General features: G+C 62.5%; 56 protein-coding genes (2 of these 56 running past the window's edge). 21 read left to right on the forward strand and 35 right to left on the reverse strand.

Annotated features, from left to right (window positions below; all coding sequences use genetic code 11):
* On the reverse strand, window positions 1–111 hold the beginning of the coding sequence (locus tag J2S96_RS04995) for an S-layer homology domain-containing protein (protein ID WP_306860507.1). 1,383 nt of this gene lie to the left of the window's left edge; 111 of the gene's 1,494 nt are visible here — the first part of the coding sequence; it begins with the start codon at window positions 109–111; its stop codon lies beyond the left edge, outside the window.
* An 837-nt stretch (window positions 112–948) separates the two neighbouring features.
* Between J2S96_RS04995 and J2S96_RS05000 the strand changes: the two genes are divergently transcribed.
* The gene (locus J2S96_RS05000; RefSeq protein WP_306860509.1) at window positions 949–1,281 is read left to right on the forward strand and encodes a hypothetical protein; all 333 of its coding nucleotides are present in this window, start codon (window positions 949–951) and stop codon (window positions 1,279–1,281) included.
* Window positions 1,282–1,845: 564 nt separating this feature from the next.
* Here the strand turns inward: J2S96_RS05000 and J2S96_RS05005 are convergent.
* Window positions 1,846–2,820 carry an aldo/keto reductase gene (locus tag J2S96_RS05005; RefSeq protein WP_306860511.1) on the reverse strand — a complete coding sequence of 325 codons (975 nt, stop codon included), beginning with the start codon at window positions 2,818–2,820 and terminating at the stop codon, window positions 1,846–1,848.
* A 196-nt stretch (window positions 2,821–3,016) separates the two neighbouring features.
* Between J2S96_RS05005 and J2S96_RS05010 the strand changes: the two genes are divergently transcribed.
* Window positions 3,017–3,952 (forward strand): 2-hydroxyacid dehydrogenase, encoded by a 936-nt coding sequence (locus J2S96_RS05010; protein ID WP_306860644.1) that lies wholly within the window; start codon window positions 3,017–3,019, stop codon window positions 3,950–3,952.
* Window positions 3,953–4,270: 318 nt separating this feature from the next.
* Here J2S96_RS05010 and J2S96_RS05015 read toward each other — a convergent pair whose 3' ends face one another.
* From J2S96_RS05015 to J2S96_RS05035, 5 genes are all read right to left on the reverse strand, one after another.
* The gene (locus J2S96_RS05015; RefSeq protein ID WP_306860512.1) at window positions 4,271–4,456 is read right to left on the reverse strand and encodes a hypothetical protein; all 186 of its coding nucleotides are present in this window, start codon (window positions 4,454–4,456) and stop codon (window positions 4,271–4,273) included.
* 40 nt (window positions 4,457–4,496) lie between these two features.
* Window positions 4,497–5,243 carry a hypothetical protein gene (locus J2S96_RS05020; protein ID WP_306860514.1) on the reverse strand — a complete coding sequence of 249 codons (747 nt, stop codon included), beginning with the start codon at window positions 5,241–5,243 and terminating at the stop codon, window positions 4,497–4,499.
* 413 nt (window positions 5,244–5,656) lie between these two features.
* Entirely contained in the window at window positions 5,657–6,892 is a 1,236-nt protein-coding gene (locus J2S96_RS05025) for an MFS transporter (RefSeq protein ID WP_306860515.1), read from the reverse strand.
* A gap of 474 nt (window positions 6,893–7,366) precedes the next feature.
* Window positions 7,367–8,698: a hypothetical protein gene (locus J2S96_RS05030; protein WP_306860516.1), complete on the reverse strand. Its 1,332-nt coding sequence runs from the start codon at window positions 8,696–8,698 to the stop codon at window positions 7,367–7,369.
* 76 nt (window positions 8,699–8,774) lie between these two features.
* Window positions 8,775–10,454, reverse strand: a complete 1,680-nt coding sequence (locus J2S96_RS05035; protein WP_306860517.1) for a nuclease-related domain-containing DEAD/DEAH box helicase — start codon at window positions 10,452–10,454, stop codon at window positions 8,775–8,777.
* Window positions 10,455–10,822: 368 nt separating this feature from the next.
* Here J2S96_RS05035 and J2S96_RS05040 point away from each other — a divergent pair, with 368 nt between their 5' ends.
* Both J2S96_RS05040 and J2S96_RS05045 read left to right on the forward strand, forming a co-directional pair.
* Window positions 10,823–11,428, forward strand: coding sequence for a hypothetical protein (locus J2S96_RS05040; protein WP_306860518.1), 606 nt, complete (start codon window positions 10,823–10,825; stop codon window positions 11,426–11,428).
* Between the two features lie 36 nt (window positions 11,429–11,464).
* On the forward strand, window positions 11,465–11,746 hold the full coding sequence (locus J2S96_RS05045) for a hypothetical protein (RefSeq protein WP_306860519.1): 282 nt from the start codon (window positions 11,465–11,467) through the stop codon (window positions 11,744–11,746).
* 162 nt (window positions 11,747–11,908) lie between these two features.
* Here the strand turns inward: J2S96_RS05045 and J2S96_RS05050 are convergent, their stop codons facing one another.
* The gene (locus tag J2S96_RS05050) at window positions 11,909–12,781 is read right to left on the reverse strand and encodes a ribokinase (protein ID WP_306860520.1); all 873 of its coding nucleotides are present in this window, start codon (window positions 12,779–12,781) and stop codon (window positions 11,909–11,911) included.
* 129 nt (window positions 12,782–12,910) lie between these two features.
* On the opposite strand from J2S96_RS05050, the gene J2S96_RS05055 reads away from it, so the two are divergent.
* Together J2S96_RS05055 and J2S96_RS05060 are read left to right on the forward strand one after the other, a co-directional pair.
* Window positions 12,911–14,341 (forward strand): MFS transporter, encoded by a 1,431-nt coding sequence (locus J2S96_RS05055; protein WP_306860521.1) that lies wholly within the window; start codon window positions 12,911–12,913, stop codon window positions 14,339–14,341.
* A gap of 30 nt (window positions 14,342–14,371) precedes the next feature.
* Complete coding sequence (locus J2S96_RS05060; protein WP_306860523.1) at window positions 14,372–15,367, forward strand: nucleoside hydrolase; 996 nt, start codon at window positions 14,372–14,374, stop codon at window positions 15,365–15,367.
* Between the two features lie 67 nt (window positions 15,368–15,434).
* On the opposite strand, the gene J2S96_RS05065 is transcribed toward J2S96_RS05060, so the two are convergent.
* Window positions 15,435–15,863 (reverse strand): cupin domain-containing protein, encoded by a 429-nt coding sequence (locus J2S96_RS05065; RefSeq protein ID WP_306860525.1) that lies wholly within the window; start codon window positions 15,861–15,863, stop codon window positions 15,435–15,437.
* Window positions 15,864–15,915: 52 nt separating this feature from the next.
* On the opposite strand from J2S96_RS05065, the gene J2S96_RS05070 reads away from it, so the two are divergent.
* Window positions 15,916–16,908: a GlxA family transcriptional regulator gene (locus tag J2S96_RS05070; RefSeq protein WP_306860527.1), complete on the forward strand. Its 993-nt coding sequence runs from the start codon at window positions 15,916–15,918 to the stop codon at window positions 16,906–16,908.
* A gap of 17 nt (window positions 16,909–16,925) precedes the next feature.
* Here the strand turns inward: J2S96_RS05070 and J2S96_RS05075 are convergent, their stop codons facing one another.
* Window positions 16,926–17,708 carry a GntR family transcriptional regulator gene (locus J2S96_RS05075; RefSeq protein ID WP_306860529.1) on the reverse strand — a complete coding sequence of 261 codons (783 nt, stop codon included), beginning with the start codon at window positions 17,706–17,708 and terminating at the stop codon, window positions 16,926–16,928.
* A gap of 404 nt (window positions 17,709–18,112) precedes the next feature.
* On the opposite strand from J2S96_RS05075, the gene J2S96_RS05080 reads away from it, so the two are divergent.
* A complete protein-coding gene (locus J2S96_RS05080; RefSeq protein WP_306860531.1) occupies window positions 18,113–18,328 on the forward strand; it encodes a hypothetical protein in 216 nt (71 codons plus the stop codon).
* Window positions 18,329–18,468: 140 nt separating this feature from the next.
* On the opposite strand, the gene J2S96_RS05085 is transcribed toward J2S96_RS05080, so the two are convergent.
* From J2S96_RS05085 to J2S96_RS05100, 4 genes are all read right to left on the reverse strand, one after another.
* Window positions 18,469–18,951, reverse strand: a complete 483-nt coding sequence (locus J2S96_RS05085) for a hypothetical protein (RefSeq protein ID WP_306860533.1) — start codon at window positions 18,949–18,951, stop codon at window positions 18,469–18,471.
* 223 nt (window positions 18,952–19,174) lie between these two features.
* Window positions 19,175–19,405 (reverse strand): hypothetical protein, encoded by a 231-nt coding sequence (locus tag J2S96_RS05090; protein ID WP_306860535.1) that lies wholly within the window; start codon window positions 19,403–19,405, stop codon window positions 19,175–19,177.
* A 92-nt stretch (window positions 19,406–19,497) separates the two neighbouring features.
* Window positions 19,498–19,800 (reverse strand): hypothetical protein, encoded by a 303-nt coding sequence (locus tag J2S96_RS05095; protein ID WP_306860537.1) that lies wholly within the window; start codon window positions 19,798–19,800, stop codon window positions 19,498–19,500.
* A gap of 1,719 nt (window positions 19,801–21,519) precedes the next feature.
* On the reverse strand, window positions 21,520–21,885 hold the full coding sequence (locus J2S96_RS05100) for a TfoX/Sxy family protein (protein WP_306860539.1): 366 nt from the start codon (window positions 21,883–21,885) through the stop codon (window positions 21,520–21,522).
* Window positions 21,886–22,007: 122 nt separating this feature from the next.
* On the opposite strand from J2S96_RS05100, the gene J2S96_RS05105 reads away from it, so the two are divergent.
* A complete protein-coding gene (locus J2S96_RS05105) occupies window positions 22,008–22,760 on the forward strand; it encodes a GAF and ANTAR domain-containing protein (protein ID WP_306860541.1) in 753 nt (250 codons plus the stop codon).
* 72 nt (window positions 22,761–22,832) lie between these two features.
* Window positions 22,833–23,192 (forward strand): VOC family protein, encoded by a 360-nt coding sequence (locus tag J2S96_RS05110; protein WP_306860543.1) that lies wholly within the window; start codon window positions 22,833–22,835, stop codon window positions 23,190–23,192.
* Between the two features lie 52 nt (window positions 23,193–23,244).
* Here the strand turns inward: J2S96_RS05110 and J2S96_RS05115 are convergent, their stop codons facing one another.
* On the reverse strand, window positions 23,245–24,009 hold the full coding sequence (locus J2S96_RS05115) for an alpha/beta fold hydrolase (RefSeq protein ID WP_306860545.1): 765 nt from the start codon (window positions 24,007–24,009) through the stop codon (window positions 23,245–23,247).
* Between J2S96_RS05115 and J2S96_RS05120 the strand changes: the two genes are divergently transcribed.
* The 3 genes from J2S96_RS05120 to J2S96_RS05130 all read left to right on the forward strand — a co-directional run bounded on the left by J2S96_RS05120 (window position 24,008) and on the right by J2S96_RS05130 (window position 27,743).
* Window positions 24,008–24,151, forward strand: coding sequence for a hypothetical protein (locus J2S96_RS05120; protein ID WP_306860547.1), 144 nt, complete (start codon window positions 24,008–24,010; stop codon window positions 24,149–24,151). The genes J2S96_RS05115 and J2S96_RS05120 overlap by 2 nt on opposite strands.
* Before the next feature lie 173 nt (window positions 24,152–24,324).
* Entirely contained in the window at window positions 24,325–24,528 is a 204-nt protein-coding gene (cspE, locus tag J2S96_RS05125; protein WP_028266315.1) for a transcription antiterminator/RNA stability regulator CspE, read from the forward strand.
* Between the two features lie 632 nt (window positions 24,529–25,160).
* Entirely contained in the window at window positions 25,161–27,743 is a 2,583-nt protein-coding gene (locus J2S96_RS05130) for a LuxR C-terminal-related transcriptional regulator (protein WP_306860553.1), read from the forward strand.
* Window positions 27,744–27,748: 5 nt separating this feature from the next.
* On the opposite strand, the gene J2S96_RS05135 is transcribed toward J2S96_RS05130, so the two are convergent.
* From J2S96_RS05135 to J2S96_RS05175, 9 genes are all read right to left on the reverse strand, one after another.
* Window positions 27,749–28,186 carry an NTF2 fold immunity protein gene (locus J2S96_RS05135; protein WP_306860555.1) on the reverse strand — a complete coding sequence of 146 codons (438 nt, stop codon included), beginning with the start codon at window positions 28,184–28,186 and terminating at the stop codon, window positions 27,749–27,751.
* Window positions 28,187–28,380: 194 nt separating this feature from the next.
* Window positions 28,381–29,046 (reverse strand): ABC transporter ATP-binding protein, encoded by a 666-nt coding sequence (locus tag J2S96_RS05140; RefSeq protein WP_306860556.1) that lies wholly within the window; start codon window positions 29,044–29,046, stop codon window positions 28,381–28,383.
* Window positions 28,998–30,527: a hypothetical protein gene (locus J2S96_RS05145; protein WP_306860558.1), complete on the reverse strand. Its 1,530-nt coding sequence runs from the start codon at window positions 30,525–30,527 to the stop codon at window positions 28,998–29,000. The genes J2S96_RS05140 and J2S96_RS05145 overlap by 49 nt, the downstream gene beginning before the upstream one ends.
* Before the next feature lie 6 nt (window positions 30,528–30,533).
* Window positions 30,534–30,941 carry a hypothetical protein gene (locus J2S96_RS05150; RefSeq protein WP_306860560.1) on the reverse strand — a complete coding sequence of 136 codons (408 nt, stop codon included), beginning with the start codon at window positions 30,939–30,941 and terminating at the stop codon, window positions 30,534–30,536.
* A 34-nt stretch (window positions 30,942–30,975) separates the two neighbouring features.
* Entirely contained in the window at window positions 30,976–31,584 is a 609-nt protein-coding gene (locus J2S96_RS05155; RefSeq protein WP_306860562.1) for a hypothetical protein, read from the reverse strand.
* Window positions 31,585–31,594: 10 nt separating this feature from the next.
* Window positions 31,595–32,134: a stage II sporulation protein M gene (locus J2S96_RS05160; protein WP_306860564.1), complete on the reverse strand. Its 540-nt coding sequence runs from the start codon at window positions 32,132–32,134 to the stop codon at window positions 31,595–31,597.
* A gap of 25 nt (window positions 32,135–32,159) precedes the next feature.
* Window positions 32,160–32,426 carry an uberolysin/carnocyclin family circular bacteriocin gene (locus J2S96_RS05165; RefSeq protein ID WP_306860565.1) on the reverse strand — a complete coding sequence of 89 codons (267 nt, stop codon included), beginning with the start codon at window positions 32,424–32,426 and terminating at the stop codon, window positions 32,160–32,162.
* A gap of 261 nt (window positions 32,427–32,687) precedes the next feature.
* A complete protein-coding gene (locus J2S96_RS05170) occupies window positions 32,688–34,127 on the reverse strand; it encodes a UDP-glucose dehydrogenase family protein (protein ID WP_306860567.1) in 1,440 nt (479 codons plus the stop codon).
* Window positions 34,124–35,353 (reverse strand): glycosyltransferase family 4 protein, encoded by a 1,230-nt coding sequence (locus J2S96_RS05175; protein ID WP_306860568.1) that lies wholly within the window; start codon window positions 35,351–35,353, stop codon window positions 34,124–34,126. Before J2S96_RS05175 ends, J2S96_RS05170 begins: the two co-directional genes overlap by 4 nt.
* Window positions 35,354–35,623: 270 nt before the next feature.
* Between J2S96_RS05175 and J2S96_RS05180 the strand changes: the two genes are divergently transcribed.
* The gene (locus J2S96_RS05180; protein ID WP_306860570.1) at window positions 35,624–37,516 is read left to right on the forward strand and encodes a polysaccharide deacetylase family protein; all 1,893 of its coding nucleotides are present in this window, start codon (window positions 35,624–35,626) and stop codon (window positions 37,514–37,516) included.
* Between the two features lie 117 nt (window positions 37,517–37,633).
* Here J2S96_RS05180 and J2S96_RS05185 read toward each other — a convergent pair whose 3' ends face one another.
* From J2S96_RS05185 to J2S96_RS05200, 4 genes are all read right to left on the reverse strand, one after another.
* On the reverse strand, window positions 37,634–37,876 hold the full coding sequence (locus J2S96_RS05185; protein ID WP_306860572.1) for a hypothetical protein: 243 nt from the start codon (window positions 37,874–37,876) through the stop codon (window positions 37,634–37,636).
* A gap of 8 nt (window positions 37,877–37,884) precedes the next feature.
* On the reverse strand, window positions 37,885–39,321 hold the full coding sequence (locus J2S96_RS05190; protein ID WP_306860574.1) for a flotillin family protein: 1,437 nt from the start codon (window positions 39,319–39,321) through the stop codon (window positions 37,885–37,887).
* Window positions 39,322–39,430: 109 nt separating this feature from the next.
* Window positions 39,431–40,726 (reverse strand): FAD-dependent oxidoreductase, encoded by a 1,296-nt coding sequence (locus J2S96_RS05195; RefSeq protein ID WP_306860576.1) that lies wholly within the window; start codon window positions 40,724–40,726, stop codon window positions 39,431–39,433.
* Window positions 40,719–42,020, reverse strand: coding sequence for an MFS transporter (locus J2S96_RS05200; protein ID WP_306860578.1), 1,302 nt, complete (start codon window positions 42,018–42,020; stop codon window positions 40,719–40,721). Before J2S96_RS05200 ends, J2S96_RS05195 begins: the two co-directional genes overlap by 8 nt.
* 47 nt (window positions 42,021–42,067) lie before the next feature.
* Here J2S96_RS05200 and J2S96_RS05205 point away from each other — a divergent pair, with 47 nt between their 5' ends.
* The 4 genes from J2S96_RS05205 to J2S96_RS05220 all read left to right on the forward strand — a co-directional run bounded on the left by J2S96_RS05205 (window position 42,068) and on the right by J2S96_RS05220 (window position 45,766).
* On the forward strand, window positions 42,068–42,868 hold the full coding sequence (locus tag J2S96_RS05205; RefSeq protein WP_306860580.1) for an IclR family transcriptional regulator: 801 nt from the start codon (window positions 42,068–42,070) through the stop codon (window positions 42,866–42,868).
* Window positions 42,869–43,050: 182 nt separating this feature from the next.
* Window positions 43,051–44,181 carry a cupin domain-containing protein gene (locus J2S96_RS05210; protein ID WP_306860582.1) on the forward strand — a complete coding sequence of 377 codons (1,131 nt, stop codon included), beginning with the start codon at window positions 43,051–43,053 and terminating at the stop codon, window positions 44,179–44,181.
* On the forward strand, window positions 44,178–45,014 hold the full coding sequence (locus tag J2S96_RS05215) for a fumarylacetoacetate hydrolase family protein (protein ID WP_306860584.1): 837 nt from the start codon (window positions 44,178–44,180) through the stop codon (window positions 45,012–45,014). Before J2S96_RS05210 ends, J2S96_RS05215 begins: the two co-directional genes overlap by 4 nt.
* The gene (locus tag J2S96_RS05220) at window positions 45,014–45,766 is read left to right on the forward strand and encodes a maleylpyruvate isomerase family mycothiol-dependent enzyme (protein WP_306860586.1); all 753 of its coding nucleotides are present in this window, start codon (window positions 45,014–45,016) and stop codon (window positions 45,764–45,766) included. Before J2S96_RS05215 ends, J2S96_RS05220 begins: the two co-directional genes overlap by 1 nt.
* Before the next feature lie 168 nt (window positions 45,767–45,934).
* Here J2S96_RS05220 and J2S96_RS05225 read toward each other — a convergent pair whose 3' ends face one another.
* Window positions 45,935–46,399 carry a DUF4383 domain-containing protein gene (locus tag J2S96_RS05225; RefSeq protein ID WP_306860588.1) on the reverse strand — a complete coding sequence of 155 codons (465 nt, stop codon included), beginning with the start codon at window positions 46,397–46,399 and terminating at the stop codon, window positions 45,935–45,937.
* A 305-nt stretch (window positions 46,400–46,704) separates the two neighbouring features.
* On the opposite strand from J2S96_RS05225, the gene J2S96_RS05230 reads away from it, so the two are divergent.
* Window positions 46,705–48,036 (forward strand): cell division protein PerM, encoded by a 1,332-nt coding sequence (locus J2S96_RS05230; protein WP_306860589.1) that lies wholly within the window; start codon window positions 46,705–46,707, stop codon window positions 48,034–48,036.
* Between the two features lie 31 nt (window positions 48,037–48,067).
* Here J2S96_RS05230 and J2S96_RS05235 read toward each other — a convergent pair whose 3' ends face one another.
* On the reverse strand, window positions 48,068–48,490 hold the full coding sequence (locus tag J2S96_RS05235) for a hypothetical protein (protein WP_306860591.1): 423 nt from the start codon (window positions 48,488–48,490) through the stop codon (window positions 48,068–48,070).
* A 38-nt stretch (window positions 48,491–48,528) separates the two neighbouring features.
* Here J2S96_RS05235 and purN point away from each other — a divergent pair, with 38 nt between their 5' ends.
* Window positions 48,529–49,101, forward strand: a complete 573-nt coding sequence (gene purN, locus J2S96_RS05240) for a phosphoribosylglycinamide formyltransferase (RefSeq protein ID WP_306860593.1) — start codon at window positions 48,529–48,531, stop codon at window positions 49,099–49,101.
* 145 nt (window positions 49,102–49,246) lie between these two features.
* Here purN and J2S96_RS05245 read toward each other — a convergent pair whose 3' ends face one another.
* The 3 genes from J2S96_RS05245 to J2S96_RS05255 are packed head-to-tail and all read right to left on the reverse strand — an operon-like array spanning window position 49,247 to window position 52,511.
* Window positions 49,247–50,599 carry an MFS transporter gene (locus tag J2S96_RS05245; RefSeq protein ID WP_306860595.1) on the reverse strand — a complete coding sequence of 451 codons (1,353 nt, stop codon included), beginning with the start codon at window positions 50,597–50,599 and terminating at the stop codon, window positions 49,247–49,249.
* Window positions 50,600–50,617: 18 nt separating this feature from the next.
* The gene (murQ, locus tag J2S96_RS05250) at window positions 50,618–51,589 is read right to left on the reverse strand and encodes an N-acetylmuramic acid 6-phosphate etherase (RefSeq protein WP_306860597.1); all 972 of its coding nucleotides are present in this window, start codon (window positions 51,587–51,589) and stop codon (window positions 50,618–50,620) included.
* Window positions 51,573–52,511 (reverse strand): N-acetylglucosamine kinase, encoded by a 939-nt coding sequence (locus tag J2S96_RS05255; protein WP_306860599.1) that lies wholly within the window; start codon window positions 52,509–52,511, stop codon window positions 51,573–51,575. Before J2S96_RS05255 ends, murQ begins: the two co-directional genes overlap by 17 nt.
* A 120-nt stretch (window positions 52,512–52,631) precedes the next feature.
* On the opposite strand from J2S96_RS05255, the gene purH reads away from it, so the two are divergent.
* Window positions 52,632–54,314, forward strand: a complete 1,683-nt coding sequence (purH, locus tag J2S96_RS05260) for a bifunctional phosphoribosylaminoimidazolecarboxamide formyltransferase/IMP cyclohydrolase (protein ID WP_306860601.1) — start codon at window positions 52,632–52,634, stop codon at window positions 54,312–54,314.
* 184 nt (window positions 54,315–54,498) lie between these two features.
* Here the strand turns inward: purH and J2S96_RS05265 are convergent, their stop codons facing one another.
* Window positions 54,499–55,521, reverse strand: coding sequence for a trypsin-like serine peptidase (locus J2S96_RS05265; RefSeq protein WP_306860603.1), 1,023 nt, complete (start codon window positions 55,519–55,521; stop codon window positions 54,499–54,501).
* A gap of 196 nt (window positions 55,522–55,717) precedes the next feature.
* On the reverse strand, window positions 55,718–56,181 hold the 3' portion of the coding sequence (locus tag J2S96_RS05270; protein ID WP_306860605.1) for a trypsin-like serine peptidase. Its footprint extends 379 nt past the window's final position; the window shows 464 of its 843 coding nt (coding positions 380–843); its start codon lies beyond the right edge, outside the window — the gene reads right to left on this strand; the stop codon is at window positions 55,718–55,720.

Here is a 56,181-nt window from a genome sequence, read left to right on the forward strand (position 1 = left end):
CGGATCGATGGTGATGACCGGGTCCACTGCTTGTGCGGGAGCCGCTGCGCCCACAACTGCCGTAAGGCCAAAAATGCATGCGGCGATAATGCCGCCTCTTCGACGGACCATGAAGCACGCGCCTTTCAAAATGGCGAGTACCTCGCCCCCCAATATTGTTTGCCGGGTGACCGGCTGGAGCCACCCTATGCGAGGGAGACCCGGCTCACAAGTAGGAGGCTTCTATTACTCGACGGCGCGGGGGCTGGCGGGGGATTCAAAAAGCCATCAAATCGCTGGGATGACAACAAGAATGACGGTAAACTGCGCATAATGAGCGCTACTAGAGTTCCACCTGTTGAGTCATCCAACCATAGGCCCGGCGATCCTTTGCGGGCGTGGAACAGTGGCGAGCCGATCGCGCCCTTCGACGCCGAACTGATCATCCAAGAATCAAATTCACTCGAATTTATTAGTAAAATTATCCGAGGGATTGAACCGTCTGATTCTGATGTGATTGCCCTCGGGAGGCTCAATTCAATTTGTGTACTTCGATGGTATGAGCCCATGATCAGCTTGGTAAGGGAGCCGGCTATCGCACCCGATGTTGCCGGATTTCTTATAAGGTCTATTCCTGGTCTTTCCGAGCAGGTCGGTTAGTTCGTGATTCCTTCGATTTAGGAGGTCCGCGTGTCCGTAAATTCCAATGGCGCACCAGACTGCAGCCACCCTCGGCCTGTTCGGGATGGAAGCTTGGTTGAGGTACGCGGGCGCCTGTTCACGGGAGCCGACGGACACGCATATGTACGGCCCAGGATGCACCCCGATGAACCGCACACAAGTTTGAGGGAACAGTCTGGATGGGATCAAACGACAAATAAAATCAGGGTCATGGGCCTTGGAGCCGGCGAGCAGGGGAGCGGCCGTCAGGGGAGCCCCTGGCTTACGATTCGTGGCGTTCTAAGAGGGATGAGTATCGAAGTTACTGAGCTGCTTGCTACTCCGGAGCGCTGGTTCGACACGTGGGAGTCCGCGGACCCCCGGTACCAAGACTCGGATATTGATCTGCCGTCTGAGTTTTTCCTCAGTCCAGATCGCCAGACGCTCCTGGAAGGAATTTTTGCAAGCTTTGATGAACGCGAGGATTTCTATTCTCACATTTCATCGGGGCTTAGTGGAACCGTGGACGGCACCTATCGCGTCAGCCTTTATATGCTCGCAATTAACGAGAGTTTCGCATCTTGGGTAGAAGACTTCAGTACTGATGACCTGCGCGTTGGATCCTTCGTGAGGGCGCTTTAAGGAGGTTGCTGTCATTCCCGATTGGGTCCGGAGCCCGGAGCGCGGAGTCGGGAAGGGCCTTTGCGCATGGCGTGGACAGCACAGCGCCCCAAAAGAGCTTGTCCGATTCGAAAATGGTAAGCGATCGTCATCTCGAGTTGGTGTCGCGCTTGAGTCTTGCTCTGCAGACCGCCCAGACAGTGACCCAAAGGAGGATGACGACGATCAACGTTTCGCTCCCGTTGGGTGCAACATCGAACAGCGCCGAGAAAACGTATGGAACCACCAACACAAGTAACCCTGTTGCTAACGCGGAAAATACGGCGGCACGAGCATTCATCTTCCAGACCTCCCTGACAGCTTATGAGAAGGCTAGAACCGCGATTTCATCTGTAGGTGGTGGTACGCCCGAAATTGAGTGTGATTTGGACGCAATTAGGTGCTCGCGCGCTCTAAATTGAGTGCCGGCTCGGACACGCGGATAGGTGTTAGCTTGGTGGCCCCGGGCAGCTTCGACTTGCGGGCCAGGCCGCCTCGGCCGGACGGTTAGTCCGGCCGAGCCTGCACCTCCAGAAAGGCCTCGGCTTACGAGTCGATCGTGGACATGTTCGGGTAGCGGGCTCCGGCTGTTGAGCCGGCGGGTGCGAGTTCGTCGAGGCGCTGAAGGTCTTCAGGAGAGAGTTCGACGGCGGTGGCCCCCAAGTTCTCTGCCAGCCGTTCGCGCTTCTTGGTGCCGGGAATCGGGACGATGTGCTCGCCCTGGGCCAACAGCCACGCGAGGGCCAGCTGCCCAGGGGTGCACCCCTTCTGGTCAGCAAGCTCTTTCACCCGGTCCACGAGTTCCAGGTTGCGCTTGAAGTTCTCGCCTTGGAACCGGGGGGAGTGCCGGCGGAAGTCGTTCTCCGCAAAGTCTTCCTCGGTGCGCAGCTGCCCAGTCAGGAAACCGCGGCCGAGGGGGCTGTAGGGAACGAACCCGATGCCCAACTCGGCAAGGACCGGGAAGACCTTCGTTTCGGGTTCCCGTTCCCAGAGGGAGTATTCGGTCTGCAGGGCGGTGATGGGATGGACGGAGTGGGCGCGGCGGATGGTGTCCGGGGCGGCCTCGGAAAGTCCCAGGTGCCGGACTTTGCCGGCCTGGACCAGCTCGGCCATCGCGCCGACGGTGTCTTCGATAGGCACAGTCTTGTCCACCCGGTGCTGGTAGTACAGGTCGATATGGTCGACGCCCAGACGTTGCAGGCTCGCGTCGCACGCGGCGCGCACATACTCCGGCTTCCCGTTGATCCCGACCCAAGAGCCGTCGTCGCGCCTTTCGTTCCCGAACTTCGTGGCCAGTACGACGTCGTCACGGCGGCCGGCGATGGCCTTGCCGACGAGCTTTTCGTTGGTGAAGGGCCCGTACATGTCCGCGGTGTCCAGGAGGGTGCCGCCGGCGTCGAGGAAGGCGTGGATGGTGGCAATGGATTCGCTTTCGTCTCCTTCTCCGTAGAACTCGCTCATGCCCATGCAGCCGAGGCCGAGGGCAGAGACGGTCAGTGAACCAAGCGTGCGGTTTTCCATAGGGTTCTCTCCTCTAGGTGGCAGACCGTGCTGGATAGCAGGACGGTACTCAGGGAGGGGTGCGGGTAGGGCCACTATAGGCAGGTTGGTGGGGGTTGGGGCAATGCACTCAGTACATTGGTGTTGGAATGCGAAAGCCGTCCGGCTAATCGACCGGCAAAACGGGAAGCAGAAGATGGAAATGAGCGATACAGCGCTGTCCGCCCGCCTGCGGGTGTGCCTGCCCGACCAGAAACTCCTCGAAGCCATGGAGCCTTCCGCCGACGTCGAGTTCGTGGTGTGGGACCTGACGGGTCCCGCCCCGGCGGACAATGTCGATCTACTGGTACCGCCCTACATGGGCCGGCCGGATGCGCTCGCGGCTCTGGACGGCGTGCCGGTCCGGCTGGTCCAGAGCCAGTCGATAGGGTACGACGGCGTCGCGGAAGTTCTGCCCTCGGGTTGCGTTTTCGCCAACGCGGCTGGAGTCCATGAGACGTCGACGGCGGAACTCGCCTTGGGCATGATGATCGCCAGCCAGCGTGGGATTCCGGACTTCGTACGAAACCAGGCAACTGGAACGTGGGCCAGCGGCCAGCGCCCGAGCTTGGCGGACCGCCGCGTGCTCTTGGTCGGCTATGGGGGAGTGGGCAAGGCCATTGAAGCGAGGCTGTTGCCGTTCGAAACTCAGGTGACGCGGCTGGCCAGCCGGGAGCGGGACGACGAAAACGGCCATGTCTTTGGCATCGATGCGCTGTACGAGCAGTTGCCTCTGCACGAGATCGTGGTGGTCAGCGTGCCGTTGTCCGAGCACACCCGCAAGCTGGTGGACGCACGGTTCCTCGCGGCGATGCAGGATGGTGCATTGTTGGTCAACGTGGCGAGGGGCCCGGTGGCGGACACGGAAGCGTTGCTGCGGGAGACGTCGTCGGGCCGGCTTCGTGCCGCATTGGACGTGACGGACCCCGAACCGCTGCCTGCCGACCACCCGCTCTGGACGGTGCCCGGTGTGCTCATCACGCCGCATGTGGGCGGAGCAAGCTCGGCCATGTTCCCCAGGATGGTCCGGCTGATCAAGAAGCAGATTGCGTTGCTGCTGGCCGGGGAGCCGCCCGTGAACGTGGTGCTGGGCAAGGAAACGGTGGGCGGATAGCGTACAGGGTGTTAAGGCGCCAGAGGGTGGAAGCCCGCTTGCAGGATTAGTGCTGGTCCGCCATTTCCTTGAGTTTCGACTCCGACCAGCCGGCTTCTTTCCGCCCGGGCGGGTACGCGTGCCGCTTTCCCGTGAATGGCGAGGTCCCGCAGCGGACCCTGAGAGCATCGGTCATCCTAAAAGGCAAGCAGAAAGACCCTCCCTTAGAAGTACGGCCAGGTCGGCCCTAAAGCGCGAAAGTAACAAGCTGTGCCCCAAACGATCGGCCTGGGTGTTAATCCTCGCAGGCCGATCGTTTGGTTCTGGTGGCAGGCGATTTCAGTTGGTGTCGCGCTTGAACCTTGTTCTGCTGACCGTCCAGACAATGCCCCAGAGCAGAACGACGATGATCAACGTCTCAGTCCCGTTTGGAGCAACGCCGAACAGCACCCCGATAAGGTACGGAACGACGAACACAAGTAACCCCGTTGCGACCGCGGCAAAGACAAAAGCACGACAGGACATTTGGCAGACCTCCCTATCAGCCCTCGATGCGTAGTTCTGGTCAGACCCCCTTAGTATGAGACGCCGTGTTATTTCCATGCAGCTGGAATTCGATCCATGGCCGAAACGAGTTGGAGCACCCCAGGTGTGTTAGGCACTGTTCGAAGGTCGCTGATTGGTACGTGCGGACTTGCCATCCACCAACATCATTTGCCTGGATCGGATCTGCTCCGCGGTAATGATAGGTGAAATCTACGTATCCCACCGATGGGAAGTCTCTGTGCCTGCTCGTCACGCGGGTGCCGTCGGCGCACCAATCTACCTGGCGCTTCCAGCCGAAGGATTGCGTGGCGAACCCCCATCTCTGCACCTCGGCCCTTGTGATCCAGCACTGGGCTGCCGCTAGATTCAAGGCAGCGGACGCAGCGGTCGACTTGCCAACCGGCACGGCCACCGTCTCGGCTTTTGAAGTCCAGGTGGTGTTTGCAGGATTCAGTTCGGTAAGGCCAGCCTTGGCCAGGGCGGCGGTTTTGTTCGCATCCAGTGGCTTATTCTGGGCTACGTCCAGGAGTGCTTCCTTGACTTCAAGCGGTAGGGCTTTGCGGTTTGCCGCTTGCGCAGTGGTTGGCGGTGTTAATTTGCTCCAGAAGATAGCATCGAGAGTTCCGTCGGCGTCAGTCGAGCGGTTTGCAAGCGAAGTCTCGGCTGCCGCAGCAGGCGAGACGCCGGCCATGCAGATAACCACACCTGCAAACGCGTTAAACGTTCTTCTGAACACTGATGGAATAGCCTTGTTTGTACAAATCATTGCTTGCCCCTACTCGTTAGCGATCGTGTCTCCGGCTTATGCCAAGAGGCTGATCAGATTGAGCACCGGGCGATTCCCCGGAATTGAACGACCCGGTGTGTCAGGAGTCTAGGTCACGGTTCCATTGACATGTGGCGAGAATCTCGAAATTGAGTGTGCCTTGGTGCAAAATGAGTGTGTTTTCTGGCTGCAATTGAGTGGTCAGATTTTCCAAATGGAATTGCAAGTCCGTGTCACTTCGGTGTGGCAATCCGGAGCGCCGGACTTGCTGCCCTTCGCGGTGATGCCAACCTGTTCCAAGAGAGGCACACTTGGAAGGACTTCGGACTTCGGACTTCGGACTTTTGACGGGTAGACGTGGTGCTGGGCAAGCAATCGGGGGCTGGCGCCGCGCTCGTTGTCCGGCCGGCGGACTAGTGCTGGTCCGCCATTTCCTTGACCTTCGGCTCCGACCAGCCGGCTTCTTTCCGGCCGGGCGGGTAAGCGTGCCGCTTGCCCGCCAGCGTGATGACGAGTGCGACGACGACCGGAAGCGCCGCGGCGACGGGCACCATGAGCGGGCCGGCCAAGACCAGGGCGGCGGAGCCGTAGAGCGCGCCGATGGTGATGCCGAGTTGGATGGTGAGCACGGTGAGTCCGTTGGCGGCGTCCCGGAATTCGCCGCCGGCGCGGAGGATTGCGGCCTGGTTGTAGATACCAATCGCGCCAAGGCCCGCGCCCCAGACTGCCATAAGCGCAATGGCAGTGGGCATGGTTCCGTTCCCGAGCGGGAGGAGGAGCATCGCGATGGCGATTGCCGCCGTCGTAATCAGCAGTGAACGGCGGGGTCGCGAATCCACGGTGATGCCCGCGACCCAGATGCCGACCAGGCCGGATGCGCCGAGGACGGTGAGGGAGAGGCTGATGGCGTAATCCGGCAGGCCGGCTTCGCGGATGAACGGCGCGATGTAGGTGAACAGCGCGAAGTGGGCGAGCACCAATAGTGGCCAGGCGATGGCCACTGCTTTCACGCCGGGCTGGGCGATGGCAATGCGCATGGAGGGCCGGGCGGCGTCGGAGGTCCGTCTGACCTGGGGGAGCAGCCAGAGCGCGAGGCCGGTCAGCAACAGACCGAAACCCGCCAGGAAGAGGAAGGCCGCGCGCCAGCCGAGGACTGTACCGAGAGCCGTGCCGACGGGAGCACCGATGGCCATGCCCAAGCTGTTGCCGCTGAAGACGATGGCGAGGGCCTTGCCTACTTTGTCGGACGGGACCACGCGTGACACGAACGGTGCCATGGTGGTCCAGAGCAGGCCGTGCGCCAAGCCGCCAACAAGTCGGCCGCCCATGGCCGCGGCGAAGTTGGGTGCGAGGCCGACGAGCACGTTGCTCAACGCGAAGGTGAGGACGAGCGAGACGAGCAGGGTCTTCCGCGGGACCCTGGCCAACAGCCGCGCGACCGGGATCACCGTGACCACGATGACGGCGGCATAGGCGGCCGCGAGGTACCCCGCCACGGGCTCCGACACCTCCAAGCCGACGCTGATCTGGGGGAGCAGGCCCGACGTCAAAAGCTCGGTGGTGATCGCGGTGAAAGCGATGGTGGCAAGGACCAGCATCGCGGCGATCGGGAAGCGTTTGGGCGCAGGCAAGGGCAGTGCGGAAGACATGGGGGAGCAGATCCATTCAAAAGGGTGGGAAGGAGGACGGCGCCTATGCCAGAGTCCTTCGTCCACGCTACCCGTTTTGTTTTGCGTGAGGGAGGGTCTGTGAGGGCTAGGTTGGGGGTGCGTCGTTTATCGGCATCTATCATGTGAAGTCCACCCCCTACCGGCCGCCTTCCTCATCAGGGAGTACTTATAAAAAGGTTTTGCGCGAAGAGTTTTTTTGTAAGTGACCCTGTTGTCGGCACCAAGGTATACGTTGCAGCAATGTCCAAAGAACTGAAGGCCGCATAGCAGTGCGTGACTGTCCGATAATGCCCGATATTTTGGTACGACTCCTGGCGGATCGCATACGGGCATGATGCTGCCTGAGGCCATGGCTGATGACCAGAGTGAACAATGAACTGGGTCGCGCACCCTCCCCGCGGGGACTCGGGGTCAAATCTCCCCGGAAAGTACGCGAGGCCGGCAGTTGGGGGCTCACTCAGATTTCTTCGTAACCTCTTCGTCTGTCCCCGCATTGGGGAAGATTTGCCTAGAAAGCTTGGCCCTCACTGATCTGGCTCGGTCGAGGGTCTCGCTGCCGAGACGTCCGGCGGCCTCGACGCCCTCCGCACCGGTTTCAAGCGCCTTGTCTCGTACCGATTTGACTCGGTCGAGGGTCTCGGTACCGAGGCGACCTGCAGCATCGATTCCCTCGGACCCGGTCGCGAGCGCCTTGTCCCTGACTTCCGCGGCCGCGTCCAACCATGGTCTTGCCTCCAACAACTCCCGGGCGTCCGCGATCCCGAGCCGCCCGCGAAAGTCGACGACGCCGGCCGCCACGTAGTTGCTCGAATGCACCACTGCCGGCGACGCGGTCGGGTGCAGCAGCACCTTCGCGTTGGCGGCCGCAGCAGCCGCATCCATGCGGGCCATCAGTCGTTCTGTGCTCCGCGCGATGCGTTCCAACCGGTTTTGCCGGGCAGCCCTTAGAGCGAGGCGATGCTGGTCCAGCTCATCAGGAGATGCGTCCAGCACGCGATCGAGTTCGAGCACGGCGATCGCATCTTGCAGCTGGAAGCAACGAGCCAGAACGGCGAGCCACTCCTGAACCTTGGACTCGGCTTTCTTGGCTGTTGTGGCCACATCACCCACTTTCGATTTTTGTTCCATCTTCTCCGCGAGTGCGTCTAGCTGTCGCAGTGTGTACGCCTGGGTCCGGGCGATCGTCATCGATGTCCCCTGCACCTTCGACCACGTGACCTCGGAGACCCGGCCAACCTGCTCCCGAATGGTCAAAGCCTCCTCGATGACGAAATCCACGCCGATCATGTCTGCTAACACAGCGTCCTTTTGAGCGCGGAGGACATCGTCGACTTTCTCATCGATCGTGGCAAGATAATTGGTGATCTCGTCCATGGTTTGCTGCATCGCAACTTGCGCCATGATCCCTGCTGCGCCAGCTAGTATCGCGGGATTGGCCACACGCGATCCAGGTACTTTCACGAATTCGACGAATCCTTTGATTTGGCCACTGTTCCCCTTCAGGACGCCGGAGCTGAGGCCCGTCTTCGAACTTTCCCTTAGCGCGTACTTATGGACAAGTTGTGCTGATTCCTTGCTCAGCTTCACCCAGCGACCTGAGTTGGCTGCAAGCTCGGAAGCTGTCTGCGCGACCCCAGCGGTGTTACCGAGGGCGGTTACGAGCCGTTGAAGCCCGAGATCCTTCGAGGGTAGTCCTTCAGTCAGCAAGAAACTGTCTACAGCTGCCCGATCACCGATGACGGCCAGGCCATCACCGTCACTGATCAGCTGAATTTGATTTTCCATTGTTGGCTCCTAAGTGTTGGCAGCGTAAGCGGCTCTGAGTTGAGATTGAACCTGAAGTGAGCGCGGCGTCTGGAGATCAACCACCAAGAGGGGCCCACGCCTCGGCCTTGGACAGCGCCATCTTCAGCTCCCGCCCGCCGGCTGCCTCCAGCAGGCCTGAATCACCGACAACAACAAGTAGGCTCCGCGCCCGGGACAGGCCGACGTACAGCTGCTCCGCCGCGCGTTCCATGTCCTTGAAACCGTTGACGCAGAGGACTACAACGGACCGTTCCAGCCCCTTGAAGCCCAGCACATGGCCGTAGAACTCGGCTTCTCCGGCGTGGAATTCGCGCCAGTACTCTTCGGTAGCGCCGCGTTCGTAGAAGTCCAGATGCACCGGGTGGCGCTCTTTCGTAGTGAGGAGGGCGATTTGGTTGTTGGCCCAACCTTCTGCGATGAGCGTGTCGACGCAGTCTCCGGCCACGTCGAGCGCTTGGTCGGTTTGGCAATTTACGAAGCGAACGGGCAGGCCTGTGCTGCCGCGAGGCGTGAAGTGCTCTCCGGCGAACGGTCTGAAGGTCTCGGCGATCTTGCGGGTGTTCCGGAGATTCTCATCGATGTGGATGGGCACAAAGCGTGCGGTGGGCCCGTAGGCCAGCTCCGCCGTCGCGCCGCCCCACCTGCGGTAGACGTCCTGACGGTCATCCATGAAGGCGAACACGTCACCGCCGTCGGGGTCATTGGTGCAGGCCAGCAGCGCTTCCCACCACAGCGGGGCGAAGTCTTGCGCTTCATCGACCACGACGGCGTCCAGCCGCTCGTGCGGCTCCAGACCGGACGCGAGTTCCTTGAGGAGCCGCGGCATTTCCTCGTCAAAGTAGGCTTGCCCGGTGCCGTCGGGCACGCCCAGTCCGCGCACGTACTCGTGGAATTCGCCCGTGAAGACGGGCTTAGCCTGACGCCAAGTGGAAACTCGGTCCTGCAGGTATTGTCCGAGGCCCTTGTTGTAGCAGAAGAGGCCAACGCGTTTGCCTTGCTTGCTGAGCAGACGGGCTTTCTCGACTGCCAGCCAGGTCTTCCCGCTACCCGCACCTCCGGTAAACCGGATCCGGGGGAGTGACCGTGTTGCTTGGAGTAACACCGACTGACGCTCGGTGAGGTGGTCTTGGGCGTCTTCGTCCACTTTGGGATTATGGGAAGTCCCGACGGCGGTGCCCAGCTCCCCGCTTATCTGGCGGACGATGCGTTCCAGGAAAGCCGGGGCCAGTGAGGAGGCCCCGCCCCCTTCGTTCTCTATTGCCCGGCGCACCAACTCGGCGGGAGACTGGTTGTCGGCTTGGTCAAGGATGAGTGAGCGCGGGCAGCCGGCTATGGCCCAGCCGTTGGGAACAGCCGTGCAGGGCAGGCTCACCATGTATGCGCACCGGCTGCTCAGCCGTGAACCAAGCTGTTTCTCGAGCCAGTTCTTGAAGGCGTGCAGGGAGCTCTGGGACTGCGCAACGGGGCTCTGGATCTTGTGTTTACCGTGCCGGTCGGACTGGTACCACTGCCCATCGGCGATGGTGATCTGGCCGCCCTTGACCTCGATGGCCGCTATCCCGACGTGTGGCCAGAGGACAAGCAGGTCGATCTCGTGCTCGGCCCGGCCGTTACGCACTTGAACCGAGTGGGCCAAGACAACGTCGTCGGGGAGGCTTTGTCTCAGTGCGTCCCAGACAGCCCTCTCCGCGAGCTGACCGTCACCGAATTCCGGTTCCTCCGGTATGCACCTCATTGCTGCCCCCTGCTCCTCGCCCTGTCAGGGCGTGATCCTGCGCCTATCCTATGGTCAGCTCGCCGGCAGCCCCATTGTTCAGCACGCGCATGAACAGTTGATGACGGCGACTACGTGTCTAGAACCTGAATGGCGCGGGCGGCTTACATCACGCGCGGACTCGGTCTCGGTTGAGCCTCAGCTGGACGTTAGCGGGTTGGGTTCCCCTCCTGGTCCCGAGCGCCGCTCAATGCGCAGAGCGCCGAATAGTCGTGGACGCGCACACGCTAATTGACAATGGCTAGTCATTGGAATACAGCTCTGTGATCATTAGCAAGCCAACCGGGGCGCCCCGCTTCGAACTCATCGCTTAGCAAAGGATCCGCCGAGTGGCGCAGGAGACCTACACTGAGCTGGTTACTGAATGGGGTGAAGTGCCGTCGGCCATGTTCCTGCGTGCCGCGATGTCGAATTGTCAGCGGCACCGGCTAATCTTGCGCACAATAGGTTGTTTTATTAGGGGGTACTCGTCAGTGGTCGAAATAGCCGACAAGGACGTCTCGAAAGCAGCAGTCACGAGCTATTCGGACTGGAATGCGGCCCTGGCGCGTGCGTTCTTCGGTCGAGACAAGGCCGGTGAGCTCGTCTACCTAGACAAAGATGACGTCGCATTTGAGCAGGCTTGCCGTGATGTCGGGGTAGAGCTGGATGACGCCGACGAATCCTTGGCGCGGGCCGTTGGCGCGAAACTTTGCTGGAAGCAATCGGGCCGGGCATTTTTTGCAGACTTCGACTTAATGACGAAGTCATGGGTGGCAAGAAGACGCGATGCAATAAGGGAGTCATTTGAGATACCTCCGCCTCCTCACGCCGGACTCCCCCTTTCTCTACCGGAGTACAATTTGGAATCATGGCGACCGGCTTGGAGCTGGTGGCAAATGGCGGCATATAACTGCAACCACCCTGAGGGGGGCTGGGGATCTGTCTGGCGTTAGGCCGTTGGATATTGAGTACCGAGAGGCGGTAACGGCATGACGATGCCAATGATGAGAAGAGTTTTCAGAATTGCGGTCGTAGCCGCAGTTCTGGGGGCAGTTATATCAGCGATGAGCCTCGTGAGCTACTTCGTTCGCTACTCTCAGCACGACGGAAAGCTTGGTCTAATTCCCTATGAGGAGTATCTTCAACTTACAAGTATGACCGCAATTGAGAAGTCCTTTTTGATTGGCGGATCAATTATGGTCTTGGGGGCGACGGCACTTGCGATATTTGCTTTCGTCCGCCTGCGGCACAGCGAGACGCAGGACAACTGAGAAGGGGCGTCGCCGCAGGGCGGCGCCCCTCTCTCACGCCCTTTGTGATCAATGGGCGCATCATCCGACCGGCCCAAAGTACCTCACTTGGCCAGCATCCTGAACGCGAGCACAGTTTCGATCGCATCTCGCTGGCCGGCGTCGCCCGTCTGAAAATCGGATTCACCGCGCAGCGACCCCAGCATCAGCAACCCGCGCAACATACTCCTCCAGCCGCCCCAAATCCGGCTGTGACGAAGCATCACCCACCGCATCCGCACCAACTGCATTAGCCACCGCCAGCGCGGACCCATACGAAAGCCCCGACCGCAGCCCCATTACCAGCGCCGCACAGAACGCATCGCCCGCTCCAATTGTGTTGGCCACCGTCACGGCAGCAGCAGGAGCCGAAGCGACCCGCACACCACGCTCGAACATCGCCGAGCCATCCGCACCGTACGTCACCGCCACGAGCTTCGCGCCAGACAAGGCCGGGATCAGCTCGTACTCGGTCTCGTTGACGATCACCAAGTCGCACCGCTCCAGGAGCTCCGCTGGAAGGTCCATCGCCGGCGCTGCGTTCAGCGCGAAGAATCCGGAGGCGCGACGCGCAGCCTCCATCACCACGGGCAGGCCGACCTCGAGCTGGCACAGCACCGTCTCCTCAGCAGAGAAGGAAACGCCTTCCAACGAGAACCCCGAGTTCGCGCCCGGGCACACGACAATCTGGTTCTCGCCGTCGCGGTCCACCACGATCAAGGCGGTCCCCGTTGCGAAACCATCGAGCACGGCGACGTCCGAAACGTCAACGCCCACAGAAGACAGCGAAGAAAGCATCACCCGCCCCTGACCATCGCCACCCACGGCGCCAACCATCCTGGCACTCCCGCCAAGCCGTGCTGCAGCGACAGCCTGGTTGGCTCCCTTACCGCCCGGTTGCTGACTGAGAACGCCGGAGCCAATGGTTTCGCCGGCGGTGGGCAATCGGTCTGTGGTCGCGATGATGTCCAGGTTGATGCTGCCGACAACGGTGACGGCAGGAAGTCGAGTGTTCATGGGAAGTCCTAACGGGAAGGGGCTGGATTGAGAAATAGTGTACGGGATGGTTGTACTTGCGTGTCATACATGGTTGTATAACAACTCACATCCCAATGGCAGACCAGCCTGCAGACAAAGGAGTTTGATGTGAACACCCCAGCCACCGTTACCACTTCGCCGCCACCCGCCGTCGTACTCGAATCAGACGCGAGCAAGCTCGGCGGCCGCCGCGCGGCCATGCTCATTTCTGCCCTGCTGCTCGGCGTGCTGTCCTTCCAGCTCAACGCCAGCATGGTCACCCCGGCGCTCCCGCACATCGCCGCGAGCTTCGGCCTGTCAGCGGACAGTGCCGCCCCGGTGCAGTCCATGTTCTTCCTCGCTGGTGCCATCGCAGGTCCCGTGATCGGCAGGTGGAGCGACTTCATTGGACGCCGTTTCGCGCTCCTGCTCGTGCTGGCCATCATGGGCGCGGGCACCATCCTCTGCGTCGCGGCGCCCACCCTGCCGATCCTCATCGCCGGCCGCTTCCTGCAAGGCGTGTCCAGCGCGGTCTTCGCCCTCGCCTACATCGTGCTCAGCGAAAACCTGAATGCCCGCGTCTTCGGCACCTCCGTGGGCATCATCGCCGCCATCAACGGCGGGATCGGCGGCGTCGACGGCTACTTCGGCGGCCTCATGTCCGAGACCCTTGGCTTCCGCTCCATCTTCGTCGTCGTGCTGATTCTTACCGCCATCGCCGCGGCCTGCATCCTCAAGACCGTTCCCAAGGGACTACCGCAGGGCATCCGCGGCGCCATGGACTGGTGGGGAGCGGGCTCGCTCTCGGTGTTCCTGGTGTTCATCACCTACTTCGTGTCCGACGGCTCGGCCGCCGGTTGGACCGCTCCGAGCACCCTGGGCCTGCTGGCCGGCACCATCGCGTCCTTCGTCGCCTTCTGGATGATCGAGAAGCGCCGCCGCCACCCGCTCATCGCCGTCCACCACCTGCGCTCCCGCCAGGTCTGGCCGGTCATCGCGACCACGGTCCTGACCCTCGCTGGCATCTTCGCCATCATCAACTTCACCGTGGTGCTGCTGAGCCAGGACATGCACGCCGGCTTCGGGCTCAGTGCGTCCCTCTCCGCGCTGCTGTTCCTCACCCCGGCCGCGCTCATCGGTGTCTTCGCAGCGCCGCTTGCCGGTTGGCTGGCCGATCGCCGCGGCTGGATCAAAACCCTCCGAGCCGGCACCGCACTCACCCTCGCCAGCGCTATTGTCGCCGCCGCGTTCTCCGGCAACCAGGTGGCGGTGCTGATCGCCGTCGCGTCGCTCGGCATCTTCTACAACGGTCTCTTCCTGACCGCGATCAACGGACTTTCTGTCCTACTCTCGCCTAAGGAGGCCCCGGCTGCATTGCCCGGGATCAACGGTGCGTCCTTCGGCATCGGGGCGAGCCTCGGCGTCGTGATCGTTGCGCCGTTCGCCGCCCAAGCCACGTCTGTTGGTTATGCCACCGCCCTCTGGATCTCGGTGGCGATCACCGCCGTCGCGTTCATCGTCAGCCTCTTCGTCGCCGCTCCCAAGGGCGAAACCCTCTAATTCCTTCTAACTGAAAGAAGAACCACTCCCATGACCAGCCCGTTCTACCTCGACTGCGATACCGGCATCGACGACGCCCTCGCCCTCGCTTACCTCCTTGCTTCCCCGCAGGCGGACGTGCGGGGGATCGGCGCCGTCAGCGGCAACGTCAGCGCCGCGGTCGGCGCCCGCAACACCTTGGACCTGCTCGAGCTCGCCGGGCACGCGCACATCCCGGTCGCCCTCGGCGCGCACGACCCCCTTTCCGGCTCGTTCCGCGGGGGAGCACCGCACGTGCACGGCACCAATGGCATTGGTGAAGTTTCGCTCACGACGGCGGAGGCTCACCTTGCGTCCGAAACCGCGCCCGAGATGTTGGTCCGGCTCGCCCACGAGTACCCGGGCACGCTGCGCGTCCTTGCCATCGGCCCGCTGACCAACATCGCCGAAGCCCTGCGCCTCGATCCCGAGCTGCCAGGGTTGGTCGAGGAGATCACCATCATGGGCGGCGCGGCCCTGGCCCCCGGAAACATCACGCGGGTGGCCGAGGCCAACATCGCCAACGACCCCGAGGCTGCCGCTCTTGTGCTGGCTGCGGACTGGAACGTGACGCTCGTGCCGCTCGACGTGACCATGGCCAACGTGCTTGAGGAGAATCACCGGCAGGAATTGCTAGCGTCTTCCTTGCCTGTTCCGAAGGCGTTGGGGGAGATGCTTGGCTACTACTTCCGGTTCTACGAGGGCATTTACGGCCGCGCATGTTCCGCGATGCACGATCCTCTTGCCGCTGCGCTCGCGGTCGGCGCCGTTACCGCTGCTGTTGCGCCGGTGGTGCGCGTCGAGGTCGACACCACCTCCGGGCCGGGCCGTGGTCAGACCATCTGCGAGCTGCGCGGGCTGTACATGGACTACCCGGAGCAGTCCGGCGCCCGCTGCCGGGTGGTTCTATCCCTCGAGGATGACTTCGCGCCGCACCTGGTGGAGACGCTGCTCGCGTTTGGGCCTGACACTGCATCCGCTCCCGCCCTACTGACCCACCCCAACTGAGCCCGCCGCGCCCAACTAGCTCGCAGTTAATGTCGCTACAAGCCGTTTTAGCGACAATAACTGCGAGTCAGTTGGGCTGCCCCGGCGTGAAATCTGCGTTTCCCTTCAGGTCCTGCCCGCTTGCCGGTGGTTCCCCCTGATACCCGTTGCCGCCACGGTAGCTCCATTCGGGCTTCCCGCCCGCCGCGTTCGAGGTGACGGCCGGTCCGACGATCAGGAACCGGGCCTCCTCCGTGGCGATCGGGGCGTGTTCGACGCCTCGCGGCACGGTGAACAAGTCCCCTGGGCGAAGGTAGACATCCCGGTCGCGCAACTGAACGGTGAGGTTCCCTTCGAGCAGCAGGAATGTCTCGTCTTGGTCGTCGTGGCTGTGCCAGTTCACGGCGCCGATACCTTTGGCGACTTTGAACAGGTTCCCGTTGGCCTGGCCGAGGACCTTCTGCGACCAGTATTCCTGCAGCCCGGCTGCCTCATCGAAGACATTGTGCTTAATCATGGTTCAAGTCTTCGGGGTCACCTTCACGCCTGGTGAGTGCTATGAATAGCATGTGCCGAAAGAATCCTCTCAGCCGCGTTCGGTTGCGATCCTCGTTGACCAGGGGTCCAACCCCTTTGAGTTCGCCTGCGCCTGCGAAGTGTTCGGCACCCGTCGCCGAGAACAGCTCGGTTTTGAACTCTATGAAACCCAGGTGGTGAGCGCTCAGCCCTCGACCTTGATGCGGGACGGTCTATTCACTCTCACCGGGGCTGCCGATCTCTCGGCCCTTGAGACGGCGGACACCATCGTGGTTCCCAACCGACCCGACCCCGACACGCCCAGCCACACGGAGGTCCTGGAGGTCCTTCGACGTGCCCACCGACGGGGAGCCCGCCTCGTCGGTCTCTGCACAGGAGCGTTCACCCTTGCCGAAGCAGGGCTGCTGCACGGACGCCCCGCGGCGGTTCATTGGCAGGTCGCTGAGCAATTCCGGAAACTGCACCCCGACGTCGAGCTCCGGCTAAACGAACTGTACGTCGACGACGGCGACATCCTCACCTCCGCCGGCAGCGCAGCAGCGCTGGACCTCTCCCTGCACATCGTGCGAATCGATCACGGAGCAGAGATCGCCAACCGCGTCAGCCGACGCCTCGTCTTCGCCGGCTTCCGGGAGGGCGGTCAGCAGCAGTTCATCGACAAGGCGTTCCCTGAAACCCGGTACGTACCGCTCTCAGCAACCCTGGAATGGGCCAGACACCGCCTGGAGCTCGCCATCGGCGTCGCCGACCTCGCCCGCCACGCCAACGTCAGCCCCGCGACCCTGCACAGGCGCTTCCGGGACGAACTCGGGACGACGCCCCTGGCCTGGCTCACCACAGAACGCGTCCAGCTGGCCCTTCGCATGCTCGAACGCACCCCGGCAACCATGGACGAGGTAGCCCACCGCTCAGGCCTCGGCACCGCAGTAAACCTGCGCACTCTCATCAAACGCCACACCGGACTGTCTCCCAGCGGCTACAGGATGCGATTCAGCGAGTTGGGTGGAGGTGCAGCCAACGCATGAAGTGCCTATAGCCTTGGCTAAGACTGCAGTGTTTGCATCACCGAGAGGTGGCCGGCGCGGTCCGCGATGAGGCACTTGGCCAGGTAGAACGGCCGGTTCGCGTGCCGGACGTATTGGGTCAAAACCAGGACCGGGTCCGAGGCTCGCAAGTCCAGTAACTTGGCGCGGCTCGGGCCGACTTGGCTGAGGCCGATCTGGCACTCACCCGGCCCCAACCTGTTTCCCGCCGCTTTGTTGAGTGCGGCAAGCAAGGTGGTGCCGCCGTCGTCGTCTATTTCCAGAGGCGCGACGGCACCGCCGGCGAAGCTGACCGGGAGGGCGGAGATGTTTTCCTGCAGTTGGGCGATTGGCTCGCCGTCTCGGATCAGGACGGACTCCCAGAGCCAGCAGTCGTCGCCTGGGTTGATCCCGACGCCGGGGGCTGCAAACTCGGACGCGGGCTGCTTCACTACCTGGGTGCGCTTGATTTCCACGTGCTTGCCTGGGCCGCCGAGGACTTCCTCGAAGGGACGGATGCGTTCGATGCCGATGCGGGGGAGGGTATCGGCGACGAACCGGCCGACGCCGCGTCGGGCTCTGATGAGGCCATCTTCCTCGAGCAGCATCAGTGCTTCGCGGACCACGGTTCGGCTGACCTTCATGTCCGTGCCGAGCTCGGTTTCAGTCGGGAGCATGGAGCCGGGGTGCAGGAGGTTGTTGCGGATGGCTTCGGCGATCCGTGAGTAAACGACAACGCGTAGCGGCGAGCCGGGCTGGGCCTCTACCGGCTGGGACAGGAACCGGACGGCGTCGTCGTGCACGTTATGCCTCGCTTGCGTATTGTTCGGGGAATCTCAGCGTAGCAAGTGGTACGGGCTTGTTGGACAAGTGGGGCCTGCAAGGCAAAGGCACAGTGGCGATGCTAGCTGCAGCGAGTTGGGCAGCCGGCTACGTGTTTCGTTCTTGAACACGTAGACGCTCCTTTGTGACACGTAGATGGCGCCTTTATTACACGTAGATTGGCCATTTTTGCACGTATTTTTCGTTGTCTCACCACTTAGATGGCAAATCCAGCCCTAGCCTCTTTACGTCAAACTCGGCCCTCGTGCCACCCCATTGCCTGAATGAAGTGACTTGGGATCTGGAGGGTTGGCGCCGAGTCGTGACCGACCCGGTTGACTTCATCTGGTACCGGTGCAATTGGTAGCACGGAAGTAAGGACGAAATGAGTAACCGAACAGCCCCCATCATCATAGGTGCGCTTGGTCTTGTAGTCTTTTCCGTCGTATCCGTGATGTGGACAGTGCGGACATTTGAGATTGACGCTGCCAATCTGACAGAGGCAACCCCACCACTGCAGGCGGCCCTCTGGCTGGGGAGCATCCTGGTGATTGCCGGATCCATTACTTGGCTCATTGTGCTCAGAAGACGGGCACCTTAGGAGTAGCGGCCATTCGATCATTCCATCGACGAGCGCGGGTTCACGGCTTTCGATCGCGGCGGCGGCAATGCAGGCGTCCAGCTCGCGCCTCATGCGCTGGCCGAACCCGGGTTCGGCTGTTGCCAGGCGTTCGGATCATTTCACGGCTCCTGCTTCACTGGATCGCGACTTATTCGCTTAGTTTCAATTTGATCCTGGATTGTTGATGCAACTTCTTCCGGATGGGCGGTTGAGACGATCCATCGGCGGTTGTTCGTTTCAAATGCAACTGCAGGCCCTCCCACCAGCAGGCCTCGGGTGTTCTTGCCCATGACCTGGAAGCCATATCCGTCGGAGAGGGTTGTGTCCTCGGCCGTCGTTACGGCCAAAACGTCTGAGATCGGTACTTCGGTTGAATAGAACGGCGCGCAGCGTAGGACGATTTTCTCCCCGGTTATGGCCACGGAGACAGTCGCCCGAACAATCGCCCAGGTCAAGGCGACGATGCCGGCAGCTAGGACGAGCCCGGGCAACACGATTCCCGAGACCATGGCCGACACCACTACGACAACGACTGACGCGCCGACTATTCCCCAGATCAGGCCTTTGGAACGGCGCGCCAGGTGGGCCTCCGATATCACCATGTTTCCTCCGAATGCCTCGTCCTACTGGGACCGCCCTCGTCGGACCAAGTCCGGTCCCAGGCGTTCACTTTGCTTGCCTCCTATAGACAAACCATGTCGCAAGACTCGCCGCGGATGCCGCCAGGGAGAGCACCCACGTGGCCTGATTGCCGACGAAAGAAATGATGGCAACGATCAAGAGCATTACGGCAGCGGTGAGAGTTAGAACTTTCAACTGATGACCCTAAAGTGAGCTGTCCTGACCGGACTTTCTTAGCCGGTAACGGTGAATCGCCGGGACACCAATAAAGATGTAACCAAACGCTATGGCCGGGTATCCGACCCACAGCGGGCCGAGCAACTCGCGAACGGGGCCAATGAAAATCATGGCTACGCCCAGGAGCGCTATTGCGAGCGTCAGCCAGCCGCTCCAACCGTGAAGCATTACGTGTCGGGTTTCTTCTGCGGTGATCATTTCCCAACTCCTATGCCTTGTTTCCCGGCAATCTCTGCAACTGGGGATGACCCGGGATGGCAATCTGGACAGGTCTTCTTACAACCACCGGGCTACGAGTTTTCGTACTTGTTCCGTGTAAGCCGCTGCCGCACCAGCGAGTAAGCAACCCATGCGATGGCGCCCACTAAGGGCAACGCCAGAATCGCCACTGCTACTACGACCTTGACGGGTGTAGAAATCCACTTTGACGCCGTCAGTGAAGCGAGCGCGATAACTACCAGGACCAAGTAGACGATACCGAATAGAGGTGTAGCCCAGGAGTTGGCGTCCGGGATGACCGGATTAGCTGGACTCAACGCTACTGAGAGATCCGTCTCCACGACGGTGACACCGTTGCCCTGTAGAAGTTTCATCACAGCAAAATAAGCCCCGCCGTGGGCGTCTCCGTGTGCGATGCCCCGAATCTCAGTGTGATTTCACCAAAAATCCGTGTGAAAAGAGCCAATCTCAGTGTGCGAAAGCGGCCTTCTCCGTGTTCCCGAGCCCGTAGTCGCCATTCCAATCGCCCGCACAGTCGACGATTGCTGAGGCCTCGTGCCGTCAGCTGGACGACGCACTCGAACAACTGGTAACCAGTTCAGCGATCCGAGGAACAAAGAAAGTTACGATCCCATTACTGGAACCACTTCCTGAACCGAATCATGACGGCGACGATAAATTTTGGGTATTTACGGCCATTCCGAACGCTCGCGAGAGACGGAGAAAACATTGAACAGAACAGTAACCAGGGGATTATTGTTCGGGGCCGGGTTCGGATGCGCGTATGTATTCGTGGTTCTTCTCCTGGGAGGACCCAGCGGCTTGGGCGTGGCGGTACTCGCGAGCCTCGGTGGTGCGTCGGTCGGTGCCGTGTCGGGTTGCATCATTGCCGTCCTGACCTTTTCGGTGTGTCGCCTGACCGGAATCCGAAGTGATTATGAAAAATTCGCGGCTGCCGTAATTACCGGAGTTTCGACCCTGGTGATCCTCGTTGCCTTGGATTCGATATCGGAATCAAAATGGCCGTGGTGGACGAACCTTGTTTCGGCGGGTGCAGCAGCCGTAGTTGGTGGACTCTCGTGGCCTCGGACGAAAACTGTCGTCGGGGAATCTCGCTAGTCTCCCCAACGGCAGGTCCTCAGCGCGATGATGATCTTGTGCGCAGGAGAGGGCGAGGATCAAGAGAATAAAGCCACTGATCCAGCCGAGAAACGTAGCGGGGGTGCTGGTCCCTGCAAATGCGAATGATGCCGCTGCCGCAAGGAGGCAGATGATGACAGGTTCGGCTGTTCGCATTGTTCCCCTAACCGTGAGCGTACTCTCAGTTTATCGACCGCTGCGCCACCGCCGTAGCCTGCCGAAATAAATTCAAATCGGTTGACATGACGTAAGTCACTTTTTATATGCTGGTATCGGTCATGCAGCTGGCGTTCTCGATTTAGTACGAGGAGGTCAGACATGGCGCCGATTCAGCCCAGTCACCCCCATCTCCATGGTCAAAAGACTGGCCACCCCGGTCTGGGCCCTGCACCGCTGGGTGCGACGTGGACGCCGGACCCTTCCAGTGAACCTTGGCGTGGCTACGCGCCTAGGCAAAGCGCAGTTCAACAACTGTTTCGGCGTTGGCCATCAGTGCCCTCGCGCGAACTGGAACGGATCCGTCTCGTGCTTCTTCACTGCGACGAAATAGCCCACTTTGCCGCAACTCACCAGCTCTCCGAACCAGCCCAGGCGTTGCTGGCTCTTGTTACGAGCGAACTAAAGCGGCGGCGGGAATCAGGAAATCATCAACCGCCCAGCGAAACCCCGGCTACAGCCCCTCGCAAACGTGCTCCAAGACGCCGTCGGGAAGACCTTCTCTGATGGCGGGACACTTTGAATTGTTCACTGACAGCGGGGGTAGCTGCAGGGTGCGGCTGATTGATGAATTCGGAGAAGAGCTTGCCGTCTCCATTCCTTTCCGTGACACGGACGCTGCAGCCCGCGGGATCTATGCCTTCCGTGAGATCGCAGCAAGCGGACTGATTGAAGACCACACTTCCCGATTTTGAGGTGCCCGCGTTGCGCGTATCGGTGGCGAACCGTAGCGGCAGTTACTTCTTCGACGAACGCGGTTTCGCGGCTTTCGGCGGAAGAGTTGCAACGTAGGTGAAAGCCTTCTCGACCCATTCCGCTGTTTGTTCTTCGTTGTCATCCCAGGCTTCGGGCAAGCCGACGTAGCCTCCCATTGCGCGCCCTTCCGGGCCGAACGGAAGTGTCTCGTGCTCGGACTCGATGGCTGCCTTGTCGGCGTCGGAAAGCCTGACGCCGATCCGAGGGCCGAACAGTCCCGCGAACATGTTGCCGTTGACGAAGGCCCCCAGATTGCCGAACATCGGTTTGACCACAACGTCCGGGTTTTCAGGCACCACCGCGCGGAACCGGTCTTTGTCGGCGTCGGACGGTTTGGGTATCTGCACGTGTCTGCTCCGTGATAGGAGATCGAAAAGCCTAGGACTGCATGCAGCATACGACGGCGGGACGCGGGCTGCCAGCGTTCGGCACCGTATTCCTCGTCAATTGCGGACAGTAAGATGGGAAAATGTCGAGTGCACCGCAAAATGAACCTGCAGACCAGGTTCAAGGAATTTTGGACCTTCAATCTGTCTTGGTAGGCGCACAGAATGCGTCTGAATTCCTTACCGGGCTCTCTAAGCTCGCTGCGGCCGCGATTTCAGAAGCTTCCGATGACGAGATCGAATGCGCAGTCACCGTCAAGGTCCGACGCCGGCCCCTCACCGCAGCGGGCAGCAGCGGGCGCGCCCTTGAGCTTGACCGTCTTGAGCAGGCCATCGGTGACGGTCCCTGCATCAAGGCACTCCGGGAAATGTCACCTGTGATCATCGACGACGGTTCGATCGATTCCCGCTGGCCCGAGCTCACCAAAAAATTTGCCGCAATGGGCGTTCACAGCTCATTGGGAATTCCCATGGAAATCAGCGACGACGCCAGTGCCGCGCTGAACTTTTTCGCATCCAGGCCAGGCGTGTTCACCCAAGATGTCTTCGATAAGGCCGTGGGCTTTGCCGCTGGTGCCCGCGACATACTCCACTTGTCCGTGCGCATTGATGCCGCCCACCACCGGGCGGAGGATTTGGAATCGGCCATGCAAAGCAGGACCGCCATCGACCTGGCTTGCGGTGTCATCATGGCGCAAAACCGATGCTCGCAGGCAGAAGCGATGGAAATCCTCACGAGGGTTTCGAGCAACCGCAACCGCAAACTTCGGGACGTAGCAACCGAACTGATCGAAGGGCTCTCCGGGAACAGCATCCAAACCCACTTCGACGGGTAGGAGCAGTAGGGCGCAGTCTTCCAAGCACAGGAACTGATGCGATCCTCCGGAAACGGTCCTAGAGTGTTGGCCATGGCTATCGCACGCTTCCCGGTCGTGGTCCTCGACTGTCCCGATCCCAAGACCTTGGCCGAGTTCTACAGCGCCCTGCTCGAATGGAAAATCGAGCGGAACGACGACGACTGGTGGTCTATCCGCGCCGAGTACGGCGACTCGCTGGCCTTCCAAAAAGTAGAGTCCTTCAATCCGCCACAATGGCCTGGCCAAGATGTTCCGCAGCAGATGCACCTCGACCTCGTGGTCGACGACCTTGATACGGCCGAGGCGGCTGTGCTCGAGCTCGGCGCGACTAAACACGAACACCAGCCCGGTACCTCATTCCGGGTCTTCTTCGACCCGGCCGGTCACCCTTTGTGCCTCTGCCTGGACTGATTACCTGGGCTGATGACTCCGTCGGGTGCTTTGCCAGGGCAGCCCGTTCGCCTCAAATAACCCGCTCCGCTCGTTCCCAATGGTCCCGCAGCAGCGCGGCAAGCCGGTCGGGTTCGGTTCGGTGCGGGGGATCGAAGTGGTGACGGTCCGGGATCATTTCGAGGCGAAAGTCCGGGAACACCGTGGACAGCCGCTCGGCAACCTCGCCATAGTCGTCAGGATTGCTCAGGCCGCCGAGGACAAAGAACACTGGGCGATCAAACGCAGCGAGTCGAGCCCTCTCCAGATCGTAAGTCTTGAAGTCCTGCAGAAATGCCCTGATCCCGGTCGGCCGCTTGGCCATCCACGGCGGGGGTCCACCCTCGGGCGGGGGCGACAGGACGACGTCGGGCTTCACTCCCAGCCTCATGAACGCTGCCATGAACTGATCAGGCGGCAGTGTTTCCAGGGCTTCATATTCCTTCCAGACTTGGGCGTGTGCCGGACTCCAGTCCCAACGTCCCGCCCACGCGGGCTCCAGGAGCGCGAGGCTAAGCAGCCGGCCCGGATGCTTGGCAGCGAATGCCAAAGAGGCGGCTCCGCCTCCCGAATAGCCGAGCAAATGGAATGTCTCCCAGCCCCGTGCATCGGCTTCGCGGAGCACACCGTCGACCTCGGTGTCCAGGCTCCAGCCCGGCGGCGGCTCGTCGCCGTCGTACAGTTCCAGCTCCTTCGCGACGGCGTCGACGTCGGGACCCAGCGCTTCGATCAGGGCGCCGAAGGCTGGTTGGGCGGGAAGGACGCTCCCAGGAAGAAGGACGACCTGAATCGGCTTCATGGCGGAACTCTACGCCGGTTGGTGCGGGAAAGAAGGGGAGATCCCGGAGTCCGCTGGAATGACCCTAGCGGGTAATTTGCGGGAGACCGCAGGAAACGCAGTTGGCGGCGTGCGCCAGATGAAGGATTTCGACAAAGACTAGCCATCCGCCGAAAGGCCTGTATGCTTGTAGCTGTTGTTGTGTTTGGCATTTGGTAGTTCAGGCAGTTCCCGCGGTTCATCAACCGCGACCTTCTGAAGTAACGGTGGAGAACACCCCACACCGGAGGCCCGACAGTCGGGACAACCTCCACCTTCAGTAAGGAAACTGAAAAAATGGCTACAGGTATCGTCAAGTGGTTCAACTCCGAAAAGGGCTTCGGCTTCATCTCCCCGGAAGATGGCAGCCAGGACGTTTTCGCTCACTACTCCGCAATTAACTCGGGCGGCTACCGCTCCCTCGAAGAGAACCAGAAGGTTTCCTTCGACGTCGAGCAGGGCCCCAAGGGTCCCCAGGCAGTAAACATCCAGGCTCTCTAAGCTTCGGATTTCAAAAAGCAGGGCCGGTCAATGACCGGCCCTGCTTTTTTGTGCTTATTCGTAGGTTGAGCGACGCGCAAATTTCCTAGTGGTGCGCTAAATTCCTGACGCTACCGGAATTCGCGTAGCGCCAGGAATTTTCGTTGTCGCTCAGCCATGCGCCCCCACTAGAACATATATTCGGATGGAGAAACTAAGATTCGAATACATATCCACATGCGCGAAGTTCGGCCTAGAGGTGGCCGCGAAGCCCCCGTAGCGTCGAAACCAGAGACCACCACCAGGAGGGCCATGGAGAATCCGCTGCCAAACCTCACCACCTTGGACGCCGGGGGAACACTGAGTTTTCTCTGGCGCACACGTAGATGGGAAGTAAAACCCCACGTCAGCACACGTAGACGACGTCTCGCGCACACTGAGTTTCGCCAAAACACCACTTAGATGGCCTTTTTGGAATCTACGGTTGCCCTTGGAACGAACTTCGTCAGCGCACCTGGCGAAATTCGGTGGAGGTGCCCGGAAGGCGCTTCCGACGCCCGGCCTTGGGCGGGAACAGTTGAATCGTCTGGACCTTGCACCGCCTTCGGCCCGGAGAGCGTTGGATGAGCGCATCAGAGAAAGTTGGATCGCGAGTGTTCGATCAGGAAGTTCGGCGAACGCTCGACTACGTTGCCCGCGGAATGATGGTTCGAATTGTCGGGGCGCCGGGCAGCGGCCGCACGAGTGTCGCGCAAAAAGCCATCGCCGATCTCGAAAAGACCGGGGCAACGGTTTACTCCATTTCGGGTCTCCGCTCACATCGCGGAATACCATTTGCTGGAATACACAGCCTTAGCCTTGATATTCGAATTGGCCAATTGGGAGTCCTGGGTGTGGCCGACACCCTGGCAGGCCGGCTCTCACGGCCGGGGGAACGGGTGCTCGTAATCGATGATCTTGAGTTCGTCGACGCGGAGACCGTAGCGGTTCTGGATGCTGTCCGGCTTAGGACCAAACGGCCCATGATCTTCACGATGAGCGAGTCATCCATCTACTCGATGGGGCAAGCTGCGGTGCTCAGCCCGGGGCCCGAAGCCAGGGTCCACCTGAATCCGCTTCGCTACGAGCAGGTGAACGAGCTCATCACCGACATCCTGGGAGCTCCCGCGGACACAGACACCACTGCCCGGATCCTGACGAAATCGGCAGGGAACCCCCGGCTCGTGGTTCGCATCGCTGAAACTGCTTCCCTCAGTGGCTTGATTGTCCTCCGCCACGGTCAATGGCACATGACAGGCGAAACCCTGTGGAATGAGCACCTCCATGGCACGGTGGAATCCCTCCTCGAAGGACTTCAACCGGACGAGCTCACGGGCCTTCAGGCAATGGCAATCGCCGGGACGGCGCCCCTTGATGTGCTGCAACAGGTGGTCCATTCCGACGTCCTCGACAGGCTCGAACAGCGCGGCCTGATTTCCGTCATGGAGGATCGCCACGACACTGTCAGCGCCGTGATCACCCCGCCTGTCTTGGTCGACTATTTCCGTGGTCAAAGAGTGCTCACAGCCAGGAAGGTCCTGAAGAGCCGAATCACACGAGCGCTGAGTGGTTTGCCGCAGGAATCCCACATTGACGCCAACTCGGCCGATTCGCTGATGAGGGTTCTGGCGGCGCTGCGCCTCGAACGGAGCACCGCCGACGCTGCCATGGCCCGCCATTTCCACGAGCAGATCTCCGTTCTGGAGCGACAGCGCTACGAGATGTGGGATGCCGACAGATCGGTAGCCAATGCGGTAGCACTTCTGAGCGTCTACTGGGGCTCGCCTGTTGACGCAGCGAGAATCGAGCGCGTGTTTGCCCACACCCCGACCTCGAATGGACAATCGTGCGATCTCCTGTTCCTGGCTTTTACCAAAGCACTTTGGGCGATCCATCAGGGCAAAGGGCTCGATGCTGCAGCCGATGCACTCAGGAGCTTCGGGAAGGAACGTCCCGAATGGTCCGCCGAGGCCGAGGCGGCGGAACTTTTCCTTGTGGCGTCCTACGATCGAATGCCGCAGGATCTCGACGAGATCTTCGCCCGCCTACCCGATCCTCACCCGCAGGCCGGCGTCATATCCAGCATTCGGGGCATCCTGGAACTCTACCGGTTCAACCCTTCCGGCGCGCTCAAAGCCATCGACAATTCCGCTGGGTTAAGGGGCATCCCCGGAATCGAACCGTTCATCCGCGGAATGGCCTTGTTCAGCTCGGGCCGCATTGACGAGTCAATTGTCTTTGCGCTTGAGCAGCGCACAGAGGCCCGCCGCAAGCTGGACCAATTCGGGATGGTGTCCACGAGCTATGCGGCCGCCCAAGGCCTGATCTACCGCGGCTATTTCGACGATGCCGAGTACCTCATGGGCAATATCTTTGCATTGGGCCGGCCGGGCTTCCTGGTGGATTCCCTGTACGACGCCATGCTCAGGCTTGCAGGACTGAGGACGGCGACGTCCGCGATCTTGCCTGCAGCGACCCTTGCCACCCAGGCGCGGCGCGAAGCTGAAGACATCGGCCCGCTCCCCGGCACCGCGAGAGGAGTCTACGAGCTCGTCGCCGCGCGGCCGCTCATTCCGGCCGTATTCGACGCGAAAGCCGCCAACCTCATTCAACGGCAGCTCGAACGTGGCTATGTTCTGGAGGCAATCTATTCCGCATTGTTTTTCACTTGCCTGCTCCCTGGCCGCAAGGTTCTCGAACTCCTTCGGCAGACCTTGAGGGAGTACGCCCCCACTTCACATGATCAGCTTGTAGCAATTGCTGCAGCGGTAGTAGAGGAAGACCACCAAACGCTAGACGTGCTGCTTGAGCATTACGAGCCTGACGGCGATTTCTACCAGGTGCGGATGCTGCTCCGCGGTGCCTTCAAGCGCCATGCCTTCGTGGATGACACCGTCGGTGCCGCCGCAATGGACCGGGCCTACTCCATGTTCGCGACGCGATTTCCCTCGGCGGACGAACCCGTCGCCTTTAGTTCCGGAAGCTACTCACCCTTGACCGTCCGGGAAATTGAGATCGCAGCCCTGGCCGGTCATCGCTCCAACCCCGAGATCGCCGAGCACCTGGGCATCAGTATCAGGACCGTGGAAAGCCACATCTCCAACGCGCTGCGCAAGACGGGAAGCCCGTCCCGCACCGCCCTCTTTGACCTTGTCCGGGATTCGTCCCCGTTCCGCGCGAAGCGACTTTCCGAGTGAGCCGGCTAGATCACAAACGGGAGCCACTTTGAGCGCCTCGCATCAAAGATTTCACCGCTGTGCACGCGCCACGTATTGCCAGTTCTCTTCATGGTGAAACGCAGTTTCGACTTGGGCCGTGTCGTCTGCGCGTAGCGGAACGTCACCTCGCCAGGGATAGCCTTTTCCAGTTTGATGACATCACGGTCCGCATCGTACGTGGGCGGATAACCTATCCCACCCGAATCCATTCGGCGACGATCGCAACTACCGGGAACCAGATGCTGCGCGAAGATTCCCGCGAGCTCGCGCTGCGCGTCGTCCATTTCCTTGACAACGGCCTTGCGCTTCTCCAGTAAAGGCGCGATCACCAAATAGTTCCTCATCTCCCAGGCATGCATGGCGTCGACGAAATCGACGAACGCCCTCACCGCCGGGCCATTTGACTCGCTACGAGGATCCAAGGACATCAATTTCCCAACCGCCTCTCGGTATTTCGATCGAACTAATAATCAAGGTAGGTGCGGCTGCGGACACTAGGTGTTCGAATTCATTAGATTGAGTGGCAGATTTGCGCCGATTAGGTGGTGGCTGGTCCTATTGCCGCCCAACACCTACTCCGGCAGGTCTAGAACCCGTGTAGGTGTGCGGATCGGAACTACTCAGCCACTGTCCCCGACGCCGGCTCCGCCTCGGTTCGCTTGAACACGAAGGAATGGCTAATGGTTAGCTGATCCGGAACCGTGTGGGAGACAAGAACCACCACTTTGTGCTGTGCCCACTCAGTGAGCTCGCCGATCAAGGCATCGATGCCCTGAACGTCCATGCCGTTGAACGGCTCATCGATGGCGACCACAGGGGTATCGGCGACAGTGCACATGAGCAGCCAGAGCTTCCGGATGTTGCCCGTCGACAGCATGGAGACGGGTTGCTCCGCCCAGTCCTCCAAGCCATATCTCGCCAGTCGGGCGAGCCCGGCGTCCGGGCCGACCTGACGGCTGCGGGCCGCAAGAGCGAGATGATCGTGAACGGTCATGGATGGGTAGAGCGCCGGCGCCGTACGGCAAACGCTGCGTACGCGCCGCGCATCAGGCGAGCCGGCGTCGATACCGCAAAGGCGGACGCTTCCGGCCCAAGGCTGGAGGAAGCCGCTGATGAGCTCCAGGAGCGTCGACTTCCCGCTGCCATTACTGCCAGCCACCCGGTAGAGCCCCGGCTCGTTCATGCTGAGGCTTAACCCGTCCAGGACCGGGGTGCCCTGGCGGTAGCCGGCGGTTACGGAATCAAGTTCGATTGAAGTCGCAAAAGACGTTGGCGCAGGCATACGGCGGCTCCCAGGGTCAAAAGGATGGAATAGCCCAACAACAGCACGGTGCTGAACTCGGGGCTGACAACGAGGACGAGCGAACAAGGCGAAATCAGGAGAAGCGTGACAAGGGCATCCATCACATCGTTGGATTTGGTGCCGTCTGTGGTGGTGGGCGGCCGCGAGAGTGATTCCGCGACGACTCCGGACGCTGCCACGATCATGCCCGCGAAGACAGCACCGGGAACCGGAATCTCCAAGGCGAGAAGCGCCCCGAGGAAGACGAATCCACCGATGGCCGCCCCCGCCATAATGTAGATCCCGACGAGCCGGACGATGATCGCAGTGGCAGGGAAGCCGTTCTCCCAGGCAAAGCGGTAATGGTAGAGCTTTGCTGTGGGCCCGATCCGGTTAAGCATCGGTTCCGTGATTCCCAGGCTCACGAGGACTGCAATACCGATCAAGGATTTCTGCAGGTCCCCGCCACTGAGGGCCGAATGCAGGGGGAGTACGCCCCTGGCTCCCAGGAGGATCCCAACGATGGTGATCCAAGCGAGGACGATGGTGGTGATCACTGAGCCTTGTTTGCTGCTCAGCAGATCCATGACAACGAATAGCCCGAAGCTTGTCCTAGCCCCTTGCTTTCCGCCCCGCTCTGCGCCCAAAGAAATCTTGCGGTAGCTGAGACGGAGCCACGCGCGGATGCTGAGCAGGATCAATACCCCTGACCCCACGGCCGCCAGCAGGCACAACACCGGCAAAAAGCGCGCGGGGTCCTCGGCGAAGCCACCAAGTCCAGAAAACCGGGGAACGAGGAAGCCGGTGGCAGCCCCGAGCAACAATCCGAGGGTGAGGGCCAAGAAGCAGTACAGCCAACGGAGGCCTATCCGTCGTGCAGGCGTCGAAGCGAAATGGAGAACGCAGTAGACGCACGCGCAGGAGGCGAGGGCCAGGACGGAGACCGAGGCCACCACGATGCTGAGGTAGCTCGAGGTTTCCTCGAAAAGGACCATGAGGAATACCGCGGCCGAATACCAAAGTAGTCCCGTGCGGCGGAGGGCCGGGATCAGGCCGTACCTCACGACGACCTGCCGGAGGGGAAGTTCCAGCGCCCGGAAGAGGTCCAAGTGCGGAGCCCCGGAGACTGCCAGCCGTCGGCTTGAAACGACCTCGGTGAGAACCGTTGCGACGGCGGAGTAGAGGATCGCAAGGAATCCGCCATTGAGCACAGCCGTCGTGTCATCGCGGAGCGGGCCTTCGCGAAGAACAGACAGAGTGGACGCGAACACCATGGTTCCAAGCACCATCAAGGCTATCGATCCGAAGGTCGCAAGGGCCCTGAAGCCGTCCAGCGTGAGCGGCAAACGCAACGCATTGACGATTTCGAACGCCCGGAAGTCCCGCAGGATCCGGTAATCGGACCGCCGGACCGACGCAGCATGAACACCGGCGTTCGACACCTGGCCCGCTACGTCGATGGGAGAGACATTGGTCCTCATCAGGGCTTAGAACTTGCTCCGCGGGCTCTTCTTCTGGACCGAGTCCATGAAGGCCACCATGGTGAGGACAGCAAGTCCGAGCGCACCCACGACGGCGACTGCCGACGTCGTTCCCTGGAACGGGACGACTATTACCGGGCTGAGGGCCGCCGCGTTCGCAAAGCCGGCGACGGCGAAAACGGCCGCCTTGAGCGGTAGCCATTTCTGCGTCGGGATGAAAGCCGCGATCAGGGGTGCAGCCACGCCGAAGATGAGAAGTATGGCGACCGTCGTGTTCTTCAGGGCGAGCGGATCAATGTTTTTGAGGCCCTCCGGCCCGGGAGAAGCCCAAATGAGGCAAAGGGAAATGGCGGAGAATGCAGCGACCATGAGGCCCACGATTCTTAGAAGACGGCGGTAGAGCTGAGTAGTCATTGAGATTTCTGTCCGTGGGTGGTGGTTGAGGGGGTCAGCCGATTGCGACTATTGTTGACAGGCCCATTGCGGAAAGCACAACAAGGATCTTCCTGCCTGTGGAAAACTCGCGCCAATGCCGGTAGAAGATCGCCAGCGCGAGAACGGCCATGGTGGGGAAATAAGCCCAGTACCCGGGCACATCCCGCGGTTGGATGACGCCGAAGACCACGCTGAAGAGATTCACGGGGATCGTGGCGAGAATGGCGATCACAAAGAAGGCCCCGATATTGAAGCGGCGCGCGAGTACCGATTTTCCCGGGATCACCCGTTTGTCCAAGAACGCCGCGAGAGAGAAATACAAGGCGATGATCACCGCGTAGACAAGGAAAAACAAAACGGTGCCTACCGTCATGGAGAGACTTAGCAGGCGATCGTCGCCGATTTCTGAGCGTACGTCCGCCGGAACGTTTGAGCTGAGGTACTTTCTGGTCAGCGGAAGCCGCAGGGCTACCAAAGCCATGAGGAGTATGTAGGCCGCGACCCACAGGGAGCGCGACGTGGGGACCCATTTCCTGGGCGCGGATGGCTCGGGCCGCAACTTTCCGACCGTCGCGACGCTGATGACGGTCTCGGACTCTCGGCCGTCTTCCGAGTTGGTCATGAAATCCTCCTTAGGTCTTCAGCTGGATCACGATGGCCTCAATGGCGGCACCGAGGACTATCAGGGCGATCGCAATGAGCAAAGTGCCGAGGGAACGGGCCATGTCGTCGATGAACGACCTCACTGTTGCGGGCTCGTTCTTCATCAGGAGCCTGCGCGCCAGGCCCGCGGCGGGCTGGAATCCGGCGGTCGCCGCCATCACGAGGCCGAAGAACTCGAACGGGACATACCAAATCACGTCGGCAACCAGGCCGGCGCCCCCGACCGAATGCACCCCGAGGGACACCGTCGCCCCGACGTAGAGCGCCAGGATTCCGGCTCCGAGGAGCGTAGTGAGCCCAAGGGTCGCGACCCCTGAATAAAGCACCAGGGCTGCCCCGAGGTTCCGCGCAAGGATCTGGAGGAAATCTTTGCTGTAAAGGGGACTCCCACCCATCTCCCTCGCATCCCGGATCCAGGACACGTCCACGGCCGAATAGCCGAAGACGGCTATGGCTGCCATGGCCAGGCCCGTGGTTGGGAGCAACCACCCAGGGATGCTCCCAACCACGCGTGCTGTCTTAGCAAGCATCGATTTAGGCGACCGCTTGCGCCCTGCCGATGCGGAAGAGGATGCCTCGAGCCGTTGCGATCAAAGCACCCGTGATTCCTGCCCCGAAGATCGTGCCGATGACAACGAGAGCCCAGCCACCGACCTCGATTGCGTGCATGATCTGGGACGCCGCCGCGGCAGAAATGCCCAGGGACCCCGCGATCCATGAAACGGCCAAGCTCGCGCCGAAGATGCCGGTCACGGCCAGCGCCGCCGCAGCCGCAGCCTGAAGGCCGGTCCTCTTAGTCATTGTTGATTCCACTACAACCCCATTTCCCGAGTAGAACGGCCAACGGATTCGCTGGCCTTGAAAAGCGGTGACCCTCCCCGAAGGAAGGTCATCCACGATTCAGATTCTCTCGGTGAAATTGGCGTCTACGTGTAAAAAACGGAAAAATCCGTGTGCAAAAGGCCGTTTCTCAGTGTAAACAAGCTCGATCTCCGTGTACGTGCTGGCCCGTCTCCGTGTGCGCGGGACGAAAACACTGAGAGCCGTATGGGGCTAAGCGAGCTACCGTCGCGTTGAGGGTGCCTTGGCCGGCGGACCCACGATGAACGGCCGTGTATTGAGCCCTTCGAGGGTCTGCACGGGAGTTTTGGCTTCGGTCATCGGCTCCGAAGGCTCGGCCTGGGAGCCGGTTCCGAGCCCACGAACCGTCCAGCCTTGCGCCTGCCATGCTCCGGCGTCCAGGACGTTCCGCGCGTCCAGCACCATCCGGCGTCGTACGAGCGGACCGACAGCGGCGGGAGAAAGGGCGCGGTATTCCTCCCATTCGGTGAGCAGCAGCACCAACTCAGCGCCTTCGAGCGCGCGCGTGGTGGACGCTTCGAAGCGGAGCTGCGGGTAGCGCATCCAAGCGTTGTTGATGGCCTTGGGGTCGGTCACGGTAACGTGGGCGCCGGCCGCGGCCAGTTGGAGCGCGACGTCCAGGGCGGGGGAGTCACGGATGTCGTCGGTGTCCGGTTTGAAGGCCGCGCCCAGCACCGTGACGGTGCGGCCGGACAGGAAGCCCTTGCACATTTCACGGGCGACCTCCACGGCCCGGGCGCGCTGGGCCAGATTGATGGAATCCACCACGCCCATCCACTCATCGAGGGAAGGCACCGACAGGGCTTGTGCCTGTGCGCGGAACGAGCGGATGTCCTTCGGCAGGCAGCCGCCGCCGAAACCCAGGCCTGCGTGCAGGTAACGGCTCCCGATGCGCGGATCCAGGCCCATCGCATCGCTGAGCTCGGTAACGTCGGCCCCTGAGGCGTCGCAAAGTTCGGCTATGGCGTTGATGAAGCTGAGTTTCGTGGCGAGGTACGCATTGGAGGCGGACTTGATGAGCTCGGCCGTTGCGAAGTTGCAGACCAGCCGCGGGATCCCGGCGGAAATCAGCGGTTCGTAGACGGCGTCAAGCGCAGCCGTGACCGGAGCACCGGCGGCAGAGCCCTTGCCGCCCGGCACGCCGTACACCAAACGGTCCGGTACCAATGAATCCTTCACCGCGGTGCCCTGGCGCAGGAACTCGGGGTTCCAGCCGAGCAGGACATCGGGCCTGCGGGCAAGGATGCCGCGGAGCATGTCCACTGTTCCCACAGGAACGGTTGATTTGCCGACGACGGCGGCACCAGTCGCCAGGTGCGGCAGGAGGCTCTTCGTAGCTGCGATCACATAGGAGAGGTCCGCGGTATCCGAGGTCTTGGATTGTGGCGTGCCCACACAGAGGAAGTGCGCCTCGGCGCCGGCGGCGTCGGCGAAATCGGTGGAGAAGGTGAGCCGTTTGGTGGCGAGGCCGTCCCGGAGAAGTTCGTCAAGGCCGGGTTCGTGGAAGGGCGCGAAGCCCTTGTTCAGGTGGGCTACCTTCTGGGCGTCGACGTCGATGCCCACCACGGTGTGGCCCATCGACGAGAGCGTGGCGGCGTGTACTGCGCCAAGGTAGCCGCAGCCTACAACGGAGATTTTCATATTGTGCGTCCTTTACTGGAAGTCACGGAAATGGGGGCGGGCTGGACCGCCTGTAGCTCGGCCGGCTGTTGTCCTGCCGGGTGGCTTGGTGCAGCAATGGGCTCCACCAAGGGTTCACCCGCGATCACGGCCTCGTAATGCTCGACGAGTTGGGCACTGAGCACCGGCCACGTCCGTCCTTGGACCGAAGCGAGCGCCGCCGATCCGAACGCACGGCGCTTGGCGTCGTCGCCCACCAGGTCCTGGACGTAGCCGCGCAGCTGCGCGAGGTCTCCCGGCTCGTACAGCCAGCCGGTACGGGAGTTTTCCACGAGATCGAGGGGACCGCCGCGGCCGGTGGCCACGACGGGAACGCCCGAGGCCATGGCCTCCTGGATCGTCTGGCAAAACGTTTCGAACTCGCCAGGATGGACGAAGAGGTCCAGCCCCGCCACGACTTGCGCCAATTCCTCGCCGCCCAAAAACCCCGTGAAGAAAGCGTTCGGCAGTGCTGCTTCGAGGGCCGCGCGCTGCGGACCGTCGCCCACAATGACAAGCCTGGTTCCGGGCAGATCCGCCAGCACGGCAAGGTCTTCCACCTGCTTCTCCACCGCGAGCCTGCCGACATAGCCGATGATGCGCTCGCCGTTGGGCGCTACGGAGGCGCGCCACGCCGTCGAACGCTTGCTGGGGGAGAAACGCGCGGTATCCACGCCGCGCCGCCACATGCCCACCCTCAAGATCCCGCGGCCGCGCAACTGGTTGAGCGCGAAAGTGGATGGGACAAGTGTCCGGTCGGCGCGAAGATGGATGTTGTCCACCCTGTTCCATGCCCAGTTTTCCAGCATGGGGACGCCGTACCGCGCGGCGTAGCTGGGGACCTCGGTTTGGTAGATGGCAACTGTGGGGATGCCGAGCTGGTGCGCAGCCTGCACGGCCCGCCATCCAAGGACGAAAGGGGATGCAAGGTGGACGACGTCCGGTGCGTAGTCGGCAAGGATTCTCTTGACCCGGCTCACACCGCCCAACGCCACCCGCACGTTTGTGTATCCGGCCAAGGGAACGGAGGGGAGGCGGTGGACAAAAGCGCCGTTCACGACGTCCGAAACGGCAGTGTCCGACGTCGACGGCGCAATCACCATCACCTCGTCGCCTCGCTCCTGCAAATGCTCCAGCACCCGCAGGATGGAGTGCGTGACCCCGTTCATAAGGGGCAGGAATGATTCGGCAACGATAGCGATCCTCACCCCTCCACGGTGTGCGCGGAGGTTGGCGAAGCGGGGGAATGGGCGTGACCGCAAGGGGAAGGTTTGGTTAACAAATCGGCGTCGTTCCTCCGAGTGGCCAATCCGTTGCGGCGGAAAATACAGCGATCGAACTAGTCACGGGAGCTCAAAGACGGGTAGGAGCCACTCTTATTCCCCACGGTCGGCCCGCCCTACGGTGACAACGGTAGTGAACCACTCGCGCCGCCCGTATGTCCGGCCAGGCCGCTTTCTAGAATCGAGCCAGACCCTATGAGACTATTCAGCCGTATTGATCAGGTTGACCCGCACCGGACGTTCACCAAGACGATCCCTGGAAAATGGTTTACCTGGTTCTCCACCGTTGTGGTGGTACTTGCTTTCACCGGCGTCACGGCCGGCATCACCGCACCAGCAGCCCAAGCTGCCAATCCCACCGTCGTCACTCTGACCTTTGACGATGCGAACGCCGACCAACTCAACGCCGCGCAAACCATGCAGAGCCTGGGCCTGGTGGGTACTTTCTTCACCCCGTCCGGGTTCATCAACAACCCCAATTACTTGACCACAAGCGACATGCAGGGCCTTGTTGCGAACGGCAACGAGATTGCCGGCCACACCGTCACCCACCCGGACCTGACCACCGTGACGTCGGACGAGGCAACCCGCCAGATTTGCAACGACAGGGTGAACCTCACAAACCTTGGATTCACGATCACGGACTTCGCTTATCCATTCGCCGCCGAGAACGCATCCCTGGAGACCATCGTCAAGAACTGCGGTTTCAACAGTGCCCGCGGTCTGGGTGACATCAAGACCCGGTTCAGTTGCGCTGGTTGCCCCCTCGCTGAAACGATCCCGCCGGCGAACCCATACGACACGGCGGCCCCCGACGAGGTCGACAACACCTGGACCCTGGCGGACCTGCAGAAGTCGGTCACCCAGGCGGAGCCCGCAGGCGGGTGGGTCCAGCTGACGTTCCACCACATTTCAGCGACGAGCACCGACCCGCTGAACATCACCCCGACCCTTTTCAACCAGTTCGCCACGTGGCTCAAGTCCAGGCCCGCCACCACCACGGTCAAGACCGTGGCCCAAGTGATCGGCGGAACCGTCAAGCCCTTGGTCCCGGGACCGCCGGCGCCACCGGAGGGCACAGGCAACCTGATCAAGAACCCCAGCCTTGAAACCTTGGTCAACGGGGTTCCGCAGTGCTGGGCCGCAGGAGGCTACGGCACCAACACGGCAACCTTCTCCACTGTCAGGCCGGGACACACCGGAAAGGTCGCCGAACAGCTCGTGGTCACCAACTACGTCGACGGCGACGCGAAACTGTTGCCCACCCTCGACCTGGGAGGGTGCTCACCCACAGCGACACCCGGGAACTCCTATTCGATAGGTGCCTGGTACAAATCGACTACCAACACGCAGTTCGAGCTCTACTACCGGATCGGCGTAGGCTCCTGGAAGTATTGGACATCAAGCCCCTGGTTCCCAGCGGCCTCGACTTTCCAAAAGGCCACGTGGACTACGCCGCCACTGCCTAGCGGCGCGAGCGGCATCAGCTTCGGGCTGAACCTGTTCAGCAACGGCACGCTCACCACAGACGACTATGAGATGTTCGACGTCGGCACCCCGCCACCGCCTCCGCCGCCACCACCGGCCGGCGGCAACCTGGTACAGAACCCCAGCCTGGAAACGGCTGGTACGGGCTCGTTCCCGCAGTGCTGGCAGGCCGGCGGTTACGGCACCAACACCGCGACGTTCAGCACGGTATCAACCGCGCACACCGGCACCAAGGCGGAGAAGCTCACGGTCACTGGCTACGTCAGCGGTGACGCGAAGCTGCTTCCGACACTGGACAACAGCACGTGTCCGCCTGCGGCTGTCGCAGGACACACGTACTCGCTGAGGGCGTGGTACACCTCCACGGCAGTCACGCAGTTCGTGGTGTACTACCGTGATGCCTCCGGCAATTGGGTGTACTGGACCTCCGGGCCGTGGTTGCCGGCCGCGAGCGCCTACACGCAGGCAAGCTTTACGACGGCGGCAGTCCCGGCCGGGGCCACCGCGCTGAGTTTCGGCTTGAATCTGTTCAGCAACGGAACACTCACCACCGACGACTACGCGATGTACGACAGTGTCGGGGCTCCGCCGCTGGGCTGATGGACCCATGGGCTGAGCGATCCAAGCGATCCATTAGCGGCAACACAACTGAGGGCGGCTAAGCAGCCGCCCTCAGTTGTGTTTACATCTTTACCCGTCTTCGGTAGCAGGCCTTCTTTACCCGGCCGGCTTCAGGACATCCGGCAACTCGTCAACGAACACAGTTCCAGGCGGCTCGTAGTAGATCACCAGCACCTGGTCACCCACGTTGAAAACACTGCTCTTGTCGAAGGGATGCGCGTGGAATGCGCTCGTGCCGCCGTGGAACGGCAGCATCACTTCTCCCACAGTTCCAGGTCCAATACGTCCCGTGACCCTGCCGATTTTGCCGGTCAGGCTCCGATCAACCTCTTTGTGCATCTGTGTACCTATGCATCAGGGGTTTTGGTGGGCCGCTTGGGCGGTTCCTTGCCGTTTTTGAGCGCTGCGGTGATCGAGGGCAGGTAGTTGCCCACTTGGGACAGGATGCCACCCACCATGCTGTTGAGGCCCTCGCCACCGTTGAGGACGGTCATTTGCCCAACGTGGGCAAACGGTTCAGCTGCGGCCGCCACAATCGCAGGCATGTTCTCGGCGAGCTGCTGGGAGACGACGGCCTCTTGGTTGGTTCCAAGCGCCTCCGCACGGGCCTTGATGCCTTCCGCTTCCGCCAAGGATTTGGCCTTGATGGCGGAGGCCGCGGCCTCACCCCGGGCCTTGGTGGCTGCCGCTTCGGCTTCACCTGTGATCTTTGTAGCCCCCGCAATGGCAGCCGCCGCCGTGGCGTTGGCCTGTGCTTCCACCTCTACCTTGCGGGCGTTCGCCTGGGCCTCGAGCTCAGTGCGCCGTGCCCGCGCCTCGGAGGCGCTGATGTCTGCGGCTTTTTGGGCTTCGGCCTCGGTCCGCTGGGCGTAGGCCTTTGCGTCGGCAGGCTTTCGGATGGACGTCTGGAGCTTCTGCTCCTCGCGGTCCGCCTCCAGCTTGGCCACCTCGGTTTCCTGGACAACAACTTGCTGGCGTGCCGTGGCGTCGGCCAACGGACCCGCCTGCGCGGCGTTGGCCCTGGCGGTTTCGGCGTTGGCCTGAGCCGCTGATTGCTTGATCGCCGAAAGGCTTTGCGCGTCGGCGATCTGGGCAGCCGCCTCTGCTTCCTTCTCGGCTGCTTCGCGGTTCCGGGTCGCTTCGGCTATGCGGGCCTCCATCTTGACCTGCGCAATATGCGGCTTGGCCAGGTTCTGGATGTAACCCGTGGGGTCCTGGAGGTCCTTGATTTGGAGGGAATCAACCACCAGGCCAAGCTTTTCCATTTCGATACCACTGGCGCTGCGGACCAGCGAAGCGAGTTTGTCGCGCTCGCGGATGATTTCTTCCATGGTCATGCTGCCAATGATCGAACGCAAATGCCCCTCAAAAACGTTGTAGACCTGGCTTTCCATTTTGGGTTGCTGGCCAAGAAACCTCCTCGCGGCGTTTGCAATGAACGGCGCAGCATCCCCGATTTTGTAAATAACCACTCCCTCCACAATCACCTGGATACCTTGCGAGGTCACACAGTTGACTTGGAGTTCTGTTTCGTTCAGCGTCAGCGACAACGTCCTCACCGTTTGGAGCCCTGGAACCACCAAGGCGCCCTTCCCGGTGACGATTTTGAAGTCCATTCCGTCCCTGGTGTCCACACTTCCGCGAGTCAATCCGGAAATGATCAATGCCTCGTTTGGTTCAGCTACCTTCCACATCAATTTGATGAGCAGCCGAATGACGGCAATGGCCACCACGACCCCCACTACGGTGATAAGAAGCGGGAGATAAGCAACCAGGTCGAACATGACTGTCCTTTCAACGGCAAGCACCCAAGCGGCTCGTGTAGTCAGTCTGCTGTGGTCTGCTTCAGGAGTCCAGCAATTTGTTTACTTACAATTGACACAACGGATTCTCCTAGGCGTGCGTTCCCGCCAGCGATTCAGTCCTCGGAACAGCTAGCGGCCCAGCGGCTGGGACGCCGTCGCCCTCTTGGCCGTAGAGCCAGTCGTTGTACTGGAAGTCTCCGTCCTTGCGGCTCTTGAACAGCAGGTTCCGCAAGATGCGCGCGACGCCGGATACGTGCCAGGACTCTCCCCAGATGCGCGCCGTGCGCTGGACGCGGGCCGTGCGCGCTGCGCGGGCTGAGTTGAAATCGCCGATGGCGCGGTCCCAAGCGCCGGTGTCCACGCCGTCGTCGGTGAACACGGAGCCGACAGTGGAATCCTGGAGGACCGCGGCGTCTTCGAGCGCCTGGCAGGCCCCTTGGGCCAGGTACTGGAGCATGGGGTGCGCGGCATCGCCCATCAGAACCAGGCGGCCGTCGATCCAGTTCTCGATGGGATCGCGATCGTACATAGGCCAGCGGATGCTTGTCGCAAGGTTCCGCAGCGCGAGCTGCACCGCCGGAACGCAGTCCTTGTAAGCGGCCTCGAGCTCGTCGACACCGCCGTACTGTTCCTCCCCGCGCTCGAACGAAGGCGACTTGAAGACCGCCACAGTATTGAGCAGTTCGCCTTTGCGCAGCGGGTATTGGACCAGGTGGCAGTCCGGCCCGAGGTAGACGACGACGTCTTCGAGATCAGCCGCCGGCGTCTCAGCCGTGATGGGGACAGTTCCGCGATAGGCGACGTACGACGACGACACGGGACTGTCCTGGATTGTCCTGTCTTGGACCCTGCTGTCTTGGACCACGGCGGCGCGGAGCGTGGACTTGAGGCCGTCGGCGCCGATCACGACGTCGGCCGCGTAAACGTCGCCGCTGGACGTGTGCGCCAGCGCGCGGGCGTTCACGGTCTCGACTTTCTCGACGACGACGTCGTTCACCAGGCGGACACCGGCCTCTTGGCAGGCCTCCAACAGGATCCGGTGCAGGTCGCTGCGGTGGATCACGACGTACGGGGCGCCATAGCGTTCCTCGAACTCACCCCCCAGGGTCTGCCGGGTGAGTTCTTCGCCGGTCAGGGCGTCGCGGAACACCAAATGCTTGGGCCGGACGCCGATCTCGAGAGCCTTCTCGAGGAGGCCCCACCGCTTCAGGACACGGGAGGCGTTGGGTGCCATTTGCAGTCCCGCTCCGACTTCGCCGAATTCGGGGGCCCGCTCAACCAGCGTGACCTCTGCGCCGTTCGCCCGGAGGGCCAAGGCGCCGGCCAAGCCGGCCATCCCTCCACCGACGACGAGGACTTCAGTGGACGGTTTCCGCTCAGACATTGCTAGCTCCTACAGGGATGGTGTTTTGGGAATTGGTCTTGATTTTGGCGGTTCTGATCTTCGCCCCGATGATGCCGAGCAGGATGGCCGCGACCGCGGCTGCGGCGGCAAACGCCAGGAAATTCGAGTTGACACCCAGCCCGGCCGCCAGCAGCAGCCCGCCCACCTGGGGAGCGGCGACCGCGCCAATGCGTCCGACGCCGAGGGCCCAGCCGAGTGCCGTGCCCCTGAGGTGGACCGGGTAATGGCTGGCCACAGCGGCGATGATGAGGCACTGGGTTCCGTGGGTGCCCACTCCGGCCAGCACCAACATGACGTAGACAAGCCCCACGGGCGGTCCCGCCACGAGCACTGCCAGCGCGACGGCGGCGACGGCGGCTGCCGCGATCGCCGTCGGGATGGGACCGAAGCGGGTTCCCGCCCAAGCGGTGGCTACCGAGCCGACGACGGCGCCGAGGTTCAATGCCAGCGCGAACGTCAGGGCGGATCCGAGGTTGTAGCCGGCCAGTTGCATCAAGTTCGGGAGCCACGTGCCCAGGCCGTACCAGGCAAAGAGGGTCACGAGGGTGGAGATCGCGAACAGGAGACTCATGCCGAGGTACGGGGCCCGGAGGAGGGACATGAATCCCACTGATCGCTTCGCGATTCTTTCCGCCGGAAGCGTTTCCGGGAGGAAGCGCATCCCCATCGGAACCACCACGAGCAGGGCGGCCGCAGCCACCAGGAACATGACAGGCCAGCCAAAGGCAGGAATCAGGGGGATGCCTGCCAACGCGGCAATCGAGCCGCCGATCGGCACTCCGGACATCATCAGCGTGGCGATGGTGGACCGCCATTTGGCTGGGACCAGTTCGGCCACCAAGGCATTTGCCGAGGGAACAAGTCCGCCCAGACCGATGCCGGCCAGCAAGCGCAGACCCCCGAAGACGAAGGCGTTGGGGGAGAACGCGCACAGGATGGTGAAGAGCGAAAACAAGGTGGCGCAGGCGATGATGGTGCGGCGGCGGCCCCACGTGTCGGACATGCGGCCAGCGAAAATGGCTCCGATCATCATGCCCAGGAACGCCATCGAACCGACCGTTCCGGCCGTGGTCTTGCTCAGCCCCCAGCCTGTTTCGGTGATGAGGGACGACTGCACCGTGCCGTAGACGATGAGGTCATAGCCGTCGAAAACCACCAGCAACCAGCAAACCAGCACGGCGGCGGCGGAACGCTTGGAGAACCGGGCGGAGGTTTCGGGAGAGGGGTGTCGTTTGGTCCGCTCCGACGGTGCAGCGGATGGTGTGTGATTCATCCCACCACTGTGTGGCTGCCGTTCGCAGGGACAAATAGAATTCTGTCGTGCAGAATCTCCCACTCCGCAAAAAACCGGCCTATTCCATTGAAGCCGTGGACAACGCTTTGCAGCTCCTGCAGCTCTTGCGCGACGGCGGCAGCCTGCGGCTCAAGGACGCCGCCGCGGAGCTGGGCGTTGCCCCCTCCACTGCCCACCGGCTGCTGGCCATGTTGGTCTACCGGGGGTTCGCGGTCCAGGACGAGACCCGCCGCTACGTCCCGGGGCCGGCCATGGGCGTCGGCCCGGCTGGACTCAGTTGGAGCCGTTTGCTGCGCACGCTGGCCCAGCCGCACATGGAACTCCTGAGCGGCCGGATCAACGAAACCGTCAATCTCATGGTCCGCGTGGGTACCAAGGTGAGGTTCCTGGCCACGGTGGAGGGCACCAACGCGCTGCGGGTAGGCGACAGGCAGGGGACCGTCTTACCCGCCAACAAGGCCTCTGGCGGCAAGGCATTGTTGGCCGAGCTGGAACCCGCCATGATTGAGCAGTTGTTCCGCAGCCACAATGCGGAAATCGGCGGGGACAGCATTCCAGACTCCGAGTATCCGGCTTTCCTCCGCGAACTGGAGACGATTCGGAGCAACGGCTTCGCCGCGAATTTCGAGGGCACCGAGGAAGGGATCAGCGCTTTGGGGGTAGCCCTTCACAACGGGCAGGGCCTTGCGGTGGGCGCGCTGAGCGTCGCGACCCCCGTGGCAAGGTTCCGCAGGCTCTTCGATGCTGGACTCGTGGGAATCATGCGGGAAACGCAACGCCAGCTGGAGATCGATATCGCCGCTAATCCGGCCGAATCCCAGCCGTGAGCCACAAGTCAATCGCCACAAGTCAATCGCCCTTGATGACGCTTTGGATTCCTGAAAGGACATCTATTGCTGGTCGTTTCGCCAACTGATTCTGTCTAGCAGAATTGGCTGGAGCTCCCTGTCGAGGCTTCCTAAGGTCTGGAGTACGCCGAAACCGTCCCGTACCCCTCGAGGAGGCCGCTGTGTCCATCAGCGCAGAAAGCACAACACATGAATCAGTTGCCGCCGCGCACGCGGTTCCGGAGCCGACGCCGGAGGAGGCCGCCCAGCTGCAGGAGCTGTATCGGGATTTCGACCGCGGGAACCTGATTCCTTTGTGGACCGAGATCGCTGACCTGATGCCGATGGTCCCTTCCCCGAAGGCCGTGCCGCATGTGTGGCGCTGGGATGAGCTGTACCCGTTGGCGGCCCGCGCCGGCGATCTTGTGCCCGTGGGTCGTGGAGGCGAACGCCGGGCGATTGCCCTGGCCAACCCGGGCCTGGCCGGCACACCGTATGCGACACCGACCTTGTGGGCGGCAATCCAGTATCTGGGCGCGCACGAAACGGCCCCGGAGCACCGCCACTCGCAGAACGCCTTCCGTTTCGTCGTCGAGGGCGAAGGCGTGTGGACCGTGGTCAACGGGGACCCGGTGGCGATGCGTCGCGGAGATTTCCTGCTGACGCCGGGCTGGAACTTCCACGGCCACCACAACGACACCGATCAGCCCATGGCGTGGATCGACGGCCTCGACATCCCGTTCGTGCACTACGCGGACGCCGGGTTCTTCGAATTCGGTACAGAACGCGTCACGGACGAAGCCACGCCGGACATCTCCCGCTCCGAGCGCCTCTGGGGCCACCCTGGCCTCCGTCCTCTTTCCGGGCTGGAGGACACGGTGAATTCCCCGATCGCGGCGTACCGCTGGGAGCACACCGATGCTGCCCTGCGCGAACAGTTGCTCCTCGAGGATGAGGGCCACCCGGCCACCGTGTCCCAGGGCCACGCCGCCATCCGGTACACCAACCCGACCACCGGCGGGGACGTGATGCCCACCATCCGCGCGGAATTCCACAGGCTGCGCGAAGGCGCTTCCACCGAGGCGGTGCGCGAGGTCGGTTCAAGTGTCTGGCAGGTTTTCGAAGGCCGCGGCACAGTAGTGCTGAACGGGGAGTCCAAGGCCTTGGAGAAAGGCGACCTCTTCGTGGTCCCGTCCTGGGCTTTGTGGTCCCTTGAAGCCGGGAGCGAGTTCGATCTCTTCCGCTTCAGCGACGCACCCATATTCGAACGACTGAATTTCAACCGCACGTACATCGAAGGACGCAGCAAATGAGACTCCTCACCCTCCGCACCGGGGCCGGCACAGGCCAAGGCACCGTGGCCGTCCGCCAGGACGGCGACACCCTGACAGAAATCGACGGCTTCACCGACGTCGGTGCCCTCCTGCAGGATCCCGCCTGGGCGAGCATCGCGGCGGCGGCCAACGGCGCAACGCACGCGTACGACGGCGCAGACCTCGCCGCCGTCGTGCCCGCACCCGGGAAGATCATCTGCGTCGGGCACAACTACCGCAACCACATCAAGGAAATGGGCAGGGACATCCCGACGCACCCCACACTGTTCGCCAAATACCAGGAATCCCTGATCGGTCCGAACGACGAGCTGGCGTTGCCGCAGGAATCGGACGCCGTGGACTGGGAAGCCGAACTCGCCGTCGTGATCGGGAAAACCGGCCGCCGCATCAGCGAAGCCGACGCCGCGGAGCACATTGCCGGGTACTCGGTGCTGAACGACGTCAGCATGCGCGACTACCAGTTCCGCACGGTCCAGTGGCTCCAGGGCAAGACATGGGAAAACAGCACCCCGTTCGGTCCGGCGCTGGTCACGAAGGACGAGTTCACGGCAGGCCCGCTGATGACCTCTGCTGTGGACGGCGAAACCATGCAGGAAACCCCCACCGGTGACCTCGTGTTCACTCCCGAGTTCCTGGTCTCCTACATTTCCACGATCATCACGCTCAACCCGGGAGATGTGATCGCGACCGGCACCCCTGGCGGCGTGGGCCACGCCCGCACCCCGAAGCGCTACCTCCAGGAAGGCCAGGTTTTGGTCACCACGATCGAGGGCCTGGGGCAGCTGAAGAACCGCGTGGTCAAGGAAGCCTGATGGTCGCCCGCCACGACCTCACCACCGATCCGGGCCTGCAGGAACAACTGCTGCATGCCCGGCGCGGGACCGCGTTCTTCGCACGCAAGCTCAATGAACTCTCCGATGCCGAGCTCGACGGCGATTCGCTGCTCGCTGGCTGGAGCCGCCGCCACGTTGTAGCACACATCGGCTATAACGCCCGGGCCATAGCGCGGTTGGTCGAATGGGCTTCGACCGGGGTGGAAACCCCCATGTATCCCTCGGTCGCGGTGCGGGATGAGGAGATCAACTTCGGTGCCACCCTGTCGCCTATCGCGCTGCGGAACCTCTTCGACCATTCCGCCATGCACCTGTCCGTGGAATGGCGTGACCTGTGCGACGACGCCTGGCACCACACGGTCCGGACCATCCAGGGGAGGGAAGTTCCGGCCTCCGAAACCGTGTGGCTGCGGAGCCGCGAAGTCTGGGTGCACGCGGTGGACCTCGACAACGGAGCATCGTTTGGTGACATGCCCGTGTCGGTACTGGAACGGCTGCTACGTGACATCACGTCTGCGTGGTCCACCCGCGGCACCGACGAGGGGCTCCTCGTCAAGGTCACCGGCACGGAACTCACGTTCGGGGACCCGGACGCCGCCGTCGCGGTCGCCGGCCCGCTGGCCGCCGTCGTGCAATGGGCCACCGGTCGCGGGACCGACGGCGTGACCGGGGTGGACGCGGAGGGACGGGGTATCGCTGGGCAGGTGCCGGCGGCACCCAAATGGATCTAACGGCGTCGGGCACGAAGGCCAGAACAAAGAAGGTTGGCACAGCTCCCGGCTTCTTCACCGCAGGAACTGCACCAACCGCTTGTATGACTATTCAGATTTGGCTGTAGATCCTACCCATTGGCGGCTCCTGTAATCCCGGGCTAGCTTAATCCGGGCTTGTGAACAGGGCTATTCCGCGTCGTCAGCAAGGTGCCGTGAAAACATCCAGCCTGCGGCGATCATCAGGATGCCCAAAACCATGAACGTCCAATTGTCGAGCGTGTTCAGCGCCAGGAAGTTGGCGGGCGAATCAACCCCAACGCTGAGTCCGTACACACTGATCACGATGTATAAGGCCCCGAAGCTCATCAGGCTATTGCGGGCGCTATGGCCACCCGAACGGGACATGGCCCAGCTGGTTCCGCCGATGAGAAGCTGCACAATGTTGAGCAGCAGCGACACTTGGAACACGCCCAGAAGCATTGCGTGCGAGTCCGGCCCGAAGAACTGCAGTTCCCCGTACCGCACGGTGATGGCGGGTATGAATCCGAGCAGGCCCACCAGCGCCACCAGAATACCTACACCCATGCCGATGTTCTGGATGTCCGTCCGTCCAAAGTGAACACCGTGTGCATGCGGGCTTGCGGTAGTCATTTGTGCCCTCCATCCACCTCTTGCGAACAGTCCAATTTTACGTCTGGCATATGCAAAAAGCGCCGGGAACAGCGTCCCTCCCGGCTCCCGACGCCCGGTCACTTATGCCGGGTTTTTTCCCGACGCCCGGTCACTTGAACGACGACGGCGGCGCGGCAGATGCGCACGAGCGTTTGGCTTTTGGGGGTCATAGGTGAGTGGGCGTCGGTGGGGAGGGGGTCATAGGTGAGCGAGCGTTGGTGGATTCGCGGGGCGCCCGGGCGCCTCCCGGGGGAGCGGGGCGCGCCGTGGCACGATAGAACACGATGAAACTGCGCGCTGATCAGACCGGTAACCGTGGCCTGCCCATGCCTTTGTGGCTGCAGGGTTCCCTTGAGTCGGCCCAGGCCGCCATCATCTCCGCGCTCGTGGTGGTCTTACCGCTGATCGGCGTCTGGGCAACTGACGGATTCCAGAACCACGCCATCGATTTCCTGGCCCGCTTGGCCGGCCAAACCTGGCTGCTGGTCCACGGCGTGCCGCTGCAGCTTGCCACCGTCAACATGGGAACCGCGGGTCTGCCAGGCTCGGGCATGCTGTCCCTTATCCCGCTTGGACTGACGCTGGTCCCCTTCCTCTTGGCGTGGCGCGCGGGCCGGCGACTGGCCAGGGCCTCCTACACGGACCAGTTGTGGCAGGCCTTCTTCGGAGCGTTGCTTGTCTATGGGGCGTTCGGCGCGGCCACGGGATTCGTCTGCCGCACGCAGGACGTCGTGATAAACATTTGGTTCGCCGCGTTGCTGCCGCTTATCCCGTTTGGCCTCGGCATGGTGGTGGGCGCCCGGCGCGAGTCGGGCTCCTGGAGCAGGCTCATCGGCGTGGACGCCGTCGATTGGCTCGCACGCACAAGCCAACATTCCCGGTGGGCCGGTTCGTACTTCGGCTCCGCCATCAAGGCCGGGTTTGTGGCGATCATGGCGGCCATGACACTCGCGGCTATGCTGCTCGCAGTCGGCCTTCTCCTGCACTGGGCCGACATCATCGCCGTCTACGAGGGCCTGAAAGCCGGTGCGCTCGGTGGTGGCGTCCTGACCATCGCCCAGCTCGGCTACCTGCCGAATCTGGCGGTTTTCACCTTGGCTTGGTCCTCTGGTGCCGGGTTCTCCCTCGGTGTCGGCTCGCACGTCGGGGCGCTGGGCTCCGCCGTCGGGCCCTTGCCCGCGATTCCCGTCTTCGGTGCACTGCCCACCGGGACGCTCGACTTCGGTGCCGCGGCCCTTGCCCTTCCGGTGACCGCGGGGCTGTTGGCTGGCTGGTGGTTCCTGCGCGCGGGGGAGAACCACTTTGACGAATGGCTCTCCATCAAGATCAAGGCGCGCTGGTTCACGGCCCCGGTTTCAACGCTATTCCTCGGCGCCCTCGTTGGAGCGGTGGCGGGGGCCTTGGCTGGGTGCCTCGCCTGGCTGGCACGCGGTTCCGCCGGAATCGGCCGTCTCACCGAGATCGGCCCGGATCCGCAGAAGACTGCAGTCTGGATTGCCGCGGAGGTGGGGATCGGCGTCGTGGTCGGTTACTGGGTAGGGCCTTGGCTCGAGAGGCGCCAGCAGCTCCACGAAGCGGACCTCAACGATTCCGTGTACGACGGCGACCACCGCTAAAGCGGCCGCCTTGCCTCGACTTGAGCGCTGACTAGCGCAGTCCGGTGGGAATGGAGTTCTGGAAATCCACTTGGCATGAGTCCTGGGCGTGGATTGTCAGTGCGCCTCGTGCGCAATCCTGCAAGGTGCGGATCTGCTGGAAGAAAACGACGGCGGTGACCACCAGAAGGCACATGATGGCCGTGACCACCAGACCGGAAATCGTGCCAAACAGGACGATGCGCGGCTGCTTGAACCTGATGGCGCGCACCAGGACCACCACCCCAAGCACCCCCGCGATGACGGTGAGGACCGCACTGAGCCAGACGAAGGTGACGCCCAGGACGTAGACGAAGATGGCTCCGAGCACCGTCAGCAGGAACGTCCTGAAGAGCGTGCGGGTGACGGCAAGCGCTGACTTGGCCGCCTCGCTTTGTGGCTGGTGCTGCGGAGTGGGTCCAACGCCGGAATTCATGTTTTCCAGCCTACGCGAGCCAGCCATAAGCTAGTGCAATGCGCATTGTTGTCCTCGTCTCCGGCACCGGTTCCAATCTCCAAGCTGTCATCGACGCCGTGAAGGCCGGCGAGTTGGACGTTGAGATCGTGGCGGTGGGGGCTGACAGGCCCGGTACCTACGGGGTGGAACGCTCCGCCGCCGCCGGACTGGCCACCTTCGTGGTGGACTTCAAGGACTACGCGGACAGGGCCGATTGGAACGCCGCTCTCACCAAGGCTGTTGCCTCGTACGATCCGGACGTCGTGGTCTCCTCGGGGTTCATGCGGATTGTCAGCCCGGAATTCATCGATGCCTTCGGCGGCAAGTACCTCAACACGCACCCGGCCCTGCTGCCGGCTTTCCCTGGCGCCCACGGTGTCCGCGATGCGATGGCTTATGGGGTGAAAGTGACAGGCTGCACCGTCCACTGGGCCGACGCCGGCGTGGACACCGGGCCCATCATCGCGCAGGAAGCCGTCGAAATCGCCCCGGACGACACCGAGGACACCCTGCACGAACGCATCAAGGTGGTGGAGCGCAGGCTCCTGGTCCGGACGCTCGCAGAGCTCGCAGCGGGAAAGCACGCCTGAATCCCAGGGTCCCTCGGGACATGCCCACTCTTGACCGCGACGAGTGGACATGTCCAGAGCCCTCCGCGGGACATGCTCGCTGTTGGCCGCAGAGGATGGACATATTGCTGATATGTCCACTCGCGGCCGGAAGCAGGGGGCATGCTCAGTCGAGTTCGAGCTGCTTGGTCTCCGGGGCAAACAACGCCATCCACAGCGTGGACAGCACAATGAGGCCGCCGGCCAAAGCAAAGGACGTGGCCAGGCCATACTCGGGCCAGAGATACGAAGCGAACACGAGCGGCCCGATCCCGGCGCCAACACGGGAGAAGGTAGAGGCCCAGCCGAAGCCGGAGCCTCGGAGCTCGGTGGGGTAGAGCTCCGACACGTAGGTGTAGAGCACCGGGATGGCCACCTGGATGACGAAGCCGAATGCCAGGAGCCAGAACACCGCGGCGTCAGGAATGTCCACCACCAATGAAACGATCACCAAGGTCAAAGCCGAGAGCGGCCCGGTGACGGCGAGGATCCACTTGCGGCCCACCCGCTCCACCAGCACCGCGGCGACCGCGACGCCCAAGAGCCCGACGCCGGCCATACCGGCAGTCGTCACGAAGGCCTTGTACTCCTCGAATCCGGCGCCGATCAGAATCCGCGGCATCCACGTCAGGCTCAAGTAGTACACCAGGAGGATGCTGAAAAACAGGGCCCAGGCCGCCGTCGTGATTTTCCAATTGAAGCGCCAGACCCGGTGCAACTGCTGCCACGCACTGCCCGCGGAGAGGCGCGGCGCGTCCTGTGGTGCGGGGAGGCTGTAGGCGCGCGCCTCAGCTCCCACGGCCAGGACGAGACGGTCAATGACATCGGCGGCCTCCTGGCGCCGGCCCCTGCGGATAAGGAAGGGCGGGGATTCGGGCACACCCCGCCTGACCCAGAACACCAACAGGGCAGGCAACACCATGACGAGCATTGTCAGGCGCCAATCGGCAAAGGCAGCCACGAGTCCTGCCGAAACGAACCCGCACAGGGCGGCTCCCACCGGCCACCAACCATCCATGGCCGTAAGCACCCTGCCGCGCTGCTTCCGTGGAGTGAACTCGCCTACCAGCGCGTAGTCCACTGGAATGCAGCCGCCCAGCCCGAAGCCGGCCAGGAAGCGGAAGATGCAGAACCAGGCGAAGTCCGGGGCGAAAGCTCCCAGCACCGTGAAAATGGAGAAGATCAGCAGGGTGGCGGTGAAAGCCCGCTTCCGGCCGAGCGCGTCCGCGATCGTGCCCCAGACGAAGGCACCCAAGGCCATGCCGACCAGGTTGGCGGTGCCTATCCATCCGGCGTCGGCAGGCTGGAGGGACCAATGCTTGGAAAGCAGCGGAATCAGGATGCCGTTGAGGGTAACGTCCCAGGCATCGAACATGAAGCCGAGGCCGCCGATCAGGAAGATCCTGCCTTGGACCTTCCACCGCCACGGCAGCTCCTGGACGACCTGCTCGCCGCTAGGGACGGTCGTGTACGTATTCACTGCTGCTCCTGGGAATCCCTATGCGTAATTCTGGATCGCCTTTCGAAGGAACCCGCCAGCCTCATCCAAAGCACTCTTCGCCTGACCCGGGTCCATGCCCGTCAGCACCACCAGGATGGCCGCCTTGACCGATCCACCCACGGAATCCAGCGCGCGAATCGCCGTCTCCGCGTCCACTCCGGTGGCGTGCTGGATGGTCCGCTGGGACCTTGCGAGGAGTTTGTTGTTGGTGGCGCGCAGATCGACCATCAGGTTTCCATAGGTCTTCCCGAGCTTGACCATGGCGAGCGTGCTGATCATGTTGAGGACGAGTTTCTGCGCGGTGCCCGCTTTCAGCCTCGTGGAACCGGCAACGAATTCCGGGCCGACCACCACGTCGATCGCGACATCCGCCAATTTGCTGATGGGTGAATCGTGGTTGCAGGCGAGCGATGCCGTGAATGCGCCCCGGCTCCGGGCCTCCTCAAGGGCTCCGATCACGTAGGGCGTGCGTCCCGACGCGGAGATTCCGATGACGGCGTCCGCTTCGCCCACGCTGATGTCGTGCATGTCCCGGGCACCGGCCGTGGCATTGTCTTCGGCGTATTCCACCGGTTTCTGGATTGCCTGGTTGCCGCCCGCGATGATCCCGACGACGAGCCCCGGGGGAGTGCCGAAGGTTGGCGGGCATTCGCTCGCGTCCAATACTCCCAGCCGCCCGGCAGTTCCGGCGCCGACGTAGAGCAGCCGGCCTCCGCGGGCGAGACGTTCCACCACGGCGTCGACCACTTCGGCGATCTGCCCGCTGGCTTGTTCGACGGCGGCCGGGACGCCGCGGTTCTGCTCGTTCATTGCGGCGACGAGCTCGGCCGTGCCCATCGTGTCCAAGTCCAGCGCGGGCGATGCAGCTTCTGTTTGCAAACCCGCGAGCTCGGATCGAAGGTCCTTGAGCCGGTCGCCATCGATGGAACCGGACGAATCAGGGGCAGACGCTTCAGGCTGTTCCGTCACGGTGAATATACCTTTCCTGCAGGAGCCCGCGGCGGTTCGCTGCGAGGGCGGCCCCGTCCATGCCATCGCCGAGTGCCGCAACCACCTCAATCCCAGCCGAAGCGAGGGCGTTGTGCAAGAGGGCGCCGAAGAACTCCGAGTTCACCACCCCGCCAAGGAGCGCCACTTGCTTCGTGTCGCCGGAGGCAAGGGCCACGGTGTTCACGAGAAGCCTGCACGCTTCGTTCACAATGCCGCGCGCGACGGCGTCTCCCGCCTGCGCTTCTTTCAGCACGGCGGGAGTGAAACGCGCCATCGCCCGGGCCGGGTTGTCGGATTCGGCAAGCCGCGCCGGTAGTTCCGCGGGCGGCCCAAGCAGCGCGTTGGCCGCGCCGAGCAACGAGGTGGCCGGTCCGCCGTCGTGCGCTCGCAGTGCGGCCTGAAGACCCTCCTGGCCGATCCAGCGGCCGCTTCCGCGATCGCCCAACAACGGTCCCCAACCATCGGCACGGTGGAGGGTCCCGGCGCCGTCGAAGCGGAAAGCAACCGCCCCCGTGCCCACAATCAGCACCGTTCCCGATGCACCGTCCAGGGCACCGAGCTGGGCCGCGGTGGCATCCGAGAGAACTGCGGCCGGGACGTTGAAACGTTCGGAAAGCAGGACGGCGAGCCGGCGGGAGTTCGCCGCGGAGGCTTCAACCCCGGCCACGGCTGCGCCGATTCCCCGCAACGGACCGTCCGGGAATGCTGCCGGAAGTCCGCCAGGCAGCATGGCCGCGGTGTCCGCCAGCAGCTCGAAGGCGAGCATGGCGCCGCCGTCCATGCCCAGACCGGGGAAGCCCTGTTGCTCCGCCGATCCCAGCACCTCACCGCCTTGCCTGAGTTCAACCCTGCATCGGCTCTTGCCGACATCGGCCACCAAAATCAGATCTGCGGAATCCATGGCCCAACCATATGTTGCGGACGCTGCCACGTCTCGAAAAACGCAGAGGGCCCACAACACGATAAACTCTCCCGTATCCCCAGCAACCGCGGAATCCCGCGATATAAGACGGAGACTTTTGTGAGCTTGACGCAGCTTGACCGTGTTCCCATCCGCCGTGCACTGATCTCGGTTTACGACAAGACGGGGCTGGAGGAGCTCGCGAAGGGCCTGCATGCAGCAGGCGTCGCCATCGTCTCCACCGGTTCCACCGCGAAGAAGATCGCCGCGGCCGGTGTTCCGGTCAAGGAAGTCGAAGAAGTCACCGGTTCCCCGGAGATGCTCGATGGCCGGGTCAAGACCCTGCACCCGCGCGTGCACGGCGGCATCCTGGCTGACCGCCGCGTTGCGGCCCACATGGAAACCCTGGCCAAGATGGAGATCGAACCCTTCGACCTCGTGGTGGTCAACCTCTACCCGTTCGTGGAGACCGTCCGCTCCGGCGCTGCGCAGGACGACGTCGTCGAGCAGATCGACATCGGCGGTCCCGCCATGGTGCGTTCGGCCGCCAAGAACCATGCCGCCGTCGCGATCGTAGTTGACCCGTCGTTTTATGGTTCGGTCGTCGAAGCCGCCGCTGCCGGTGGCTTCGACCTGAAGACCCGCCGCCGGCTGGCCGCGAAGGCTTTCGCGCACACCGCGGCGTACGACACGGCCGTCGCCACCTGGACCGCCAGCCAGTTCCTCGACGAAGACGGCGACGGCGTCATCGACTGGCCCGCCTACGCCGGTCTCGCCCTCGAGCGCTCCGAGGTCCTGCGCTACGGCGAAAACCCCCACCAGCAGGCCGCCCTTTATGTTGACAAGGCCGCCCCAGCGGGCATCGCCCAGGCCGACCAACTGCACGGCAAGGCCATGAGCTACAACAACTTCGTCGACGCCGACGCCGCGCTGCGTGCCGCGTTCGACTTCGACGAGCCCGCGGTCGCCATCATCAAGCACGCCAACCCGTGCGGTGTGGCCGTTGGTTCCGCGGATGCCGCCGACCCCATCGCCGACGCCCACGCCAAGGCCCACGCTTGCGATCCGGTGTCCGCTTTCGGCGGCGTCATCGCGGCCAACAGCATCGTCACGGCCGGCATGGCCCGGACTGTGGCCGGGATCTTCACTGAGGTTGTCATCGCCCCGGGCTTCGAGCCGGAAGCCGTCGAGATCCTGTCCAAGAAGAAGAACATCCGCCTGCTGGCCTTGCCGGACGGTTATGGCCGCTACCCGACCGAGATCCGCCAAGTCTCGGGCGGCGTCCTCGTCCAGGAGGCCGACAAGGTGGACGCCGACGGCGACAACCCTGCCAACTGGACCCTGGCAGCCGGCGAAGCTGCCGACGACGCCACGCTGGCCGATCTCGCGTTCGCATGGACCGCTTGCCGCGCCGCCAAGTCCAACGCGATCCTGCTCGCCAACAACGGGGCGGCAGTCGGCATCGGCATGGGCCAGGTCAACCGCCTGGACTCGTGCAAACTTGCCGTTGAGCGCGCCAACACATTGGGCGTCCAAGTGGAGTCCGAAGGTGCTGTTGGGGGCGATGCCCCTGGCGGTGCGTCCAACGCCTCCGCCGCTAGCGCGCCCGAGCGTGCCCGCGGTGCCGTGGGCGCTTCCGACGCGTTCTTCCCGTTCGCCGACGGCCTTCAGATCCTGATCGATGCCGGTGTCCGCGCCGTCGTCCAGCCTGGTGGTTCGGTGCGCGATGAGGAAGTCATTGCTGCGGCCAACGCCGCTGGCATCACGATGTACTTCACCGGAGCACGTCACTTCTTCCACTAGGTCCGGCTTTCGCGAGGTCCGGGCCCTCCGCTCGCTCGCCAGGTCCACCCGCTCCACCAAAGAATGGACATGTCCTCCCTGCCCAGGAGGACATGTCCATTCTTTGTTGTCAGGACTGGGCATTTTCGGAATATGTCCAGCCCTAGGGATGTACAGGGGGCATGTCCCTGGGGAGGCGGGGAAGCTACGGGGCTGTGGAGGCGGTCTGGTAGGTGCCTTGGATGACCGTGCCCCAGTACGGGCCGAACATCGTGGCGGAGTTGCTGCCGTAGCCGTAGCTGTTCACCGAGTTCTGGTAACCGCCGGAGTTGGTTCCAATGAACCACGGGCCACCGGAGGAGCCACCCGTCATATTGCAGGAGATCCCTTGGGTGTTGTACTGGGGGTTGTAGGGATCGTTGGAGGCCGTGCCGGAGCAGCTCTTGAGTGATTCTCCCGTGAAGGGAGCCGCCGCGGGGTAGCCGAACGACTTGTATGCCAGTCCGCGGGCGGCGTTGAACTGGACTCCGGAGGCACCCACAACGGCTGCGAGTTTTTGTCCATTGAGGGGGTTCATGACGGCGAAGCCGGTGTCGTACTGCATCGCTCCGCTCGAGGACCACTGGCTGGTGGTGTACAGCGCCTTGGCTGTCCACTTCCCGTAGGGCGCGGCGCCGTCCTGGTAGGCAGGAACAAACGTGAAGTTGCTCGCGAATGCCCCGGGGCCTTCGTTCAGGCAGTGGCCGGCAGTGGATACCGTGCTCTCGTTAGGCGAAGTGACGGAGTTGCCGGAACAGACATAGTTCACCCCGCCGAGGGTGAAGAACACCTTCCCGATGTGCGAAACCGCAGACTCACTGGCGTTTGCTTTGGGGTCCACGCCAGCCGACGGCGTTGCGGTGCCGGCGGCTTTCTGGCCGTCGATAGTCACTGCGCGCGCAAGCCCGGGGAACACCTGCTCAGGGGAAACCGGGAGGCGGGTGAGGCCCACCGCTCGCGTGAGCGCCTTGGTCGCCAGAACGTCGCCGGAGACGGCGTTCTTCATCCGTTCAGGAGTCCAATAGTCCGCGGTGTTGCCATCCGACGCCGACCCGCTGCTGACGCTTGACGCATCGGTGTCATTGCTTATTGGCGGAGCCGCGGTGGCCCCGCTGCCGGCGCCCAGCGTGAGCAAGGCGGCGGCAGCAAGGCTGAACAGGCTTGTGGCCAGGGCTTTGGTTCTCGTCACAGTTGTCCTAGATATCGAGGGGAAGGCGGCCGGTTTGTGGCGGCCGCCGACTGACGGAACCGAAACTACCCAAGCCGTGACAAGGATGTAAAGAAACTGTGAGATTTGACTTTCGTTTTGACAAGAGATGAATTCTGCCCTATTTCAGCGCTATTTCTGCCCTATTTTTGCGCGATTTTCCGCGAGACCCGAAGGCCTAGGACGAGGACGCCGTCTCATAGGCATCCTTGATTACGGAGCCCCAGTAAGGCCCGTAAATCACTGCCGGGCCGCCGGGGTAGCCGTAGCTCGTGATGGAGTTTTGGTAGGAATCGCGCTCGGAGTCCACCATCCAAGGTCCGCCCGATGATCCACCGGTCATATCGCACGGAATGCCCTGCGCCTTGAACTGTGGATTGATGGGGTCCTTGGTGGCGTCGCCCGAACAGCTCTTCAACGATTGGCCATCGAAGGGCGGGGCCGCAGGATAGCCGAAGGCCTTGTAGCTGAGCCCCCGTTCCTGGTTGAACTCTACGCCGGACGCACCGACGACGTCGGCCAAGTGCTTGCCGTTCACGGTGGCGGTCACCGCGAAGCCTGTGTCATAGCGGATGTCGCCCGCGGTGCGCCACTGGGGTGTTGTGTAGAGGGCTTTGGCGGGCCAGATGCCGTAAGGGGCCT

It is taken from the genome of Arthrobacter bambusae (assembly GCF_030812595.1).
Lineage (GTDB): Bacteria > Actinomycetota > Actinomycetes > Actinomycetales > Micrococcaceae > Arthrobacter > Arthrobacter bambusae_B.

Excerpts from the sequence above, each read along its gene's own strand:
- J2S96_RS05090 (WP_306860535.1), bottom strand. The coding sequence starts at position 19,405 with ATGATCACCGCAGAAGAAACCCGACACGTAATGCTTCACGGTTGGAGC.
- J2S96_RS05000 (WP_306860509.1), top strand. The coding sequence starts at position 949 with ATGAGTATCGAAGTTACTGAGCTGCTTGCTACTCCGGAGCGCTGGTTC.
- J2S96_RS05200 (WP_306860578.1), bottom strand. The coding sequence starts at position 42,020 with ATGAATCACACACCATCCGCTGCACCGTCGGAGCGGACCAAACGACAC.
- J2S96_RS05195 (WP_306860576.1), bottom strand. The coding sequence starts at position 40,726 with ATGTCTGAGCGGAAACCGTCCACTGAAGTCCTCGTCGTCGGTGGAGGG.
- J2S96_RS05215 (WP_306860584.1), top strand. The coding sequence starts at position 44,178 with ATGAGACTCCTCACCCTCCGCACCGGGGCCGGCACAGGCCAAGGCACC.
- J2S96_RS05105 (WP_306860541.1), top strand. The coding sequence starts at position 22,008 with ATGTCGAGTGCACCGCAAAATGAACCTGCAGACCAGGTTCAAGGAATT.
- J2S96_RS05020 (WP_306860514.1), bottom strand. The coding sequence starts at position 5,243 with ATGATTTGTACAAACAAGGCTATTCCATCAGTGTTCAGAAGAACGTTT.
- J2S96_RS05045 (WP_306860519.1), top strand. The coding sequence starts at position 11,465 with ATGACGATGCCAATGATGAGAAGAGTTTTCAGAATTGCGGTCGTAGCC.
- J2S96_RS05185 (WP_306860572.1), bottom strand. The coding sequence starts at position 37,876 with ATGCACAAAGAGGTTGATCGGAGCCTGACCGGCAAAATCGGCAGGGTC.
- J2S96_RS05255 (WP_306860599.1), bottom strand. The coding sequence starts at position 52,511 with ATGGATTCCGCAGATCTGATTTTGGTGGCCGATGTCGGCAAGAGCCGA.
- J2S96_RS05065 (WP_306860525.1), bottom strand. The coding sequence starts at position 15,863 with ATGATTAAGCACAATGTCTTCGATGAGGCAGCCGGGCTGCAGGAATAC.
- J2S96_RS05180 (WP_306860570.1), top strand. The coding sequence starts at position 35,624 with ATGAGACTATTCAGCCGTATTGATCAGGTTGACCCGCACCGGACGTTC.
- J2S96_RS05230 (WP_306860589.1), top strand. The coding sequence starts at position 46,705 with ATGAAACTGCGCGCTGATCAGACCGGTAACCGTGGCCTGCCCATGCCT.
- J2S96_RS05005 (WP_306860511.1), bottom strand. The coding sequence starts at position 2,820 with ATGGAAAACCGCACGCTTGGTTCACTGACCGTCTCTGCCCTCGGCCTC.
- J2S96_RS05095 (WP_306860537.1), bottom strand. The coding sequence starts at position 19,800 with ATGAAACTTCTACAGGGCAACGGTGTCACCGTCGTGGAGACGGATCTC.
- J2S96_RS05140 (WP_306860556.1), bottom strand. The coding sequence starts at position 29,046 with ATGCCTGCGCCAACGTCTTTTGCGACTTCAATCGAACTTGATTCCGTA.
- J2S96_RS05225 (WP_306860588.1), bottom strand. The coding sequence starts at position 46,399 with ATGACTACCGCAAGCCCGCATGCACACGGTGTTCACTTTGGACGGACG.
- J2S96_RS05220 (WP_306860586.1), top strand. The coding sequence starts at position 45,014 with ATGGTCGCCCGCCACGACCTCACCACCGATCCGGGCCTGCAGGAACAA.
- J2S96_RS05030 (WP_306860516.1), bottom strand. The coding sequence starts at position 8,698 with ATGGAAAATCAAATTCAGCTGATCAGTGACGGTGATGGCCTGGCCGTC.
- J2S96_RS05155 (WP_306860562.1), bottom strand. The coding sequence starts at position 31,584 with ATGACCAACTCGGAAGACGGCCGAGAGTCCGAGACCGTCATCAGCGTC.
- J2S96_RS05165 (WP_306860565.1), bottom strand. The coding sequence starts at position 32,426 with ATGACTAAGAGGACCGGCCTTCAGGCTGCGGCTGCGGCGGCGCTGGCC.
- J2S96_RS05145 (WP_306860558.1), bottom strand. The coding sequence starts at position 30,527 with ATGAGGACCAATGTCTCTCCCATCGACGTAGCGGGCCAGGTGTCGAAC.
- J2S96_RS05150 (WP_306860560.1), bottom strand. The coding sequence starts at position 30,941 with ATGACTACTCAGCTCTACCGCCGTCTTCTAAGAATCGTGGGCCTCATG.
- J2S96_RS05080 (WP_306860531.1), top strand. The coding sequence starts at position 18,113 with ATGAGTAACCGAACAGCCCCCATCATCATAGGTGCGCTTGGTCTTGTA.
- J2S96_RS05085 (WP_306860533.1), bottom strand. The coding sequence starts at position 18,951 with ATGGTGATATCGGAGGCCCACCTGGCGCGCCGTTCCAAAGGCCTGATC.
- J2S96_RS05110 (WP_306860543.1), top strand. The coding sequence starts at position 22,833 with ATGGCTATCGCACGCTTCCCGGTCGTGGTCCTCGACTGTCCCGATCCC.
- J2S96_RS05035 (WP_306860517.1), bottom strand. The coding sequence starts at position 10,454 with ATGAGGTGCATACCGGAGGAACCGGAATTCGGTGACGGTCAGCTCGCG.
- J2S96_RS05060 (WP_306860523.1), top strand. The coding sequence starts at position 14,372 with ATGACCAGCCCGTTCTACCTCGACTGCGATACCGGCATCGACGACGCC.
- J2S96_RS05050 (WP_306860520.1), bottom strand. The coding sequence starts at position 12,781 with ATGAACACTCGACTTCCTGCCGTCACCGTTGTCGGCAGCATCAACCTG.
- purN (WP_306860593.1), top strand. The coding sequence starts at position 48,529 with ATGCGCATTGTTGTCCTCGTCTCCGGCACCGGTTCCAATCTCCAAGCT.
- cspE (WP_028266315.1), top strand. The coding sequence starts at position 24,325 with ATGGCTACAGGTATCGTCAAGTGGTTCAACTCCGAAAAGGGCTTCGGC.
- J2S96_RS05015 (WP_306860512.1), bottom strand. The coding sequence starts at position 4,456 with ATGTCCTGTCGTGCTTTTGTCTTTGCCGCGGTCGCAACGGGGTTACTT.
- J2S96_RS05115 (WP_306860545.1), bottom strand. The coding sequence starts at position 24,009 with ATGAAGCCGATTCAGGTCGTCCTTCTTCCTGGGAGCGTCCTTCCCGCC.
- J2S96_RS05190 (WP_306860574.1), bottom strand. The coding sequence starts at position 39,321 with ATGTTCGACCTGGTTGCTTATCTCCCGCTTCTTATCACCGTAGTGGGG.
- J2S96_RS05120 (WP_306860547.1), top strand. The coding sequence starts at position 24,008 with ATGGCGGAACTCTACGCCGGTTGGTGCGGGAAAGAAGGGGAGATCCCG.
- J2S96_RS05235 (WP_306860591.1), bottom strand. The coding sequence starts at position 48,490 with ATGAATTCCGGCGTTGGACCCACTCCGCAGCACCAGCCACAAAGCGAG.
- J2S96_RS05025 (WP_306860515.1), bottom strand. The coding sequence starts at position 6,892 with ATGTCTTCCGCACTGCCCTTGCCTGCGCCCAAACGCTTCCCGATCGCC.
- J2S96_RS05170 (WP_306860567.1), bottom strand. The coding sequence starts at position 34,127 with ATGAAAATCTCCGTTGTAGGCTGCGGCTACCTTGGCGCAGTACACGCC.